Source organism: Empedobacter sp. GD03865, from assembly GCF_029840775.1.
Taxonomy (GTDB): Bacteria; Bacteroidota; Bacteroidia; order Flavobacteriales; family Weeksellaceae; genus Empedobacter; species Empedobacter falsenii_B.
This window is the reverse complement of sequence record NZ_JAOCDF010000030.1, coordinates 1-47,852: the sequence shown is the minus strand read 5'-3', so window position 1 is coordinate 47,852 and position 47,852 is coordinate 1. Positions and strand designations below refer to the sequence as shown.

General features: G+C 30.8%; 43 protein-coding genes, 7 tRNA genes and 1 pseudogene. 29 read left to right on the top strand and 22 right to left on the bottom strand.

Going from position 1 to position 47,852, the window contains the following annotated elements; translation table 11 throughout:
* Window positions 1–612: pseudogene (locus N5D46_RS11450) on the top strand (SusC/RagA family TonB-linked outer membrane protein); the annotation flags it as partial.
* A 10-nt stretch (window positions 613–622) separates the two neighbouring features.
* Window positions 623–2,269 carry a RagB/SusD family nutrient uptake outer membrane protein gene (locus N5D46_RS11445; RefSeq protein WP_280035578.1) on the top strand — a complete coding sequence of 549 codons (1,647 nt, stop codon included), beginning with the start codon at window positions 623–625 and terminating at the stop codon, window positions 2,267–2,269.
* Between the two features lie 67 nt (window positions 2,270–2,336).
* On the opposite strand, the gene N5D46_RS11440 is transcribed toward N5D46_RS11445, so the two are convergent.
* The 4 genes from N5D46_RS11440 to rlmH are packed head-to-tail and all read right to left on the bottom strand — an operon-like array spanning window position 2,337 to window position 5,138.
* On the bottom strand, window positions 2,337–3,260 hold the full coding sequence (locus tag N5D46_RS11440) for a ribonuclease Z (protein ID WP_280050020.1): 924 nt from the start codon (window positions 3,258–3,260) through the stop codon (window positions 2,337–2,339).
* Complete coding sequence (gene rdgB / locus N5D46_RS11435) at window positions 3,257–3,838, bottom strand: RdgB/HAM1 family non-canonical purine NTP pyrophosphatase (RefSeq protein WP_280050019.1); 582 nt, start codon at window positions 3,836–3,838, stop codon at window positions 3,257–3,259. Before rdgB ends, N5D46_RS11440 begins: the two co-directional genes overlap by 4 nt.
* On the bottom strand, window positions 3,839–4,672 hold the full coding sequence (locus tag N5D46_RS11430) for a type II CAAX endopeptidase family protein (protein WP_280050018.1): 834 nt from the start codon (window positions 4,670–4,672) through the stop codon (window positions 3,839–3,841). It lies immediately after the preceding gene.
* On the bottom strand, window positions 4,665–5,138 hold the full coding sequence (gene rlmH / locus N5D46_RS11425; protein ID WP_115001348.1) for a 23S rRNA (pseudouridine(1915)-N(3))-methyltransferase RlmH: 474 nt from the start codon (window positions 5,136–5,138) through the stop codon (window positions 4,665–4,667). Before rlmH ends, N5D46_RS11430 begins: the two co-directional genes overlap by 8 nt.
* 26 nt (window positions 5,139–5,164) lie before the next feature.
* Between rlmH and N5D46_RS11420 the strand changes: the two genes are divergently transcribed.
* Entirely contained in the window at window positions 5,165–6,136 is a 972-nt protein-coding gene (locus N5D46_RS11420; RefSeq protein ID WP_125348824.1) for a YihY/virulence factor BrkB family protein, read from the top strand.
* Here N5D46_RS11420 and N5D46_RS11415 read toward each other — a convergent pair.
* A complete protein-coding gene (locus N5D46_RS11415; RefSeq protein ID WP_280050017.1) occupies window positions 6,133–7,008 on the bottom strand; it encodes an ion transporter in 876 nt (291 codons plus the stop codon). The genes N5D46_RS11420 and N5D46_RS11415 overlap by 4 nt on opposite strands.
* 45 nt (window positions 7,009–7,053) lie before the next feature.
* On the opposite strand from N5D46_RS11415, the gene N5D46_RS11410 reads away from it, so the two are divergent.
* From N5D46_RS11410 to N5D46_RS11400, 3 genes are read left to right on the top strand one after another with little or no spacing between them, the layout of a single operon-like run.
* On the top strand, window positions 7,054–7,938 hold the full coding sequence (locus tag N5D46_RS11410; RefSeq protein WP_280050016.1) for a TIGR01777 family oxidoreductase: 885 nt from the start codon (window positions 7,054–7,056) through the stop codon (window positions 7,936–7,938).
* 42 nt (window positions 7,939–7,980) lie between these two features.
* On the top strand, window positions 7,981–9,882 hold the full coding sequence (locus tag N5D46_RS11405; RefSeq protein ID WP_038334547.1) for a DUF3857 domain-containing protein: 1,902 nt from the start codon (window positions 7,981–7,983) through the stop codon (window positions 9,880–9,882).
* Between the two features lie 60 nt (window positions 9,883–9,942).
* Window positions 9,943–11,811 carry a DUF3857 domain-containing protein gene (locus N5D46_RS11400; RefSeq protein ID WP_280050014.1) on the top strand — a complete coding sequence of 623 codons (1,869 nt, stop codon included), beginning with the start codon at window positions 9,943–9,945 and terminating at the stop codon, window positions 11,809–11,811.
* Between the two features lie 43 nt (window positions 11,812–11,854).
* On the opposite strand, the gene N5D46_RS11395 is transcribed toward N5D46_RS11400, so the two are convergent.
* Genes N5D46_RS11395 through N5D46_RS11385 form a run of 3 tightly spaced genes read right to left on the bottom strand, consistent with a single transcriptional unit; the run spans window position 11,855 to window position 15,083 of the window.
* The gene (locus N5D46_RS11395) at window positions 11,855–12,838 is read right to left on the bottom strand and encodes an acyl transferase (protein ID WP_280050013.1); all 984 of its coding nucleotides are present in this window, start codon (window positions 12,836–12,838) and stop codon (window positions 11,855–11,857) included.
* A 39-nt stretch (window positions 12,839–12,877) separates the two neighbouring features.
* Complete coding sequence (locus tag N5D46_RS11390) at window positions 12,878–13,405, bottom strand: hypothetical protein (RefSeq protein WP_280050012.1); 528 nt, start codon at window positions 13,403–13,405, stop codon at window positions 12,878–12,880.
* Between the two features lie 31 nt (window positions 13,406–13,436).
* Window positions 13,437–15,083 carry a Na/Pi symporter gene (locus N5D46_RS11385; protein WP_280050011.1) on the bottom strand — a complete coding sequence of 549 codons (1,647 nt, stop codon included), beginning with the start codon at window positions 15,081–15,083 and terminating at the stop codon, window positions 13,437–13,439.
* 277 nt (window positions 15,084–15,360) lie between these two features.
* Between N5D46_RS11385 and N5D46_RS11380 the strand changes: the two genes are divergently transcribed.
* The 5 genes from N5D46_RS11380 (at window position 15,361) to N5D46_RS11360 (ending at window position 15,844) form a co-directional block, all read left to right on the top strand.
* A tRNA-Thr gene (locus N5D46_RS11380) sits at window positions 15,361–15,434 on the top strand.
* Between the two features lie 17 nt (window positions 15,435–15,451).
* A tRNA-Tyr gene (locus N5D46_RS11375) sits at window positions 15,452–15,532 on the top strand.
* Between the two features lie 7 nt (window positions 15,533–15,539).
* A tRNA-Thr gene (locus N5D46_RS11370) sits at window positions 15,540–15,616 on the top strand.
* A 41-nt stretch (window positions 15,617–15,657) separates the two neighbouring features.
* Window positions 15,658–15,731 (top strand) — tRNA-Thr (locus N5D46_RS11365).
* Window positions 15,732–15,763: 32 nt separating this feature from the next.
* A tRNA-Tyr gene (locus tag N5D46_RS11360) sits at window positions 15,764–15,844 on the top strand.
* A 100-nt stretch (window positions 15,845–15,944) separates the two neighbouring features.
* Here N5D46_RS11360 and N5D46_RS11355 read toward each other — a convergent pair.
* The gene (locus N5D46_RS11355) at window positions 15,945–16,703 is read right to left on the bottom strand and encodes a 5'-methylthioadenosine/adenosylhomocysteine nucleosidase (RefSeq protein WP_280050010.1); all 759 of its coding nucleotides are present in this window, start codon (window positions 16,701–16,703) and stop codon (window positions 15,945–15,947) included.
* Window positions 16,704–16,921: 218 nt separating this feature from the next.
* Here N5D46_RS11355 and N5D46_RS11350 point away from each other — a divergent pair, with 218 nt between their 5' ends.
* The 3 genes from N5D46_RS11350 (at window position 16,922) to N5D46_RS11340 (ending at window position 18,820) form a co-directional block, all read left to right on the top strand.
* Window positions 16,922–17,575, top strand: a complete 654-nt coding sequence (locus tag N5D46_RS11350; RefSeq protein ID WP_115001325.1) for a YceI family protein — start codon at window positions 16,922–16,924, stop codon at window positions 17,573–17,575.
* A 74-nt stretch (window positions 17,576–17,649) separates the two neighbouring features.
* Window positions 17,650–17,976 (top strand): multidrug efflux SMR transporter, encoded by a 327-nt coding sequence (locus tag N5D46_RS11345; RefSeq protein ID WP_038334569.1) that lies wholly within the window; start codon window positions 17,650–17,652, stop codon window positions 17,974–17,976.
* A gap of 19 nt (window positions 17,977–17,995) precedes the next feature.
* Complete coding sequence (locus tag N5D46_RS11340; RefSeq protein ID WP_280050009.1) at window positions 17,996–18,820, top strand: helix-turn-helix domain-containing protein; 825 nt, start codon at window positions 17,996–17,998, stop codon at window positions 18,818–18,820.
* A 394-nt stretch (window positions 18,821–19,214) separates the two neighbouring features.
* Here the strand turns inward: N5D46_RS11340 and N5D46_RS11335 are convergent, their stop codons facing one another.
* The 3 genes from N5D46_RS11335 to N5D46_RS11325 are packed head-to-tail and all read right to left on the bottom strand — an operon-like array spanning window position 19,215 to window position 22,134.
* Window positions 19,215–20,567 carry a Mur ligase family protein gene (locus N5D46_RS11335; protein ID WP_280050008.1) on the bottom strand — a complete coding sequence of 451 codons (1,353 nt, stop codon included), beginning with the start codon at window positions 20,565–20,567 and terminating at the stop codon, window positions 19,215–19,217.
* A gap of 18 nt (window positions 20,568–20,585) precedes the next feature.
* On the bottom strand, window positions 20,586–21,470 hold the full coding sequence (locus N5D46_RS11330; RefSeq protein WP_038334575.1) for a lysophospholipid acyltransferase family protein: 885 nt from the start codon (window positions 21,468–21,470) through the stop codon (window positions 20,586–20,588).
* 19 nt (window positions 21,471–21,489) lie between these two features.
* Window positions 21,490–22,134 (bottom strand): CoA pyrophosphatase, encoded by a 645-nt coding sequence (locus tag N5D46_RS11325; protein ID WP_280050007.1) that lies wholly within the window; start codon window positions 22,132–22,134, stop codon window positions 21,490–21,492.
* A 224-nt stretch (window positions 22,135–22,358) separates the two neighbouring features.
* Here N5D46_RS11325 and N5D46_RS11320 point away from each other — a divergent pair, with 224 nt between their 5' ends.
* The 4 genes from N5D46_RS11320 to N5D46_RS11305 all read left to right on the top strand — a co-directional run bounded on the left by N5D46_RS11320 (window position 22,359) and on the right by N5D46_RS11305 (window position 26,016).
* On the top strand, window positions 22,359–24,467 hold the full coding sequence (locus N5D46_RS11320) for a M3 family metallopeptidase (protein ID WP_280050006.1): 2,109 nt from the start codon (window positions 22,359–22,361) through the stop codon (window positions 24,465–24,467).
* A gap of 95 nt (window positions 24,468–24,562) precedes the next feature.
* On the top strand, window positions 24,563–25,303 hold the full coding sequence (locus N5D46_RS11315) for a YebC/PmpR family DNA-binding transcriptional regulator (protein WP_115001315.1): 741 nt from the start codon (window positions 24,563–24,565) through the stop codon (window positions 25,301–25,303).
* An 85-nt stretch (window positions 25,304–25,388) separates the two neighbouring features.
* Entirely contained in the window at window positions 25,389–25,796 is a 408-nt protein-coding gene (locus N5D46_RS11310; RefSeq protein ID WP_115001314.1) for a hypothetical protein, read from the top strand.
* A 135-nt stretch (window positions 25,797–25,931) separates the two neighbouring features.
* Window positions 25,932–26,016: transfer RNA gene (locus N5D46_RS11305), tRNA-Ser, on the top strand.
* 94 nt (window positions 26,017–26,110) lie between these two features.
* Here N5D46_RS11305 and N5D46_RS11300 read toward each other — a convergent pair.
* From N5D46_RS11300 to N5D46_RS11280, 5 genes are all read right to left on the bottom strand, one after another.
* Window positions 26,111–26,998, bottom strand: a complete 888-nt coding sequence (locus N5D46_RS11300) for an exopolyphosphatase (RefSeq protein WP_280050004.1) — start codon at window positions 26,996–26,998, stop codon at window positions 26,111–26,113.
* Window positions 26,988–29,054 carry a polyphosphate kinase 1 gene (gene ppk1 / locus N5D46_RS11295; protein ID WP_114999774.1) on the bottom strand — a complete coding sequence of 689 codons (2,067 nt, stop codon included), beginning with the start codon at window positions 29,052–29,054 and terminating at the stop codon, window positions 26,988–26,990. The genes N5D46_RS11300 and ppk1 overlap by 11 nt, the downstream gene beginning before the upstream one ends.
* Window positions 29,051–29,536 (bottom strand): histidine phosphatase family protein, encoded by a 486-nt coding sequence (locus N5D46_RS11290; protein WP_280050003.1) that lies wholly within the window; start codon window positions 29,534–29,536, stop codon window positions 29,051–29,053. Before N5D46_RS11290 ends, ppk1 begins: the two co-directional genes overlap by 4 nt.
* A gap of 93 nt (window positions 29,537–29,629) precedes the next feature.
* On the bottom strand, window positions 29,630–30,061 hold the full coding sequence (locus N5D46_RS11285) for a thioesterase family protein (protein ID WP_052217929.1): 432 nt from the start codon (window positions 30,059–30,061) through the stop codon (window positions 29,630–29,632).
* Between the two features lie 23 nt (window positions 30,062–30,084).
* Window positions 30,085–31,119, bottom strand: coding sequence for an AI-2E family transporter (locus tag N5D46_RS11280; protein WP_280050001.1), 1,035 nt, complete (start codon window positions 31,117–31,119; stop codon window positions 30,085–30,087).
* Window positions 31,120–31,233: 114 nt separating this feature from the next.
* On the opposite strand from N5D46_RS11280, the gene N5D46_RS11275 reads away from it, so the two are divergent.
* The 3 genes from N5D46_RS11275 (at window position 31,234) to N5D46_RS11265 (ending at window position 33,732) form a co-directional block, all read left to right on the top strand.
* Window positions 31,234–32,253, top strand: a complete 1,020-nt coding sequence (locus tag N5D46_RS11275; protein ID WP_280050000.1) for an isoaspartyl peptidase/L-asparaginase — start codon at window positions 31,234–31,236, stop codon at window positions 32,251–32,253.
* Between the two features lie 36 nt (window positions 32,254–32,289).
* Window positions 32,290–33,072: a hypothetical protein gene (locus N5D46_RS11270; protein WP_280049999.1), complete on the top strand. Its 783-nt coding sequence runs from the start codon at window positions 32,290–32,292 to the stop codon at window positions 33,070–33,072.
* Between the two features lie 84 nt (window positions 33,073–33,156).
* Window positions 33,157–33,732, top strand: a complete 576-nt coding sequence (locus tag N5D46_RS11265; protein ID WP_125348839.1) for a hypothetical protein — start codon at window positions 33,157–33,159, stop codon at window positions 33,730–33,732.
* Window positions 33,733–33,802: 70 nt separating this feature from the next.
* Here N5D46_RS11265 and N5D46_RS11260 read toward each other — a convergent pair whose 3' ends face one another.
* The gene (locus tag N5D46_RS11260) at window positions 33,803–34,684 is read right to left on the bottom strand and encodes a NifU family protein (protein ID WP_125348840.1); all 882 of its coding nucleotides are present in this window, start codon (window positions 34,682–34,684) and stop codon (window positions 33,803–33,805) included.
* Window positions 34,685–34,743: 59 nt separating this feature from the next.
* On the opposite strand from N5D46_RS11260, the gene N5D46_RS11255 reads away from it, so the two are divergent.
* A complete protein-coding gene (locus N5D46_RS11255) occupies window positions 34,744–35,256 on the top strand; it encodes a gamma carbonic anhydrase family protein (protein WP_125348841.1) in 513 nt (170 codons plus the stop codon).
* Between the two features lie 442 nt (window positions 35,257–35,698).
* On the top strand, window positions 35,699–36,955 hold the full coding sequence (locus tag N5D46_RS11250; RefSeq protein WP_280049998.1) for a DUF3748 domain-containing protein: 1,257 nt from the start codon (window positions 35,699–35,701) through the stop codon (window positions 36,953–36,955).
* A 172-nt stretch (window positions 36,956–37,127) separates the two neighbouring features.
* On the opposite strand, the gene N5D46_RS11245 is transcribed toward N5D46_RS11250, so the two are convergent.
* Window positions 37,128–38,639 (bottom strand): bifunctional GNAT family N-acetyltransferase/carbon-nitrogen hydrolase family protein, encoded by a 1,512-nt coding sequence (locus N5D46_RS11245; RefSeq protein WP_280049997.1) that lies wholly within the window; start codon window positions 38,637–38,639, stop codon window positions 37,128–37,130.
* Window positions 38,640–38,743: 104 nt separating this feature from the next.
* Between N5D46_RS11245 and N5D46_RS11240 the strand changes: the two genes are divergently transcribed.
* Window positions 38,744–39,781, top strand: a complete 1,038-nt coding sequence (locus N5D46_RS11240; RefSeq protein ID WP_125348844.1) for a hypothetical protein — start codon at window positions 38,744–38,746, stop codon at window positions 39,779–39,781.
* Window positions 39,782–39,832: 51 nt separating this feature from the next.
* Here N5D46_RS11240 and N5D46_RS11235 read toward each other — a convergent pair whose 3' ends face one another.
* The 3 genes from N5D46_RS11235 to N5D46_RS11225 all read right to left on the bottom strand — a co-directional run bounded on the left by N5D46_RS11235 (window position 39,833) and on the right by N5D46_RS11225 (window position 44,724).
* Window positions 39,833–40,081, bottom strand: coding sequence for a hypothetical protein (locus N5D46_RS11235; RefSeq protein ID WP_280035601.1), 249 nt, complete (start codon window positions 40,079–40,081; stop codon window positions 39,833–39,835).
* A gap of 7 nt (window positions 40,082–40,088) precedes the next feature.
* Entirely contained in the window at window positions 40,089–43,103 is a 3,015-nt protein-coding gene (locus N5D46_RS11230; protein WP_280049996.1) for an Ig domain-containing protein, read from the bottom strand.
* A gap of 181 nt (window positions 43,104–43,284) precedes the next feature.
* Window positions 43,285–44,724, bottom strand: a complete 1,440-nt coding sequence (locus tag N5D46_RS11225; protein ID WP_280049995.1) for a glyceraldehyde-3-phosphate dehydrogenase — start codon at window positions 44,722–44,724, stop codon at window positions 43,285–43,287.
* Window positions 44,725–45,064: 340 nt separating this feature from the next.
* On the opposite strand from N5D46_RS11225, the gene N5D46_RS11220 reads away from it, so the two are divergent.
* From N5D46_RS11220 to N5D46_RS11200, 5 genes are all read left to right on the top strand, one after another.
* A tRNA-Ser gene (locus tag N5D46_RS11220) sits at window positions 45,065–45,149 on the top strand.
* A 453-nt stretch (window positions 45,150–45,602) separates the two neighbouring features.
* Window positions 45,603–46,661 (top strand): MBL fold metallo-hydrolase, encoded by a 1,059-nt coding sequence (locus N5D46_RS11215; RefSeq protein WP_125348848.1) that lies wholly within the window; start codon window positions 45,603–45,605, stop codon window positions 46,659–46,661.
* 9 nt (window positions 46,662–46,670) lie between these two features.
* Window positions 46,671–46,949 (top strand): hypothetical protein, encoded by a 279-nt coding sequence (locus N5D46_RS11210; RefSeq protein WP_280049994.1) that lies wholly within the window; start codon window positions 46,671–46,673, stop codon window positions 46,947–46,949.
* Between the two features lie 16 nt (window positions 46,950–46,965).
* Complete coding sequence (locus N5D46_RS11205; protein WP_125388334.1) at window positions 46,966–47,265, top strand: transposase; 300 nt, start codon at window positions 46,966–46,968, stop codon at window positions 47,263–47,265.
* On the top strand, window positions 47,262–47,852 hold a 591-nt coding region (locus N5D46_RS11200; protein ID WP_280049993.1), incomplete at its 3' end, for an IS3 family transposase. The genes N5D46_RS11205 and N5D46_RS11200, both read left to right, overlap by 4 nt.

Genomic DNA, 47,852 nt, shown 5'->3' with positions numbered 1-47,852 from the left:
GGTGTAGATGTTGCAACAGGTAAGCCAATGTGGGAAAAAATAGATGAAAAAACAGGAGAAATAACAACAGTTACCAATTATAATCAAGCAAGTCTACAAAGAATAGGAAATACTACTCCAGATTTTAATGGAGGATTTTCTTCAACAATGTCATACAAAGGATTTACATTAAGTGCAGATTTTGTGTATTCTAAAGGAGGATTAGCCTATAATGTTGGTAGAGAATTATTTGATTCTGACGGAGCATATCCATATTATAACCAAATGAAAATGCAAAGTGGTTGGAAACGTTGGACTGCTGCAGATCCAAACAATGCAACTCATCCAGAATTGGTCTACAATGGTAATGCTAACTCAAATAAAATCTCTAGTCGTTATTTAGAAGATGCTTCATTCTTAAGAATGAGAAGTTTAAGATTAGGATATAATTTTGATCAAAAAGATATTGAATCAATTGGTCTAAAAGGATTAGGATTATATATTTCAGGAGATAATTTGTGGACTGCTACAAAATATACAGGAGCTGATGTAGAAGCTGTTATTTCAGGAGATAGAACTTCAAATTATCCAAATCCGAAACGTTTCACATTTGGTTTAAATCTAACTTTCTAAAAAATTAAAAATGAAAAAAATAGTATATATATTGGCATCTGTAACTTTTTTGAGTTTAACATCATGTGACTTAGGTTATGAGCCTTATACAAGTATACCTGAAGGAGAAATTGATCATATTGATGGTTCTCCTAAAAACCTAACGTTAGGTAACTATAGCTTAATGAAGAATTGGGTAGAAAATTGGCATAGAATTACTGAATATCCAGGAGACAATGTTGCATTGAGTGGTTCTACAACAGATAATTTAATGAATAATTACAATTATCAACGAATTGTAAATAATAGTAGGGTAAATAACTATTGGGCATATTCTTACAAGATTATTGCTGGTGTTAATAGTACCTTGACGAAATTAGAAGAAGGTAAATCGCAAGAGGATGATCAATTAATTGCGGAAAATTTATATATCCGTAGTTTAATGTACTTTTATTTAACAAATGTATTTGGACGTCCTTATAATCAAGGTGCAAGTACAAATTTAGGAGTGCCAATTAAATTAAAAGATGATCCGTACGAAAATTTACCAAGAAGTACTGTAAAACAAGTATATGATCAGATTTTAACAGATTTAGATAAAGCAGAAGCTTTAATTAATGATGAAAGTCGTGATAAAGTGTACGCATCAAAAGAAGCAGTTTATGCATTATTGTCTCGTGTTTATCTTTACATGGAGAATAATCAAAAAGCAATTGAATATGCAAATAAAGTAATTGATTCAGGAAAATTTACATTAATTTCTAAAAATGAATATAAGAACTTTGCAGTTAATGCTCCTGAAAAAAATCCAGAAAATATCTTTTCAATCAAGTTTGTAAAAAATATTGATTACCCAGATGGAGGATGGTATACAATTGGTTCTATGTATGCAAATATTAATGGTTCTGGTTGGGGAGAAATGTATGCTTCACGTAAATATTTAGAGTTAGTTCGTAAATATCCACAAGATGTTAGATATTCTTTAATTAAACCAGTCTTAGATGCTGAAAAACCTAATGAATTACATGCATATTATGTAAAAGATAATTATCAATACGCTAGTGTAGTGGTAACTAAGTCAGGAACTGATTATAACTATACTGAATCTGGAGTAACGAAAACATTAATTAAAAAATCGAATGGAGCAGATGCTTTCCAATATTTTATTAATATTGAAGGAAAAGAAAGAACAGTTTTAGTCGATAATAAATTAGCAAATAGAAATGGATATTTAAAATATTATATTTTAAAATGTTCAGGCCAAGAAGATCAATCTCATTTATGGTCTCCAGTTATTTCTCGTTTAAGTGAAATGTATTTAATCCGTGCAGAAGCAAATGCAAAATTAGGAAATACAAATGCAGCTTTAACAGATGTTAATGTTATTCGTGAAAGAGCAGGCATTCCTACAGGAGGATTGTGGACTACAGCTAATTTAGGAGGTCTTTCCGCATTAGATGTTGTGATGCAAGAGCGTCAATTAGAATTGGCTTGGGAAGGTCATCGTAAATTTGATGTTTTCAGAAATGGATTAACAATGGAACGTCAATATCCAGGAACTCATTTATCAGGAAATAATCCATTTTATACAATTGCACCAACGGCAAATGAAATTGTAGAATATATTCCAGAACAGCAAATAAACTTATCTAAAGGAGTTTTAGTTCAAAATCCTTAATAGGTAAAACATTTATAAAACAAAAAAAATCCGTTCGATTATTCGAACGGATTTTTTTATATTTTAATTACAAACTTTTTATTTTTATTGTTTTCAACAATTCAGGTAAAGCGGTATTCGTAAATTCTTCTTGGGCTTCGATTAATAAAGGTTTATAATCGTGATAACGATTAGAAAAATGACCTAAAATTAATTTTTTTACATTGGCTTGTTTCGCAATCATTCCAGCTTCTTTTGCAGTTGTATGTCCTGTGTAAACTGCTAAATCTTTCAATTCATGCAAAAATGTTGATTCATGATACAACAAATCGACATCTTTTATAATAGGAACAATATCCGGTTTATATTTTGTGTCTGAACAAAATGCGTAACTCAATGATTTTTGAGCATCAAACGTTAAATAATCATTCGGAATTATTTTTCCAGATTCTAACGTAAAATCTTTTCCATTTTTCAAATTTTGATAATCGCAGATTTCAATTTCAGGAAATTCCTCGATTGTATCCATATTCAATTTTCGAGGTTTTGGCTTTTCTCGAAAAAGATAACCATTTGTATAAACTCGGTGATTTAGTGGAATAGAATAAACTTCAACTTTATCATCTTCAAAAACTAAAACAGATTCTTTTGTATGTAATTCATTGAAAATAATCTCGAATGAATTATTAGATTCTGTTAAGCGCAATTGTGTCGTAATAAATTCCTCAATTCCTTTCGGACCATGGATATGCAAAGGCATATCGCGACCAAGCAATTGAAGTGTAGAAATTAATCCAATCAATCCAAAAACATGATCACCATGCAAATGCGATATAAAAATGTGATTTATTCGGTTGAATTTAGCCTTCGCTTTTCGCAATTGTACTTGTGTTCCTTCGCCACAATCGATCAAAAAATAGCGTTCTGCTATATTTAATAATTGAGCGGTCGGATGCGTAAAAGCTGTTGGTAATGCCGAATTAAATCCTAATATTGTTAGTTGTAAACTCAATTTACGTTTAGATTAGTTAAAAAATCGTTTAATTTTTCGACAGCTTTTCCTCTATGACTAATGGCGTTTTTTTCTTCAGCAGTCATTTGAGCAAATGATTTTGAAAAACCATCAGGAATAAAAATAGGATCGTAACCAAAACCATTATCACCCATAATTTCGGTAGCAATTGTTCCATTTACGCGACCTTCGAAAAAATATTCTTTTCCATTCAAAATTAAACAGAAAATAGAAATAAAATAAGCTTTTCGATTCGTTTCTCCTTCCAATTCTTTCAACGCTTTTGCGATATTATCTTCGTCTTTTCCAGTACCTGCATATCGAGCAGAATATACACCAGGCGCACCATCTAACGCTTCTATCACTAATCCAGAATCATCTGCAAAGATATTTTTACCCGTTTTATCGAAAATAGTTTTCGCTTTTAATTGCGCATTTTCTTCGAAAGTTGTTCCAGTTTCTTCAATTTCATCAAAGAAATTAATATCAGTCAACGATTTCATCGATAGGTAAGAAGGTAACATTTTTGTAACTTCTTTTACTTTATTGTTGTTATGTGTGGCAAAAATTAATTCCATTTATATTGTTTTTTGTTCTGTTTTTTTGATTAATAAATAGACAGATAAAATTCCGATAAGTGTCATTCCTCCAATTAATAAATAATCTCTTTGCGCAAAAACTTCGCCTTCCATATCGCCCTGTATCAGCATTAACGAGTAAGAAAGTGTGTTGTTTAAGAAATGTAATAACATAGGCAAAAACAACGATTTTGTACGGTAATAAACTACTCCAAAAATGATTCCTAAAAGTCCAGCGCCTATAAATTGCCAAGGATTCATGTGTGCGCATCCAAAAATAAATCCATTGATTAAGATTGCAGTGGTTGGATTTATATTGAAATTTAGCATTCCTTTCAAGATTATTCCTCTAAAAATAATTTCTTCGAAAATTGGAGCCAAAATACAAATCATAATAAATCCAGCGATTTTGTAATCTAACATCATTTCAAAAGAAGCTTGAAAGATTTTATAGATTTCTTCTAAAGGTCCAGTTGTTGGAATTAAACTTGTTGCAACCTCGGCTAAAGGCAAAAGAAATAACCAACAAGCTATTGATAATATGAGCTGAATTGGAGTAAAAGAATGTTTGATATCTTTTAAAATTGATGCAAATTTAGTTTGTGTCAACATCAATAAAATAACAATTGCGCAAACCGTTCCTGTTAAAAATCCTAACGGTAAAAGTAAGTGATTAAGCGGTTTGTAAAAAAGTGCTGGAACTGAAATAATTCCGCCAGCAAACTGCATTATAATCACTGCAATTGCGCTATACAAAAGAGCTTTTCCAATACCAAAACTTAGTTTATTTTCTTGCTTAGGAACAAATTCTTCAAATGGAGAGGTGTTATTCATGATGATAAGGTTTACCCTGCAATATACTAAATCCTCGGTAAATTTGCTCAGTCAAAAATAGACGAACCATTTGATGCGTAAATGTCATATTGGATAAAGACATTTTTTTATTTCCACGATTGTAAACAGATTCGTCAAAACCATAAGGACCACCAATCACAAAGACAAGATTTTTGACAGATTGATTCATGTAATTCTGAATATCATCTGCAAATTGCTTCGAAGTAGGCTGTTTTCCTTTTTCATCCAAAATAATAACAAAATCTGTATTGATGATTTTATTCAAAATTTGCTCAGCTTCTTTTTGTTTTTGTTGAATTTCGGACAAATTTTTACGATTTTTGATGTCAGGAATTTCAATTCTTTGATAATTAATGTGCGAAGGCAATCGATTTTCATACTTTTGTAATAGCATTTCGATGGCTTTTTCGTCTGTTTTACCGATACAAATGGTCGTAATATTCATTCAAAATTATTTATTGAGACAAAAATATGCGCATTCTACAAGATTTTAAAACATATACAGGAATAAATTATTTTCGAGCTTGGTCGAAAACAAAATTGATGAACAAAAATACAGGTATCACGGTATATGATTTCTTGAAAGTTTTTTGGATTCGCGTCATGAAAGGTAATTTTCCGTTGCGTTCGGCAGCAGTTTCATGGATTTTATTTTTTAGTATGTTTCCATTTTTGCTTTTTTTGTTTAGTATTTTACCGCATTTGGTTTATTACCAAGAGATAAAAAACTTGTTATTTACACAACTTCTTCCGCAACTTTTGCCTAAACATGTGAGCAATGAAGTGATTTCGTATATTGATAAAACGACGGCTGTACAAGGAAAACGTAAAGTGAATTATTTCTTGATTTTGATTACAATTTTTATGTCATCTAACGGAATACAAGGAATTATAAATGGGTTTAATGTTTCGTATCAAGATGTTTATGTAAAGCGAAAAAACTCAAAATCGAGAATGATTTCGATAATTTTAACCTTGTTTTTTACAGTTTTTATTGTGTTACAAGTGTTTTTATCTTATTCGACATCAATTATTTGGAAATACTTAACCAACGTTTCATTTTTAAGTAAACTTGGACAGTTTTCGTATCTAATCAACTATTTTTCGGTATTTCTTTTCTACTTTGTTTCGATGTGTATGTTGTATTATTTCGGACCAAATCACAAAAAATCGCGTAGCACAGTTTTACCTGGTGCTATTTTGACATCAGTTTTGTTCTTGTTAACTGTGATAGGTTTTAATTCGTATTTAAGTTATTTTACAAACATTGATTTGTTGTATGGATCGCTTGGATTAGTAATGATTATGATGATTTTTGTATACATCAATGTGATTTTGATGTTAGTTGGTTATGAATTGAATATGTCAATTAATTACACCAAAAATTACGAATACGTTAACCATATCGACAATAATCGATTTATTAATTTGGATAAATTTTAAGGCTCATTTAAAAGATGCCCGCAGGTTTTGCAATAAATAGCACCATCTAAATGATAATCATCACCACAATTGCGACATCTTTGTGTATTTGTAGGGATATCTTCATTATGTTTAGCTGCTTTATTCATTTCCATTGTTACAATACTTGTCGGAACAGCAATTACACCATAACCTATAATCATAACAACAGATGCTAAAAATTGTCCCAAACCAGTGACAGGAGAAATATCACCATAACCTACTGTTGTTAAAGTAACAATTGCCCAATAAATACTGATTGGTATACTTGTGAAACCAGATTCAGGATGATCGTGTTCGACCATATACATGATAGATCCGATAACGACAACAATTAAGAGAACAAATGATAAAAAAACAATGATTTTATCTTTACTTTCTTTCAGTCCAAGTACCAATACATTTTTTCCTCGTGTGAATCGTGTAAGGTTAAAAATTCTGAAAATACGTAGCAATCTTAAAATACGAATACTTGCTAGGTATTTACTTGTAGGTAAAACTAAACCAAGATAAAACGGTAAAATAGACAATAAGTCAATAACTCCATAAAAACTAAAAATATAGCGCCAACGATTTTTAACACAATAGATTCTTAATAAATATTCTATAGTAAACAAAAAGGTTAAAATCCATTCTAAAGATACTAAAACTGTATGGTGTCTCGCATTAATTGCTGGAATAGACTCCAACATAACCAAACCTACACTTAATAAAATTAAAAGTAATAATGAGATGTCAAAAAGTTTTCCGTAAGGCGTATCAGCTTCAAAAATGATATCGAAGATTTTTTGTTTTAGCTTCTTTTCTTCATCAGCCCCCATTCTTTTTAGATAAGGAAATCGACCTTTAAACATTGGTTTATATTTTTGGAATGAGCTAAATTAGGAAAAAATTTTAGTATGAATATTCTATTGACTGGTGGAAGTGGATTAATTGGTTCAGAATTAACAAAGATTTTAATTGAAAATGGTCATCAAGTTCGCATTTTGACAAGAGAAAAACAGATTGAACATCCTTTTTATCATTGGGAGAAAGATACAATTGATGAAAAAGTTTTTGAAAATTTGGATGGAATTATTCATTTGGCTGGAAGCTTAATTGCGAAAAGATGGACAAATTCTTACAAAAAAGAAATTTTTTCGAGTAGAGTTGATACAGCGAATTTACTTTTTGAGTATGTCAAAAAATTGAATATTGATTTGAAATTTTTTATCTCCGCGTCTGGAACTGCTTATTATGGACAAATTACTTCGAACAAAATTTTCAAAGAATCTGATGAACCGAATATTGATTTTTTAGGTAAAGTTTGTGTCGCATGGGAAAATGCTGCTTATCAGTTCGAAAAAATAGGTGCAAGAGTGGTTTGTCTTAGAACTTCTTTGGTTTTGTCAAAAAACGGTGAAGGTTTCAAATTATTAAAAAAACCTATTCAACTTGGTGTAGGAGCAAATCTTGGCGACGGAAAACAATGGATGCCTTGGATACATATTACAGATTTGATACAAATGTATGCGGAAGCTGTGGATAATGATAAAATAAAAGGAAGTTATAATGCATCTTCACCACAATATATAAACCATTCGGAATTCAATCATACGTTAGCGAAAAGAATGAATAAACCTTTTTTTATGCCAAATATTCCTGCTTTTGTTATGAAATTAGCATTAGGTGAGATGAGTAGTTTAGTCCTAAATGGATCTAGAATTGACGCAACTAAAATTCAAGAAACAGGTTTCAAATTTCAATATCCTACTTTAGAAAAAGCGTTGAAGGAGTTGCTGTAAATTGATTTCTGTTTTATATATTTGATACAATTAATATTACTTATGAAAAAACGTTTATTCTTTATTGTTATTTTGTTTTTTTACACTTTGCATGCTCAAAAATCTTTGGGAGGTTTTGATAAAATAACAGCAGAACAAATAGCTTTAAAACAAGTTCCTTTTGAAAAAGATGCAGACGCTGTTATTCTTTCGGAAGTTGGCTATATTAATATTACAGGAGGTAATTATTATATTGATATAAAGAAACGTGTAAAAATTTTGACAGATAAAGGAATTGATCATGCAAATATTGAGATTGAGTATTATTCTAAGAATAATGCAGAAATTATTTCAGATATAAAAGGTCAAACAATTAATCAAGATAATGGGCAGTTTGTCAATTATCCGCTTGATAACAAGGAAATATTTGATGTAAAATTGAATGATTATTATAGTGTTAAAAGACTTGCTTTTCCCAACATAAAAGTAGGATCGATTATAGAAATTCAATATAGAATTACAGGAAATCACTTATATTTAATTGATGCTTGGGATTTTCAACATTCCTTGCCAACTATGAGTAGTAAGTTTAAAGCTGAAGTCACTGGTTATTTAGACTACACAAATTTATTGATTGGTAAGAGACTGGTTGAAAAGTATGCAAATAAAAATAGTAAAGCTGAATGGGAGTTAACTAATATTCCGAGTTATAAAGAATTAAAATTTGTCTACAATATCAAAGATTATAGTGAGAGAATTCGTTTGCAATTAAAAGGTTATTATGGTGAAAGTGGTAGTGTTTTAGGAAATGTACCAAAGTATAAAACGACTATACAAACATGGAAAGATTTAAAGAACGAATTATTAAATAGTAATAATAAGTATCTTAATGAAAGTTATGTAGGTAAAATAGCTAATGAAATTCCAAATGGAGCTACTCAGCTTGAAACATTGAAGAATGTTGTAGATTATTTTAATAAAAATTTTAAGTGGAATTATTTTCGTTCAATATTTCTAAGTGAAACTCAACGTACAATAGTAGATAAACATACCGGTAATTTGGCAGATTTAAATACTCTTTTTCAAACATTATTAAAAGCAAAAAATATAAAATCTGATTTATTGTTAGTAAGTACAAGACAACATGGTAAATTAATTACTAATTTCCCTTACTTAAATCAATTTGATGCAATAATTAATTTAGTTGAATTAAATGATAAATCGACTTATATTATAAATGCTGCAAATGTTTCGGTGGAACAATTAAGACATCCTTCGATAAATATCTTCAATGATTTAGCATTTAATATGAACACAAAAGAAGATGTTTTTCTTAATCTAAAACCTCAATTATCTTCTTATGAAGCAAATTTTTCGTATACAATTCAAGAGAATAAACAAATTACACAAACAAGAAAAGAAATGTTTGACGGTTATTTCTATAATGAGAATGTAAAAGATAAAAATGACCTAATATACACCTATTTAACTCCAGCTATCAATACAACGTATGATGATACAAATAACAAAGGAATTTTTTATGATAATAATGATGAGAAATATAAGAAAATGACACTGGGTGTGGCGCAAATCAACAATAATAATAGTTTTTATACTGTAGAAAATCCTTTAAAACAGTATCTATCAACTTTTATTTTTGATGAAAAAGATAGAAAAAATAAAATTGAATTTAATTTTCCTTTATATTTTGTGGTTAATTCAAAAGTTAAAATTCCTGAAGGTTTTGAGGTGATTTCTCCATCAGATTTTACCAAAACAGTGAAACCAAATGAAGATTTATTGTATCATCAAAATTTTCTTATAAAAGATAATTCAATACAAATTTTGACACAGCTTTTAGTAAATAAATCTGTTTTCGAAAGTAAAGATTATTCAACATTAAAGAGCTTTTTTGAGTATGCTCAAAAATTATCTCAGCAAGAATTTATTATTAAGAAAAAATAATTCTAATTTAACTTTAAACCCTATTTGTAAATCGTACTTTTGCAGGAATTACAAATTGAAATGAAATTAAAAATTACTTTACTCTTTTTATTTATTGCATTATATACAAATGCGCAATCGAAAGATTTAAAATTCGGAAAAATTTCGGAACAAGAAATTAACTTAACTCAAGTTCCTTTCGAGAAAAATGCAGATGCTGTTATTCTTTCGGAAGAAGGAAAAATGGATTTAACTTCGTCTAATTATTATTTGACTGTAAAACGAAGAATCAAAATACTGACTGATAAAGGACTTGATGAAGCAAATATACAACTGAATTATTACAGCAAGAATAGAAATGAATCTATAAGTGGAATCAAGGGAAGTACAATTAATATTGTAAATGGAGTAGAGCAAATGACTCCGATTGATGAGAAAGAAATTTTTGATGTTTCTCTAAATGAATTGTATGCTGCAAAACGTTTCACTTTTCCAAACGTAAAAGTTGGCTCTATTATCGAATATACTTATATCAAAAGTAGCGAACACAATTTTTCTATTGATGCGTGGAATTTTCAACACGATATACCAACGCTTTCGAGCAAGTTTCGATTAAATAATCAAGCTTATGGTACCTATTCGATTATTACAATTGGTGATGGTTTGAATACAAAGTATAAAGGCAAATCAAGTTCAACAGAATGGTTATTACATAATATCCAAAGTTATAATCAATTAAAATACGTTTATAATCCTGAAGATCAAAGTGAACGTATCAAAATTCAGGCTGCTACTTATCATACAGATGGAGCAAAGAAAACTACGATGAGCGCGTGGAGAGATTTGATTCAAGATATAAATGCACAATATGATTTGTATCGAAATCCTTCTGCAATCAGAGATGTAGCGCAAAATATTCCGAATGGAAAAGATGAGGTCGAAACCTTGAAAAATGTGATTGAATATATTGATTCAAATGTAAAATGGAACAGATTTTATGGAATTATTCCAACGCGTTCAAACAAAACTTTATTGAAAGAAAAGTCTGGTTCTACGGCAGATATGAATCTTTTATTGAATGAAATTTTAACAGCCAAAGGTTTCGAAACTTCGATGGTTATGTTTAGTAGTCGTCATCATGGACAAATTTTGTTTTCTTATCCAATTGTCAATCAATTCAATTCTGTTTTAACGGTTGTGAAATTGAATAATGGCGCTTCAAATATTATTTTAGATGCTTCAAAATTAAACAAAGAGCAAATCGAATTTGGACCTTTAGATGTGTTTAATTATCATGGAATTGTCATCAAAAAAGGTGAAGCTTTTTTTGTAAAGTTGAATCAAAAATTGTCCTATTACGAATCATCATTAAAGTATGATTTTATGAGTAATGGAAATTTAGTTCTCTATCGTAAAGACAAATTCAATGGTTACTTTTATGATGATGATGTAGATGAAAAAAATGTTTTGAATAGATATTTGACTGAATCTTTAGATATACGTTTGGACGAAGAAATTAATGATAAAACAGTTTTTGAAACGGATTCTTACGTTAAAAACTATAAAGCAAAAACTGTAATTCCGAATGCTCCATTTTATACATTTATTAATCCTTTACGCGAATTTTTAAAACAATATACTTTTGAAGATATCAATCGTCAACGTAAAATAGAATTTAACTATCCCTATTTGTTTAATATTCAGGTGAAATCTAAAATTCCAGATGGTTACGAAATGATAATTGATGAAAAATACAAAGCGCATCACAAAACTGAGCTTGGTTTAGAATATTATCAAGAAGCTAAAGTAAAAGATGGACAATTCACGTTAGCGATTCAATTTTTATTACCAGAAGGTGTTTATGAAGCGGATAAATACAATGAATTGAAACAGTTTTTTGAGAAAATAAAAACAGAATCTCTGAAAGAAGTTTTAATGAAAAAGAAATAAACCAAAATCCCGCACTGAATTTTTCAGTGCGGGATTTTGTTTATTATTCAATTACCATCAAATTACAACCTCGCACATCCGAATGATCGAAACGTCCTAAGATTTCAAATTGATTGTGAGATATTTTTTTACCTAAATCATCAGTTGCAATAAAACTAATCGAATTGTAATTTGCCAAATCAATCACATTTACGCCACCTGTTTTTCCTTCTTCAACATACTGGAAAGGATCTTCGGTTTCTCTGATCAAAATTCGCATCCAATTTGGCGATTTAAACGTTAAATCTCCTCGAGAATAACCTTGCGAAAGCAATTCCGTCATTCCATATTCCGAATGAATTTCATTTGTTCCGAAACCATTTTTCAAAATTGAATGCAATTCTTCGCGCGTAATTTCTTTCTTGCGACCTTTCATTCCTCCAGTTTCCATGACAATTGTATGTTGCAAATTCATTTTATAATTTTCGACAAAATCTAATAAAGCAAACGAAACACCAATCAAAATTGCTTTTTTACCCGTTTTTTCGTGGGCGATAAGATTTTCGTACAATTCATCGTGATTATACAAATAGAAACCACTTTTATCGCTACCAGATTTCTCAATCCAATACTCCACCATATCAATTAAAGACGAACCTGTACGTTCCAAATACGAAGGCAAAAGTGCGAAAATAGTGTAATCGGAAAGTGGACCATAAAATTGTTCGAAACATTTTTCTAAACTGTAATGATACAACGCCAAATCCGTAACCAAATGCTTACTTGTCGACATTCCAGTTGTTCCAGAACTTGTAAAAATCTTTTCCACTTCACGATTTCCCGAAATCAATTCAAATTTCTTAAAAAACTGGATCGGTAAAAAAGGAATTTCGTTGGTGTGTTTTACAGTAGAATAATCAACGTTCAAGAAATTTAAGAAGTTTTTGTAGACTTCATTTTCTTGCGCTTGATAACGGAAAACTTCCAATGCAACGTTTTGGAAATCTTCTTCGGATTGAATAGAAAAAATTTGCTTTGAATCAAACATTTTGCAAAATTACAAAATAGAGTAGAAGTGTGCGAAAAATTAATTATTCTTTTGATTTTTATAAATTAAATAGATTATTGAAATAGCCATTCCGAAATAAGAACCATAATAGGCACCTGAATGCATAAACATAGCATTAATATAATTTTTAATATTAATAATATCTATTTCAACTTTAAAAGGCACATTTTCTAGATCAAAAAATAGGATTGCAATAAAATACCCTAAAAGACTTCCAATTAAAGCAAAAGTGAAATTTATAACTATTGAATTAAAGATATATTTTAAATTATTAGATGTTTTTAAAAATAAAAATATTACAGAATATATTAAACCAAAATAAAAACCTAACCAATAAGTACCTAAAAATCCAACAATAGCTGCGTTTATTCTCGGATTAGTAATATTCCATTCTGAAGTTCCAAATTGAAAGAAAAAATATTTTTCAAATAATTCATTAGAGATTGAAAAAGATATTTGATTATGACAAATTCCAAAAAGAATAGCAATTAATGTAGAGAAAATAATAATTAGAATAATTGATAAAATTTTAGAAATTATATTCATATTTAGATAATTTCTTTAAACTTACAAAAATCTACTGATTTTTTAGCTTAACAATTGTTGCATTAGCTTTGTATAGATGATCACCAAGAATTTCGTAATTCTGAATTAAATCTTTGTAGAAAAGCGCACTTGTAGTCAAAAGCTTCTCTTTTTCGATTGTCTTCATCAAATTGGCTTCGGCATCTTTGTAAATTGTATTAATCGTTTTTTCGATAAACTCCGCTTGTTTAATAGAAACTTCTTCTTGTGTTTCGTTCAAATTTTGATTTAAAATACGTGTTGTTTGATCTAAATTGTTTTGAAATTCGACCAAATAGGTTCTCATTTTTGGTGTAAAATAACTATTTGTCATTCTACGACGACGATGAATAGAAGAAATCTTAATCGCAATATCGCCCACACTTTCCAGATGATGACAAAGTGTAATTAGTTGATGAATCGCAATTGTATTTTCGTTTGGTAAATCTAAATCAGCAATTTCATTCAAAAATTCATTGACTTCTCTCTCCAATTGATCACCTTCTTTTTCCAGTTCCAAAATTCGTTCACGAAAAACCAAAATCTTTTCTTCATCACTTTCAGTAATCATTCGCCCAAGCGTATAAATCGTTTGTTTCGTTGTAGAAGCGAGTTTCAGAAGTTTTTTGTTGGCTTCATTTTTATATAGGTCAGAATTTGTTCCGAATGGAATTGCATAAAATTCTAATTTATTGTCTGCTGATTTTACAGAGAAATATTTTTTCTGACAATAGAAAGCTATTTTATTGATAAAAGGCGTAAACAAAATGACCCCGACGAAATTACTAATAGTATCAAAAGTAATCAGTTGAACAGCGATATTTGATGAAATTGTTGTTCCAATAAATTTTAAAACAAAATTTGCAATTAACATAAAAATAAACGCAATTACAATATTGAAAAATGTATGAAATGCTGCGACAACTTTTGTGTATTTATCTCCAATTGCGGCAACTAAATGCGCTGTAAAAGTTGTTCCTATATTTGCTCCCAAAACGATCATTGCAGCTAATTCGATAGGTAAACCTTTGCTCGCTAATAATATTGCAATCGTAATAGATGCAGATGAAAAGTGGACTAAAACCGTTAATAATATTCCGAATAGAATAAATAACAAATTAGTCAAAAAGCCATAATGTGATAAGTGCTGAAAAAATTCTTGTAACTTCTGATGACTTTCGATAGATGGCAAAAAAGTTTTCAGGAAATAAAGCGAAAGGAAAAGTAAGGAAAGCGAAAACAAAATTCCACCTACTTTTCTTTGGTTACGTTTTTTCGATAAATAAAATGGAAAAGCGACCAATATAAGAGGCAATGCAATTTGTACCAAATCGAATTTCATTCCGAAATAGACCAACCACAATGTAAGTGTAGTTCCGATATTTGCGCCTAATATTAAGCCAAATGCTTTTCGCAAATTAATCAATCCAGCATTTACGAATCCCAATATAAACACACTTGCAGCCGACGAAGATTGTATGGCTGTTGTAAAAAGAGTACCTGTAACAATTGTCGAAAAATTGTTTTTGGTTAATTTGTTTAAAGTGCGTTTAAAATTCGATCCAGATAATGCTTGTAAATTTTCGCTTAATAGTTTTATCGCAAAAATGAACAAAGCAATTGCTCCGAAAAGTTGCAAAATTTGTATGATAAGATGCATTAATGATTAATTGACCACAAAAATAGGGACTCTAATGTAAATAGAATATTATCTTTTTTACTTTTATTGAAAAAAAGTTTAATTTTTTTTTGAATTCTAAAATTCTGATTTTCAAAATTGAAGTGATTTTTTCGAAAAAACTTCTACTTTTTTTTGAAAAAACATTTGCGAGATTCGAAAAACTGCCCTAATATTGCACCACGAAAAAGGAACAACACTTCTTTCGAGAAATGAATCTCCTGTTTTCAATTTGAAATATTCAAATAATAATATTTTTGCCGATGTAGCTCAGCTGGCTAGAGCAGCTGATTTGTAATCAGCAGGTCGTGGGTTCGAGTCCCTCTATCGGCTCAGCAAAAATATAGGTCGGGGAGATACTCAAGCGGCCAACGAGGACGGACTGTAAATCCGTTGGGTAACCTTCGCAGGTTCGAATCCTGCTCTCCCCACTAAAAAGCCGATGTAGCTCAGCTGGCTAGAGCAGCTGATTTGTAATCAGCAGGTCGTGGGTTCGAGTCCCTCTATCGGCTCCAAAAAAGTTTATATTTTACTTTTAAAACAAAAATAAAAAATCGCCGATGTAGCTCAGCTGGCTAGAGCAGCTGATTTGTAATCAGCAGGTCGTGGGTTCGAGTCCCTCTATCGGCTCTTCTTTTTTGAAGAATACTTTATTATTAGGCGGGGAGATACTCAAGCGGCCAACGAGGACGGACTGTAAATCCGTTGGGTAACCTTCGCAGGTTCGAATCCTGCTCTCCCCACAATCCATTTTAAATATTTGGAAAGCAAATCATCAAATCTTTTGATGATTTTTTTTATTAATGTGTTCATCATAAAAAAAAGCCCTTTTTAAAGGACTTTTTACTTGATGATGTTCTTAATAATCTCTATTGAATATACATTCGAAATTTTTTGTATAAAACTATTAAAATCTACTGTAGAATGATCGTCGGCATCGTCTGATATTGTTCTGATGATGATAAAAGGAATATCAAACTCGTAACAAACTTGTGCTACTGCAGCGCCTTCCATTTCGACACAAAGTATTTCGGGTAAATTTTGTTGTAATTTTTCTTTCTGAGAATTAGTTGAGAAAAATAAATCTCCAGAACCTATTAAGCCAACATGTAGTTGAGGTTGATGAATATTAAATTTATCCAAATCTTTTTCAGAAATCACATTATGTAAATGTTGCTCTTCTAAAATTTCTAAAATAGCTGTTGTCGCAACTTCTAATTGAGAAGAATCAGCCTCAAAATAAGCTTTTCCTAACATTGGGATTTCGTAAGTAGGAAAAAGAGGTTGAGCATTCATATCATGTTGAATCAAACTTTGTCCTAACACAATATCTCCAATTTTTACATCAGCATGAATTCCACCTGCAACACCTGTAAAAATCAATTCAGAAACGTTAAATTCAAGGATTAAGGTTGTAACCGTAGCAGAGGCAGCAACTTTACCAACACGAGAATAAACGACCACAACTTTTTGATTGTTTAATTTTCCAGTAAAATAACTTCTTCGACCAATTTTATGTTCTTGCTTGTTTGTTAATAAATTGACTACACCGTTTATTTCTTGCGGTATAGCGCCTATTATTCCTATTATTCTTTCGCTCATCTTTCCAATTTGAAAGCGAAGTTACCAATTTATTTTCTGTATTTGTAAACCGAACAATAAATCTCATAAATTAAGATAAATGGCAAACAAATGATAATCAAACATGTATTTAGAAGATTTTTTATCATCTTACAAAAGTAGAGTTTTTTCAGAATATGTTAAAAATCAATTGTGAATTAGTCTTGGCTTGTTGTATTTTTGTAGCATAAAAGTTTGAAATGAAAAAATTATCTATAGCGATTATATGCTGTGCATCAGTAATGCTGATGAATTGTACGAATAAAACAGAAGAAAAACCAGTTGAACAACCTGCTAAATCTGCTGTTACAGTGGAAGAACCAACGGAAATTGTAGAGGGTGTAATTAGAAAATCTGGAGTTGAGTGGACGGCTTATAAAACAACAGAAAAAGTGGCTGTTTCAGGACGTTTTGATGTTGTTTTGGTGAAAGACGCAAAAGAAGATGGAAAAACGCCTCAAGAAGTTTTAGAAGGTGCAAATATTATAGCGACAGTTGCTACATTAAATTCAGATCAAATTGATCGTGATCAAAAATTGAAAGATATTTTGTTCGGAAATATGATCAATACAAGCGAAATCAAAGGTCAATTACATTTCAGAGATGGTAAAACTTTCTTGAATTTAACGTTGAACAACGCTTCTAAAGAATACGAAGTAAAATCGACATTTGAGAACAATGTTTTTACAATTGAAACAGATGTTGATTTGATGGATTTTAACACAGGAAAAGCGATGGAAGCTCTTAATCAGGCTTGTTTCGAATTACACAAAGGTGCAGATGGCGTTTCTAAAACATGGAGCGAAGTACACATCAAAGGTCAAGTAGAATTTAGTGATAGTTTCGGTAAATAATTCAAAAAATAAATAATTAATTTTAAGGCTACAATTTTTTGTAGTCTTAATTTTTATAAATAAATCAGTAAAAAATGAATTGGGTAATTTTACTAATCGCAGGATTGTGCGAAGTCGGTTTCGCATCATGTCTTGGAAAAGCAAAAGAAGCAACCGGAAATGATACGTATTTATGGTATGGTGGTTTTTTATTTTTCTTAACGGTGAGCATGGTTTTGTTGGTAAAAGCAACGCAAACATTACCAATCGGAACGGCTTATGCAGTTTGGACGGGAATTGGAGCGGTCGGAACAGTTTTGGTCGGAATTTTTATTTTTAAAGAACCAGCAAGTTTTTGGCGTGTTTTCTTTTTAACTACTTTAATCTGCTCTATTATTGGATTAAAATTTGTGTCAAATTAACTGAAAATTGTGTTGATTTATGGAGAATTTTAATGTTTTTGATCAAGAGGAATTTATTCAGCAAACTGTCGAGAATAAACGTTTGAAAAAAGATTTGATTCAAACGATTTTTATTCAACATGGTTATTTAATTATTTCTCAAAATGACCAAGAAATTAAACTTAAACAACACGATGTTTTTTTTCCTGAACCTAATAAATCTTACCAAATAATTTCAAAATCATCTGATTTAGAATTGTTGAGTTTAGTCTTAACCAAAAAGATTTTAGATACGTCGATTATCGATTTGAGTGGTTATGAATACAACCAATTTTTTGGCGAAAGTAGAATCAATAATTATCATTTCAATGAAATAGAATTTTCTGCTTTAATCGAACTTTTATTGCAGTTAAAGTTGCGTTTGCAAGAGAAATCGACCAAATTCGTACGCTATTTACAATTCAACTTATTTTATGCGATTGTTTACACAACGTTTAGCGAACTTTCGAAACAACAAACAATTATTGTAAGAAAAGGAACGCGAAAAGATGATATTGTAAAGCGTTTTTTGAATGATTTAAATAAGAGTTATACAGAAAACAGAGATGCAAAATATTATGCAGATAAATTGAATATTACAGTACGATATTTAACTGAATGTTGCAAATCAATAACAGTTAGAACGACAAAAGAATTGATTAGTTCTGTTGTGATTCGCGAATCAAAAGTATTGTTGAGTGAAACAACTAAAACAATCTCTGAAATTTCGAATGAGTTAAACTTTTCTGACCAATATTCATTCGGAAATTTTTTCAAAAAACATCTAAAAATTAGTCCAACTCAATTTAGAAAAAGTTTACAATAACTTCCGTTTTGGACATCTTTAGGCTACTTTTCAAACTTTTTTTAATCTCGATTTTTATCATCTTTGTTACTATCAAAAGGGTCACTATAATTTTATAGTAAAAACAGAGGTGTTTTTTGATGGCGAAAGCTAACAAAAGTGAGTAGAGTATTACTAAAAGTTTATATCACCTCTGTTTTTTCTAAAATAATGTTTTTAAAATTAATAGTTCCGAAAAAGTTTAAAATAGTTCTAAGTTTACTGATATTTGAAAAGAAGTAATCCAAAAACCCCAAATAATTATTTTGACCATTTGACAAAAAATAAAAAGAGAACCTAAAAAAAATTAAGTTCTCTTTTTCTATATTTTATAGATATTTAAGTGGAAATCACCTTTTTTTGAAAGGTGATTTTTTTATGCTTTAAATAATTCATTCAAGTTTATTCCACCGAAGTTTCCTGAACTCATCATCAAAAATACTTTATCTTTTTTATCTAAACTTTCAATATAATCTTGCAATTGTTCACCATTCGTAAACACCAAAATCGAATCGTCTCCAAACGCTTTTTTGATATCTTCTGGCGAAATCATTTCCATACGTTTTATTTCTAACGCTTCTGGGCTATACATCACAATTTTGATATCAGCTTTGTCTAAAGCGCCTTTGTATTGAACCAAAAATTCAGGATTCAAAGACGAATAGGTATGAATTTCTAAACATCCCACAACTGTTTTATCTGTATATTGTTCTTTTACCGCATTGGTCACCGAAGTTACTTTACTTGGCGCATGAGCAAAATCTTTATACGCAACAAAATCAGAAGTACGATTAATTAATTCCAAACGTTTAGACGCACCTTTGAATGATTGAATTGCTTCGTTGAAATCATCATCCATTACACCTAATTGTTTACAAATTGCACGAGCACCTTCTAAATTCATCAAATTATGATTACCAAAGACTTCTAACGGAATTGGACCATCTTCTGTTTCGATAAAAGTGATTCCATTTTCGATAAAATGTTCTGGTAAATGATAAGGAAATTTCTTGATTGCTTTCTCCGTTTCTTCAACAACTTTTACAACCTCTTCGTCCGTTTCGTTGTAAATTAAAGCACCTCCATTCACGATAGATTCTACGAATTTTGAGAATTGCGAAGTGTAATCTGCAAACGTTGGAAAAACATTGATATGATCCCAAGCAATACCTGAAATCAACGCAATATTTGGTTGATACAACAAGAATTTTGAACGACGATCTAAAGCAGATGATAAATATTCGTCACCTTCCATAATCATAAATTCGTTGTCTTCTGTCAATTTTACCATCACATCAAAACCATCCAATTGCGCACCAACCATATAATCAACATCGATATTATGATAATGTAAAACGTGAAGAATCATTGATGTAATCGTCGTTTTTCCATGCGAACCACCAATTACAACACGCGTTTTATCTTTCGATTGTTCGTACAAATATTCTGGATATGAATAGATTTTTAAACCTAATTCTTGCGCACGTAACATTTCAGGATTATCAGCGTGAGCGTGCATTCCCAAAATCACAGCATCTAAATCTGACGTAATTTTTTCTGGAAACCAACCCATTTCTTCTGGTAAAATACCACGTTGATCCAAACGTGTTTTCGAAGGTTCGAAAATTGCGTCATCAGAACCTGTTACTTGATATCCTTTTTCGTGCAAAGCAATCGCCAAATTGTGCATAGCACTACCGCCAATTGCAATAAAATGAACTTTTTTCATTTTGTATGTTGTATTCTTTTAGTCTTTTTTATTTTCTTCGTCGTAGCCCATTTCTTCGAAATCATCAAACTCTTCGTCATCTTCATTCAAATAATCATCCAATGATTTTTCACTATTTTCAGCAAGAATTTCGTCCATTGGTCGAACCTTATTAAACTCTGGCGCTTGCTCAATTGCATTCATAATTTTTTTCATGATAGCATCACTCGAATCATTTTCATAATCGATTTCCAAGGGCTCTTTGAATGTCATTGTCGCATTAATTCCACGTTTTTTGATGCGCAAACCTTTTTTATCAAAAGCTCTACGAAAACCATCAATCACAACTGGAATTACAATTGGTTTATTTTTCTTGATTAGATGCGCAGTTCCACGACGACCAGGCGCAAACGCAGTTGTAGTCCCTTGCGGAAATGTTACGACCCAACCACTTTGCAACGCAATGTCGATATTGTTAATTTCGCTTAAATCAACTTTTCTATTTACATTTTCTCCTTTTGCACGCCACGTTCTTTTTACGGTTACCGCTCCTGTGTAGGCAAATAATTTTGTCAAAAGATTATCTTTCATCGTTTCCTCAGCGGCAACGTAATAAAAGTCAATCTTAGGATTAAGTAAATAAATTGGATTTTTGATGGTATCAATAAAACCATTTTTTACACTACAAAATACATGATACATCGCGAAAACATCAGCAAAATAAGTTTGATGATTCGAAACGAATAATACATTTTGAGCTGGTAAATGAACCAAGTTTTTTGTACCGCTAACTTTTAGTTTATTAAAACCATTATAACGGTTATAGGTAAATGATCCTAATAAGAAAATTAACGTCCTTTTTAGGAAATATAGATGTCCAAATGAATCGCGAAATGCGTTCTTTTTCTTTGCTTTTTGAGACACGAGTTCTTAATTGTTTAAGTTACAAATTTAATACGATTTTTAGATAATCTTTAAATTCTTCTAAAATCATTGCCGTTGCACCCCAAAGAAATTCATCATCACCAATGTTATAACCAGGAATTTCGACAACTTGACCAGAAAATTCTCTCTCAAAAACTTCGTAATCAGCATTCAAAAAAGCTTCCAAATTTAACGGAACAACGTATTGTACCTCACGCTCATCTGGATTGAAATGTGGCTCTCCATGATAAATTCCGATGTAAGGATAAACCAAGAAATTGCTTGGCGGAATATACATTTCGCTCAATTGTCTTACAATCTCAATGTTTTCGTAATCTACACCAAGTTCTTCCACAGTTTCGCGAATAGCAGTTTCGTCAAAACTAATATCTTGTTCTTCAAATTGTCCACCTGGCAAAGAAAACTGATGCGAATGCGCGCCTTCATAAGAAACACGCATGGTTACTGGAAATTCAATTTCTCCTTCTTTGTTTTGATACAATAAAATCATGACAGACGCACTTCTTGGATTGGTACGTTTTACATATTCTAAATCAAATTTTTGACGATATGGAGGTGAAAGCTTTTGGTGCGATTCCCAACTCGGCAATTCTTCAACACTTTCGGCTAATAAATATTTTAATTCTTCTAAATCTAAATACAAAATGGATTGATTTTTAGGGTAATAAAAAAGAGTGAAATTTTTCCTCACTCTTTTTCAAAGATAATTATTTTCGTCGAAGAAAATTCAACCTTTTCGGTAAGGTTTATTAATTATTTAACTTTTAAGATTTAACCTAAATATTTTCCATCGTTTGAATGAAAAACAGAATGTTTTTGAAATTTCACATTATAAGTTTAACTTCGTTAGGTCTAAAAATAATAAAAATGTTTAATAAAAAACTTTTTTACGGAATGATGGTTGGATCGTCAATCCTAGCCACTTCTTGTAGCGAAAAGTCAACAAATAGTATGTGGAACGATAAAAATCCTTTTTTTGAAGTAAGTACATTACCTTATCAAACGGCTGATTTTTCGAAAATTAAAAACGAAGATTTCAAACCTGCTTTGTTGCAAGGAATGGCTGAACAATTAGTCGAAATCAATAAAATTGCTAATAATTCTGAAGCACCAACTTTCGAAAATACATTAGTCGAAATGGAAAAATCTGGTCAATTATTAACACGAGTTAATCATGTTTTTGGATTATTGACTGGAGCAAATACAAACGAAACATTGCAAGCAGTAGAGGAGGAGATGTCGCCTAAATTTGCGGCTCATAGCGATGCAATTTATTTGAATGATAAATTATTTCAACGTGTAAAAACTTTACATGACAATAAAAAATCATTGAATTTAGATAAAGAATCATCTCGTTTGTTAGATGTATATTATCAACGATTTGAATTGGCTGGCGCAAATTTATCTGCTGCACAAAAAGACGAATTGAAAAAATTGAATGGAGAAATAGCTTCTTTGGAAACTAAATTCTCAAATCAATTATTAAAAGGAACAAAATCTGGTGGCGTTACTTTTACGAAAGAAGAATTAGTAGGTTTGAGTGATGCTGATTTAGAGGCTTTCAAACAAGCTGATGGAACATATTTAATCAGTTTATTGAATACAACGCAACAACCTGAGTTGCAAAATATGACTAATGCAGCTTCAAGAAAAAAATTATTTGATGCAGCTTGGATTAGAACAGAGAAAAAAGACGAAAATGATACGCGTGCTACAATTTTAACTTTGGTTAAAAAACGTGCGGAGAAAGCTAAATTATTAGGTTTTGCGAATTATGCAGAATGGAATTTGCAAGATCAAATGGCGCAAAATCCAACAGCAGCAAAAGGGATTTTGAATCAAATGATTCCAGCCGCTACTGCAATGGCACAAAAAGATGCAAAAGAATTTGAAACGTTAGCAAAGAAAGAAAATCCAGCAAATACATTAACAGCTGCGGATTGGAACTATTATGCTGAGAAAGTTCGTAAAGAGAAATTTGATATCGACGAAAATGAAATGAAGCCTTATTTCGTTTTAGATTCAGTTGTAGAGAATGGAATTTTCTTTATGGCGAAAGAATTGTACGGAATCTCATTCAAAAAACGTACAGATATTCCAACTTGGCACGAAGATGTAAAAGTTTACGAATTGTTTAATGAAGATGGTTCTCAATTGGGATTATTTTATACCGATTATTTCAAAAGAGATTCTAAACAAGGAGGAGCTTGGATGAGTAATCTTGTAGAGCAATCGCACTTATTTGGAACAAAACCTGTTATTTATAATGTCGGAAACTACACAAAACCTGCAAATGGTCAACCTGCGTTGATTTCGTATGATGATGTGGTGACAACTTTCCACGAATTTGGACATGCGTTGCACGGTTTCTTTGCGAATCAAAAATATCCAACTTTATCTGGAACAAATGTTTCAAGAGATTTTGTAGAGTTTCCATCGCAATTTCACGAACATTATGTAACGGAACCATCTATCCTAAAAAATTATGCGAAGCATTATCAGACAGGAGCTGCGATTCCTGATGCGTTGGTAGAAAAAATGAAAAAAGCATCTAACTTTAATAAAGGTTATACCTTAACAGAATTACTTTCTGCTGCGGCTTTAGATTTGTCTTGGCACACTGTTTCTGTTGATAAAACAATAACAAGTGTAGATGATTTTGAGAAACAAGCCTTAATTGATAACAAAACAAATTTACCACAAGTTCCGCCTCGTTACCGTTCTTCTTATTTTAGCCATATTTTTGGTGGAGGATATGCAGCGGGATATTTTGCATATATCTGGGCAGAAATGTTAGACCATGATGCCTACGAATGGACAATAGAAAATGGAGGAATGTCACGTAAAAATGGTCAAATTTTGAGAGATAAAGTATTTTCTCAAGGGAATTCGGATGATTTGAATGTGATTTACAAAAATTTTAGAGGTAAAAATCCTTCAATTGAACCAATGTTGAAATACCACGGATTGAAATAATCATTCTAAAATATTAACAACTTAAAAATCCAAGACATAGTTCTTGGATTTTTTTCGTTTTATGAATAAATTTGCAACTATTAAAACAAGTATAAATGGGAAGAGCATTTGAATTTAGAAAAGGACGTAAAATGAAACGTTGGGCGGCAATGTCTAAAGCGTTTACTAAAATTGGGAAGGATATCGTAATGGCAGTAAAAGCAGGAGGACCTGATCCGCATTCAAATTCTCATCTTCGCGCGGTAATTCAGAATGCGAAGGCTGTAAATATGCCTAAAGATAATATCGAACGCGCAATCAAAAAAGCATCTGATAAAAATACAGAAAACTATAAGGAAGTTATTTTTGAAGGTTATGGACCTCACGGAATTGCCGTTTTAGTTGAAACTTCTACAAATAACAACAATCGTACAGTAGCTAACGTTCGTTCTTATTTCAGTAAATGTAATGGACAATTAGGAACGCAAGGTTCTGTTGAATTTATGTTTGATCATATCTGTAATTTCAAGATTCAAAAACCTGAAAATCTAGATTTAGAGGAATTAGAATTTGAAATGATTGACTTTGGAGTAGAGGAGATTTTTGAGGATGAAGATGGAATTGTATTAATTGCACCTTTTGAAAATTATGGAACAATCTATAAATCGTTGGAAGAAGGTGGATACGAAATTATTTCGTCAGAATTTGAAAGAATTCCACAAACGACAAAAGAATTAACAGAAGAACAAAAAGCTGACATCGAAAAATTGTTAGAGAAATTTGACGAAGATGAGGACGTAAATAACGTTTATCATACGATGAAAGAAGAGGAAGAAGAGGAAGAAGAGGAAGAATAATCTTTTTTGAAAAGAATAATATGAAAACCGTTTAATTTATTTTAAACGGTTTTTTTTATCTTTAACTATAATTGAATTTTTGAGAATGATAAAAATTTTTACTTTACTTGGTTTGATATTACAATTTGTAGCATTTTGGATGGCTGCGCCAGAAATTCTTGGAGTTGATTGGTTAAGTAAAACCGAAGAAATGATTCGGAAAGCAATTAACCAGTTGCCACAATTAATATTAGCTGTATTAGGAATGGCGATGGGAGTGATGTTTTATCATTCGATGAGTTCTTTTTTTGTATTTATCGTTGTTATAATGATTATAATTTTATTATTGATTTTCTATAAAAAAGTAGAAAAGCTTTTGGACGAAAAAATCTCGAAACCATTGGTTAATAAATTAATCTTGAATGAAACTTTTCGCTTTACTTTATTGAAGTTTGCCGCTTTGTTTTTTACACTTGGTTTTCTTATTCAGATAGCTTTGGTAGTTATTGTATAATTTTTTTTTTAAAAAATATTTATTTGATACTGAATAAACTATGTTTTTGTATTAAAAAAACTTTAAATTAAGGTTTGCAAATTCGAAAAAGCGTTCTATATTTGCACTCGCAATACCGCAATAGACTGCGTTATTGGAGAGTTGGCAGAGTGGTCGAATGCGGCAGTCTTGAAAACTGTTGAGGGTCACACCTCCGGGGGTTCGAATCCCTCACTCTCCGCGAAAAGCTTGAACATTTGTTCAAGCTTTTTTTGTTTTATAAAATTTTAATCAAAATAAAAGGCCAGATTAATCTGACCTTATAATAGAAGTATTTATTTTTCTAAATCTTTATATACTTTTCGAATAATTCCGTCCGAAAGTCCAATTTTCGGAACATGAATTTTCTTTGCATGCGACCATTTTAGCACATTATTATAAATTTCTAATGCATAAACCACAACATCAGCACGATCGGGCTTCATATTGAAATTCTGCATACGTTCTTCCGCAGTCATTGTTTGTAAAATTTGATAATGTTTTTTTACATACATGCTACTCAAAGGCATTCCCAGTTTTACGCCTGAATATTTGTATACATGGTTAATATTTCCACCAGAACCAATTAATTCGACTTCATCATCACCAATGTTTTCGTGAATCCATTGTTTCATTTCGTTAAAAGTATTTGGTGAAACTTTATTTTCCAACAAACGTACAGTTCCTACTTCAAAGGATTTTGACGTAAAAACCTTATTATCTTTTAATAACGTTAATTCGGTACTACCACCACCAACATCTACATACAAATAGATTTTTTCGTCTTGTATAAAATCACCTAATTCCGTATTAAAAAGTAATTCAGCTTCGGTTTTTCCATCTATAATCTCGATGTTAATTCTAGATTTTTTCATCACTTTTTTTACAACATCTTTTCCATTTTTTGCTTCGCGCATGGCAGAAGTTGCATAAGCTTTATAAATTTCAACATCATAAACCTTCATCATTAATGCATAAGACAACATAGCATCACAGATACGATTTATATTTGTTTCGGAAATTTGTCCATCAATAAAAACGTCGTGTCCCAAACGAATTGGCATTCTCACAATACTGGTTTTATTAAAAATTGGCGCACGACCTTCTTCTTCGTAAACATAATTAATCAACAATCGCATGGCGTTAGATCCAATATCTATTGCTCCTAATTTTCTAATCTTCATTTTCTTGTTCGTTTAATTTTTTAAAATATTCGTATGTCGTAAACTGAGAGCGGTTTGGTTTTTTATTGTTTCGTTTGTATTCTAAAGAAGATTCAGCCGTTATTTGGCGACCTTTTACATTATCTTCAAAACTCAAATTAAATGTATCCATAACGATTTTTTTGAATTTATGATCGTAAATCGGGCACGCAACTTCCACACGATTATCCAAATTACGTTCCATCATATCTGCCGAGGAAATATAAACTTTGTCATCGCCCGCATTCTTAAACCAATACACACGTGGATGTTCCAAAAATTTATCAATAACGCTGACACATTCAATATTTTCGGAAAGATTTTTAACTCCAGGAATCAAACAATTAATTCCACGCACAACCAAACGAACTTTTACTCCTTTTTGAGAAGCTTTATACAATAAATCAATGATTTGTTTGTCGCTTAAACTGTTCAGTTTCATGTTAATTTCTGCAGGTAAACCAGCTTGATGATTTTTGATTTCTCGTTTAATCATCTTGACAATTTTTTTACGCGTTCCATAAGGTGAAACCAGTAAATGATTGTACGTTAAGTTCAAGTAATTAGCTCCAAAAAATTTAAAAATCTGTTCAACATCCTTTGTTATTCCCGGATTAGTTGTGAAATATGTATAATCTGTATAAATTTTTGCTGTTCCTGCATGAAAATTTCCTGTACTGATAAACACATATTTCTGTGCCAACATTCCTTCTGGTTTACGTTCGATATAACCAATTTTTGAATGTACTTTCAGTCCCGGAACTCCAAAAATAACATTCACACCAGCTTCTTGCAATTTTTTCGACCACATCGCATTATTGGATTCATCAAATCGCGCACGAAGTTCCAAAACAGCTGTTACTTCTTTTCCGTTCATCGCCGCGTTTATCAACGAGTGCATTACTTGCGAATCTTTTGCAACACGATAAATAGTAATTTTTATTTTGGTTACTTTCGGATCAATTGCGGCTTCACGAAGAAATTTTAACAACAAAGAATAATCATGATAAGGCGCCATCATCATTTCCTCATTTTCCGTAAAAGCTTGAAAATAACTGTTATATTCAAAAGGTTTTTTCTGAATAATTGGCTTTATTTTTTCATACGTTAAATTAGGAATATCAAAACTTGGAAAGCTCATCAAATCTCGTTTGTTGTGATATTTTCCACCAGGGTTGATACTATCATATTCGTCTAATCGTAATTTTTTTAAGAAAAATTTCAACGTATCTGGTGCAATTTCAGCATCATAAACTAATCGGACAGGAACTCCTTTTTTACGATTTTCTAAACTATTAATGACTTTTTCTAATAAACTATGTTCCAAATCATTATCAAAATCAAGTTCGCTATCTCGCGTAATTTTGATGGAATGAGCTTCAATTGTTTCAAAATCAAACATTTTGAAAATATCTTTCAAATGAAAACGAATAATATCTTCCAAATACATGACATAGGTATTTTGATCATACTTTGGAAGCACAATAAAACGCGAAAATAAATGCGTTGGAACAATCAAAAGTGCATATTGAATTTTATCTTTTAATTGCATTTTTACCGCTAAATAGAACGACCCATCGCGTAAAGGTGGCGCTTTTTTGATGTCATCTAAAATAAAAACTCCAACTGTATGAATAAATTCGCTGTAAAAATATTCGGAAATAAATTCTAAATAATTCTCAGGAATTGATTTATCATCAATCACAAAAATATTGTAATTCTCTAATTCTTTGAATAATTGATTATGCAAATCATCGTACTGAACGCGCTGTTGACGCACAATTTCATTGATTTCATCGATCAATTCTTCGTCCGTTTGATCTGGCACAATATTTTGATAAACGATTTCTACATCTTTGAACTGTATCGAGCGTAAAATTGTAGAATATCGAACCGAATAAAATTCATCTAAATTGTTCGAATAAATTCCTAAAAAACGAATTCGTTCTAACAACGGAACTGTTTCGTCAGAAGCTTCTTGCAACACGCGCGCATTGAACGAAAGCCAACTGATTTCGCGGTTTATATATTTTTTCATTTAATTTCTTTAGGTAAAATTATTTTTATGGTTTTTCCTTTTTCTATTGATTTCCAATTATCCGAATCAAACTGTATCCAGACAAATCCAGAAGTCGAAAGATTGTAAATCATTTCATTTCCCAACTGATTGGTAATATCTGTAAACGCAGGATTATGTCCAAAAATAAGAACATTTTGCAATTCATTATCCAAATTTCTAATCCATTTGTCTAATAAATAATGCGAAAAAGTATACAAATCATCTTCGATATGAATGGTTTGATTAGGAAATAAAATAGGTTTGACAAGTAGAGAAGTTTCTTTTGCTCGAACTGCTTTGCTCGAAAATATTTGATCAAATTTCAATTCAAAATTTTGATGAATATAATTTGCTACTTTCTTCGTTTTGAATTCACCAATCTCTGTGATAGAACGAAATTGATCTGAAACATTTTCGTTCCATTTACTTTTTGCATGACGCATTAAAAACAAATTTTTCATAACGCAACGAGTTTAAAAAGAAAAAGTAGTTAAATCTAATCATTATCTAATGAAAAGACTTAACTACTGTTGTATTTTTTTTAGGATTATTTTCTAAAGATTACCTTCGTAATTCTTAAAATCATTTTTTACCCAATCTGGCAATTCCATCGATTTTTTCTCTTCCATATCGTACATTACTTGTGTACTTTTTCCGATACAATGAATAACATCTTCACCATTTTCGCTTTTACTTGTGACAATATATTCAAAATCGAAACTCTTATTTCCTAATTTTGTAACTCGTACACCAATACGAGGTTCTATCGCATTTGGACGTAATTCTTTTTGGTAACTCGCTTCCATATGTGCAATGACAAACATGTGTCGCGTCCATTGCCATTTTTTGCTCGAAGCCATCATATAATAGGCTCTACCGATCTGGAAATACTCGAAATAAAATACATTATTTACATGACCAATTGGATCAAAATCGCTCCAACGTGGTTCTAAAGGTTTAAAGAATTTAAAGTTTTCTATACTCATTTTTAATTGGTTTTTAATAATAATTAATCTTCAGGATTTGGATCAATAAATTCGTATTTGTACAATTTGACTAACCAAAAGAATACTGAAAATAAGATAGGTCCAAATATAATTCCGATAAATCCGAATAGATTTAAACCAACGATTACTCCAAAAATAGTAATTAATGGATGAACATCTGCCATTTTTTTTTGTAAAACTAAACGGATTAAATTATCTGAAAGCCCAACAATTACAAAGCAATAAATTAATAATCCAACCGCTGATCCAGTTTCACCTTTTGCAAGTAAAAATAGTCCAAGAGGTACATAAATAAGTGCGGCACCAACGACAGGCAACATTGCAGCAAAAATGGTTAAAATAAACCAAGTAAACGCATCATCTACACCAAATATAAGATATCCAATGTAGGCAATTATTGCTTGTAGAAAGGCTGTTAATGGCATTCCGACAGCATTTGAAATAACTAAATCTTTCAAATCTTTGTTCATTTTGACTAAATTACTTGTTTTAAGCGGAATTGTTCTGTAAAACCAATTTTCAAGTTTTTGATGGTTCATCAACATAAAATACAAAATAAGGAAAGCAACACCCAACTGAACTGTCATATCCATTGAAGCATTCAGTGTTTTTTCTAATAATTTACCTCCAACTTGTGTTATTTTTTCAATGTTTGTTGGACTAAACACATCGATATGAAATTTGGTTTGCAACATTTGAATAATTTTATTGACATCTGTTTTAATTTGAGCTGTGTCATTTAATAGCACCATTACTTTATTCGTTAACATTTGAATTAATAAATAAAGAGGTCCAATAATCAAAATCGCGCTACTAATCATTAAGATAATTACACTTGCTAATTTGTTCCATTTTTTTACTTTCACTAGCCATTGCAAAGGATTTAAAAGCAAAACATACAAACACAAAGCACCGAGAAGTCCAGGGAAAAATGCTAAAAGATTTTTGGTAATTAATCCAAAAACTAAAAGTATTATTGCAATAAATGCTAACTGTAACAAGACATTGTTAGAAAGATAGTGTTTATTAGAGTTCATAGGTAATTTATTTGTTTAATAACAGTTGTTGATATTTCGTTATCAAATTCAATGCTAAAAATAGTTAATTTCTATAAACTTTTCTATTTTTAGACGTTGAATAAAATTTTACACATGAAAAAAATAGTTGGTTTAATCTTATCCGTTTTGACGATGACGACATATGCACAAACGAAACAAGACAAAGTTGTTTTGGTAATTCATGGTGGTGCTGGTACAATTTTGAAAAAAAATATGACACCCGAAAAGGAAAAAGCGTATCGAGATGCTTTAGCTGAATCTTTGACAAAAGGTTATGAAGTCATCAAACAAGGTGGCGAAAGTGAAAATGCGGTGATAGAGGCCATAAAAGTAATGGAAAATTCGCCTTTGTTTAATGCAGGAAAAGGAGCAGTTTTTACACATGAAGGGAAGAATGAATTAGACGCTTCGTTGATGATCGGAAATACAATGCAAGCTGGAGCTGTGGCTGGAGTTACAACGATTAAAAACCCTATTTTAGCAGCAAAAGCTGTTTTACAAAATTCTGCTCATGTAATGATGGTTGGAAAAGGAGCAGAAGAATTTGCTCAAAATCAAGGTTTAGAAATTGTTGATCCAAGTTATTTCAAAACGGAAGAACGCTGGAATTCTCTTCAAAAAGTTTTGGAAAAAGACAAAGAAAAAATGGAATTAGACCACGATGCTAAAACACATGCGTATGTTCCTTTCAATTTTGTTGACGAAAAATTTGGTACTGTTGGAGCAGTTGCTTTGGACAATAAAGGTCATATCTCGGCAGGAACTTCGACTGGTGGAATGACAAATAAACGTTTTGGTCGAGTAGGCGATTCGCCAATTATTGGTGCTGGAACGTATGCAAATAGCGAAGTTGGTGTTTCAAGTACAGGTTGGGGCGAATATTTTATAAAAGCTGTTGCGGCATATGATGTTGCGGCTTTGATGAATTACAAGAAACTTTCTTCGAAAAAAGCTGGTGAAGAAGTTATTAAGAAAATTGGTGATTTAGGAGGCGATGGCGGAATGATTATTTTAGATAAAAATGGTCAAGCAAGTTTTCCTTTTAACACTGCCGGAATGTATCGCGGAAGTATTACACAATCAGGTAAGATAACTATCGAAATTTATCAATAAATTTGGAACACATTTTAAAATAAAGATATACAATACATGATAAAACAAATTTTACTTACAGCCACTGTTGTTCTTGCAAATTTTGCAACAGCGCAAGTAACCTCTATGATTAATGATAAAAATGTAGATGCTTCGACAAAAGTATATGGAATGGCTCCTTTAAGCGATGAAACAAAGGCTTATGAGAAGTTTAATTTTATGTTAGAAAATGCTGCGGCTATACAATTAGGAAAACCAATTTTGGAGTATGGATATCAATCATCTACTTTTCAAGCACAAGATAATGGAGTAATGATTTATATGGTAAAAGATAAGAAAATTGTCGATCAATGGTTGGTAAATCCTGCCTTCTACAATGTTTTTCATGACGGAATTCCGTATTCTTATGATACCGATAAATTAGCTGTTCTTGCTGATAAATATCCGTTGATTTATAAAGAAGAAAAACGTCAATATAAAACTGAAAAAGAATACCAAAAACAGCGTCCAGCCTTGTTTGCTGATCCTTATAATTTGATTATTACAGAACCAGATTTTACATACGAAGGATATTTTGATGTGCAATTTCCACAAAACGAACAATTCAAAAATTCTGAAGCTGCTATAGCTTATTTAAAACCAATTGTAGAGAAATTGACAAAAAAGAAATTTGATATTAATTATACAATTACTGAAAAAAATATTTTAGATCGTACACAATTTACAATAACAGTTGCAGGAGAAGAAAATATCTACAAAAAAATAAAATTAGATAATCTGCAAAAAGGAGATTGGCAATCATTAAGTTATGAAGCTTCGATTTTCCGAAAAGCGAATTAATAGAAAGAAAAGGTTTTTGAAATAATCAAGAACCTTTTTTTTATCCACAAAGATTCGTAATTTGACTTTTTAACCCAAAGAAATATGAATTCTAACTTCTATAAAATATTACAACACTCAAAAGAAAATCAATCAATTATTGCCGTTTACAATGATCCAGAAGGAGACAATTTTTGGGCTGGATATATTTTAGATTTTAATGACGAATTTTTTACGATGCAACACATTTCGAAATATGGTAAAAAAGATGGAATTTTAATCGAACCTTATTTTAAAATTAGTCGAATAGATGTTGATGATTACTGCAAATGTCTCAATTATTTGAAAGAACATCACACCGATTTGGATCAAGAAAATCCAATCACATTTAATGCAACAGCAGAAGAAAATTGGGTTCGTCAAATTTTAGGCGAAATAAATGATCAAACCGAATATGTATCACGTATTCAATTAAATAACAATAGTCGTTTTGCAGGTTTTATTCGGAATTTAACTGAAGATGATTTCGAGTTAAAATGTATTGGTTCGGAAGGAACGGACGAAGGCTCTTTGTATTTTCAGATTGATGATGTTTCGTCGATTCGTGTCAATGATTTAGAAGCTCGCAGAAGGTTATTTTTTTATAATTATCGTCGTTCTATCGACTTTTTTGATGAATAATCGAGAGATATTAAATAAAAAAAATCCAACTCAAAACGAGTTGGATTTTTTTGATACTATGTGTTTAATCTTATCCATTTACAGCTTCAACGTTGTCTACAACATCAGGCATCATTTGTTTTAAAATACCTTCGATACCATTTTTAAGCGTTGCTGTAGAAGATGGACAACCAGAACAAGCACCTTGTAATAACATTTTTGCTGTTCGCGTTTCTTCATCAAATTCAATTAATTCGATATTTCCACCATCATTTGCAACTGCTGGTTGAACATATTCGTCTAAAATAGCTTTGATTTGTTGCTCAACAGAAGAAAACTCTTCAGCAGGTTTTACCACAACATGCTCAGGAGCTTCTGTTGTGAATTCATAAAATTCATCAAAAACAGGACCTCCAGCTTGTAAATAATTCGTAATAAACGAACGAACATCCATCGCCCAAAGTGACCAATCTTCTGTTTCGTTTTTCGTTAAAGAAACATAATTATCAACAATAAAAACTTCTTCAACAAAAGGATATTCTTTGTAAATCGCAACAGCTAATGGAACTCCAGCAGCTTTTTCTCTCGATTTTATCTCGATGATTTCTGGCGCTAACATAGAATTTGAAACGAATTTCATCGCAGCAGGATTAGGCGTCATTTCTGCATAAATAGAAATAGGAGCCTTTTTCATTGGTGCTAAAATTGCATTTTCTTCTAAATGTTCATTGATAATTTCTTTCAAATCTTCTGTAACATCAGCCCAATCAACAGCATCTATTTTTTCTATCGCAACAAAATTCGCTGTGATAAATATTTTTTGAATAAATGGTATAGTCAATAAAACTTGCGCTAAAGGAGATTCGGTAGCTGTAGATTCTTTATCGAATTCCACGCCACCTTGTGTTAAAGTCTCGTCACAAACGAACTTCATCACATTATTATTTGGTGTAATTTCTTCGTATACTCTCATAGTTCTACAAAAATACGCTATAAAAATGTATCTTTATCATTAGAATTATAGATTTTGTTATGGCAATAATTAAAGAATTAAATGGGCATACACCAAAGTTCGGTGAAAACTGCTTTTTAGCGGATAATGCTGTGGTTGTAGGAGAGGTAGAAATGGGAGATGATTGCTCAATTTGGTTTTCAGCAGTTGTGCGTGGAGATGTACATTATATCAAAATGGGGAATAAAGTAAATATTCAGGATAACGCAACAATACATGCGACGTATCAAAAATCGCCAACAACAATTGGAAATAACGTTTCGATAGGGCATAATGCTATTGTACATGGTTGTACAATATACGATAATGTTTTGGTTGGAATGGGCGCAATTGTGATGGATGATTGCATTGTTGAATCTAATTCTTTGATTGCTGCTGGTGCAATTTTAACCAAAGGAACGCATGTAAAAGAAGGAGAATTATGGGCTGGAATTCCAGCGAAAAAAATTAAAGATGTTCCAAAAGAATTGAAAGAAGGCGAAATAGAAAGAATCGCCAATAATTATTTGATGTATAGTAGTTGGTATAAATAAAAGAAAGCTCAGTCTGTAACTGAGCTTTTATTTTCTACTTCCAGAAATTCCAAACTTTACCATCAAAAAAGGCAATTGTTTTGGATAAGGAGAAATAATATCATTGACAACATGTCTATACGAGGTAAAACTATTCAATTGTTGTTATCATTTCCAGATTGTGGAACATATTGCGAATCAATTCTGGTTGTAGATTTTCCAAAATCTTCATTAAATATTACCTTTGTTGTTTAAGGTTTAACAAAACTTATACTAAGGAAAATAAAAACATTGAAAAAAGTATATTATTAATCATAATTAATCCAGACAAAAAAAATAAAATGCAGTTTTGTAACAAATTTTTATAAAGAATGTTGAAATGTTTCTAGTAATCAAATAATTACGTTTTTAGTTGCTTGTTAAATGTTTATTAAGTAAATAAAATATTATTAAACAATACGATATGGTAAAGCAGTTAACTTATGATGATTTTGGACATACGCTTCATCATAATCAAATTCAATCGGTTGATGGTAATTATCTTGTTTTTGATAGACGAAATGATGATACAAAAATTGGAGAAACTTCTTCCATTTGTTTACTTCATACGAGAACTTACGAATCCGAAATTATTTATACAACAAATAATCAAACAGAGTTTGGTCCTGGAGTAGGTGCAGCCTCTTTTTCACAAATTGAGAATAAAGTTATTTTTATTCATGGTATTCGAAATGCGAATCAAGCAAATCCGTATTCGGCAACAAGAAGGACAGGTGTCGCAATTGATTTAGAATTTCCAAATCAGCCTATTTTTATGGATGCTCGAAATATAAATTTTCCCTTTACAAATGGTGCTTTGCGTGGAGGAACACATTCGCATTCGTGGCAAAAAGAGAAGAATTGGATTAGTTTTACTTACAACGATTATGTCTTGGAACAAGAATCCAAACACAATTCTAGTATAAAAGATCAGCGAGTGGTTGGAATGATGTTTCCCAAAAAAGTTGAGGTTGATTTTGATGAAACATTAGAAAATAATTTTGGAGAAATGTTTTCAATTATCGTTTCGAAAGTAGTGACAAATCCGACAAATGGAAGTGATGAAATCGAAAAAGCTTTTGATGAATGTTGGATTAACTCAACAAATAATATTGCTTTTCAAGGTCATGTTCGTGATGAAAAAGGGAATTTGAAAACAGAAATTTTTGTTGCTGAAATTCCAGATGAAATAAGTTTTGATGAAAAAGATAATTTAAAAGGTAGTTTAACAACTTTGCCAGATATACCAAGTTGTATTTCGCAGAAACGAATCACTTTTACTCAAAATGGAATTAGTAATTTTAGACATTGGTTACGTTCTTCCCCAGACGGAAAAATCATCTATTTTTTGATGGAAGATGAATTTGATAAAACGCAATTATTTGGTGTAAATTTAGTTTCGAATGAAATTATTCAATATTCTTTTTTAGAAAATTCGATTACCTCTCCATTCAATCTTTCACCAAACGGAAAATATGCTATTTATTTTGTTAACGATAAAATATATCTAAATGATTTAACCGAAAAAAAATCTAAACAAATCTATCAAGTTCAAAAAATCAATAATGAATTAACGGGAATTCCGCATTTTTCTAACGATGGAAAAAAAATCTATTTTAATCAATTTGTTTCAAATAATTTCAATGAAAAGTTTATTCAAATCTTCGAATTAGAGTTATAAAACAAAATTGAAATATGTTAAAGTTCAAAGTTTTCTAAAAAATATTTGTCCCTTATAAAAAATATTTCTAATTTTAGTACAGATACTTAACCGAACCTAAGGTCTATGCTCTTATTCGAGTCTAACCAATGGGAATAAGAACTAAAAAAAACCTCCAATTTGGAGGTTTTTTTTATGATTTTATTAGTTTTACTTCATACAAATCCTTGCGTCTATCTTTCATCGTTTTTACAGTTCCATACTCATGCAATTCTTTTAGAAGATAAAGATCAACATCAGAAATCAGTACCATTTCAGTATTCGGAGTTGCTTCTGCTTTGACTCCATTGTTTGGAAAAGAAAAGTCTGAAGGAGTGAAAACTGCCGATTGCGAATATTGAATATCCATATTATTTACGCGTGGTAAATTCCCTACAGAACCCGCAATAGCCACATAACACTCATTTTCAATCGCTCGCGCTTGTGCACAACTACGTACTCGTGTATAACCATTTTGCGTATCAGTCATAAACGGAACAAATAAAATTTCCATTCCTTGATCAGCTAAAATACGGCTCAATTCAGGGAATTCAACATCATAACAAATCAGCAAACCTACTTTTCCACAGTCGGTATCAAAAACTTTTATTTCGTCACCACCATTCAATGCGTAATATTTGAACTCATTTGGTGTAATGTGTATTTTACTATACGAATCTAATTTCCCCGAACGATGACATAAAAATGACGTATTATATAGTTTTCCTTCCTTTAGATGAGGCATAGATCCTGAAATAATATTGACATTATATGTAATTGCAAATTCTTGAATTTTCTTCACAATATCGTCCGTCATCGTTGCTAATTGATGCATCGCTTCAATCTCTTTCAAATGATTATATGGACTCATCAACGGCGAATTGAAAAATTCTGGAAACATAATAAAATCAGAGCCATAATCGCTTACCGCACTTACGAAAAACTCAATTTGATCATAAAAATCTTGTAAACCATTAAATAAACGCATTTGCCATTGCACCAAACCAAGACGAATAGTACGTTTTGTCGGTGAATTAGATTTCAATTCAGGTTCGTAATAGATATTATTCCATTCTAATAAAGTGGCGTATTCTAAGGATTCTTTATCATCTTTCAGATAATTTTTCAAGATTTTTTTAACATTAAAATCATTCGAAATCTGAAAAGCTAAAGTTGAATCATAAATTTCTTTACTTTTTACTTTTTCTATATATTGTCTAGGAGATAATTCTTGCGAATATTTATGATAATTTGGAATACGACCTCCTGCAACAATTGATTTTAGATTCATTTCTTCACAAAGCGCTTTACGTTCGTCATATAAACGTCTTCCCAAGCGCAATTGACGATAATTTGGATGAACAAAAACTTCAATTCCATACATTACATCACCTTCTGGATCATGTTTTAAAAATTTACCATTAGATGTTATCGTATCATAATTCGATTCGATATTCGTTTTTTTCGAATTAACCACAATACTCAATGCCGAAGCAACAACTTTTCCATCCACTTCAACACAAAGTTGACCTTGCGGAAAAATAGCTAATAATTCTTTAATTTCGTCGACAGTCCAAGTTCCAAGCTGATTGTGATAGGCTTCTTTTGTAGATTCAGTCAAATCACTATAATCTTCAAGAGTCAAATTTCTGACCTGAATATTCATTTTATTTAGATTTAGATTATGTTTGAATTTAGCAAATATTAATCCAATAAACAATTTTAAAAAATAAATTTAGACCTATCTTCGTATAGACTAATAAGCATGAAATGAAAGATGTAAAAATAGAGTTTAGAAAGCCTATTTATCCTGTGAGTGACGAATTGAATCATTATTTAGAGAAATATCATCGCACAACAAAAGCGAGTATAGAATATGATGATTTGATGCGTTTTTCGGGTTGTGTAGCGTTGGAAGATAAGGAAGGAAATGATACGCATTGGTTAGGTGTTTATTATACAGACTCGGAACATCAGGAAATACAAGATAGCCTAAACAGAATTTATACTTACTTACATTCAGACGGAGATGAGGAGTCTTTGCCTTATCTTGTTGTTGATTCTATTGATTATTGTACATTCGGAAATTCGAAACCTTTTCGTATTCGGGTTCGTAATATTTTGAATGATAATTATACCAATTTTTACATTAAAAAAGCAGATGCTTCGCGTATTTATGGTTTAGAATTAGAAGATATTTTGTCTCCACATCGAATCAATTTTTTGGTCTACAAAAATACATTGATTGAAGAGCATATTTTAGGAATTCCAGGTGATGTTTTTATCAAAAATTATTTGGATAAATGTAATGATTTAGAGAAAAATCAGATTGCAAAAGAGTTTGTAAAGTTCAATGAACGCTGTTTTATAGGTCTTTTGGGTGATATGCGTTCGTATAATTATGTGGTGATTCCAATTCACGATTTTGATCAAGTTATCTATAGAATTCGACCAATTGATTTCGATCAACAATGCTATGAAGGAAATTTAAAAATTTATCGACCACAGTATTTTAAAGAAAATAAAATTATGGTTGATTTGGTGAATAATCGCTTGAAACCAAATTCTGTCGATCAATATAGAAAAGAAGTAAAATCCTTGATTTCGAAAAGAATTTCGAATAGTTCGAAACGTTTTCGTGATTTAATGAAAATCATGAAAAATGATCATATTTCTAAACCAGAAAATGTTGCACAATTACGAACTGGTTTTGCAAAGTTTTATAAAGATCAATCTTACGAAAATTGTGAAAGAATGGGTGAAGTTCTATATAAAGCAATTGCGAATAGTTTGGAACAGATAAAATAAGAAAAGCTTCTCAAAAATAGAGAAGCTTTCTTTTTTTATATAATTTAGAAATTAGTTTTTTAATAACTGCTTTCTGAAACGTAAAGCAACTAAACCTGCTCCAATTACCAATAAAGGAAAATAATCATTTATTGGAGTTGGATCTGGATCTGTACTAGGACCATTTGGATCATCTGTATTATCAGCTTTTTGAGTAGTGTTATTACTTTCAAAAAAACGAATTCCACCTTCTTCAGTATTTGCAAAAGTCACAGTAGACATCAAACAAAATAATAAAGTTATTTTTTTTATATTTTTCATACGTTAATTATTTTAAAATTACTTTTCTAGATTCAATTGTACCATTTGTATTCTCTACAACAACTACAACAACTTGAGGATTTACATTCAAATTGATTACATAATTTTTTGTATTTATGTTTTGAATATTTTGTAACTGTCTTCCTGAAATATCAACTAATTTTATTGATTTAATTGATTCTTTAGATGAAATTGTAATCTGTTTATTTTGAGCATAAACTACCAATCCTTTTTTAGACAAATCATTCGTAGATAATGTTTTATTTTGATAGTTTATAGAGAAACGATCATTAATTTCTCCTGCTTCTGTATCAAAAGAATAAGATTTTAATTCGTTTAAATTAAATACTTTATCTAATTTTTTGTCTACCAAATAGATATTTTGATTTTCGAAAACACCTTCAAATTGTTCTAAATTAATTTGATAAGTTCCTGCTTTTTTAACATTGAAAGTTAAATCAAAAGAATCTTCGTTATTGAAATCTCCACGTCCTTGAATTACAAATAAATCATTGTTCAAAACAGAATATAATCCTTCAGCTTTATTGTCAAATGGTTGAGCATCAAAATTTTGATCAAATTTATTTGTCGATCCCATTCCATAACCAATTAAAGAAGTATTCAATTTAGTTTGATCTGCTGATAAACTTAACCAATATCTATCTTTTTGACCTTTGTAATAAACTGGACCATTAGCTGAGGTACGCATCGCATTATTAAGCACTAAATTACCAGCGTTTGCTACTTTTACTATAAATCCTTGTGCAATGTCAATATTAGGTGAAGTCATAGCTGGATCATTCCATCCTATTCCATTGTAAATAGCCCAGTTAGAACCTTGATATGCTCCATTTACAATTGGTTTAGAATGCGTCCAAACATAAACAGAGTTTACTCCTACTGATGTATTAGCAGCAATTAAAGCATCTAAACTAAGTGGTGACGCGTAAGGATTTCCTACTGCATTATTTCCTTTAGATGTTTTAGTTACAGGAATCGTTACTTCTCCATTAAATAATTGACCTCTGAATGAACTTTCAAATACCTGAGCATCGCCTTCTCCGTAGTTGTTATAATTATTAGGAGCTCTAAAAGAAATTAATTCTCCTGCTTTAAAATTATCTGCAGCTGTTACATTCTCTGTCCAATCATTTGTTGACTCTAAAAATCTTGCAAAACGATTTGTTAAAGTATTTGGAGAAATTTCGAAAATATTTTGATTAATAACTGGTGAAGACCACATTAAATTTTCTAAACGGTAAATAGGTGTTGATGATCTATCAAACATTGCAGGACCAACATTTACTGCGCTATTATTCTTTTGAATCAAATAAGCACCGTGACTAAATCTAAATGTTACATCATTTTGATTAACAACTTCATTTTCTACAGTAATTGTAATTCCTGCAGGAATAATCATATCTCTCTCAACTGTTAATTTCTTAGCAGAAAAACTTTCTGTTGGAGTTGCATGTAAAATAACTTCTTTTGTAAGGTCCGGCGTTCCATTAGACCAAGCTGTACCATCCCAAGTTGTAGAGTTTGAAGGTAATAATTTGTATAGTTGTAACGTTTTGTATTCATTACCACCAAGATTAGTTATTGCATATGCTCCGAATACATCTGTTGTTCTATAAATAATACCTCTGTCTGTTGAATTTACATTTCTTAATAAAAATCCTTCATTTGAGAATGAAGCACTCCATTTTGAATTGTCTGTAGAAGGTTCTTTGATTAATGAAAAATTAGTACTTGTAGTATAATTAATATAACTTCCAATTTCTTCATTAGAGATTGCTAATCCGTTATTTACATTATCTATTTTCCATACAATAGATAATGATGGATTTATTATTCTATTATTTTCTGTTGTAATATTTTGAACACCAAATTTACCAGAGTTTAATGTATTATTCATTGCTTTATTTTCGTATGAAAACACATAATATCCATTTGTAACTTCTTCTAAATTATTAATTTTAACAAATGTACCTTCTCCATTATATGTAATTACATTAGGATCATTTGATTTTACATTAAAAGTCGTCGTATAATCATTAAAATTATTATCTCCTACTGCTGTAGCGGTAATTGTTGTAGAACCTATACCATCAAAAGATAATGTATTTCCATTTGCAGAAACAATAGAATTATCTGCAGATGTATATACTATATTTTGCCCTTGATCTGTTTGATTTGGTAATTCTGTAAAAGTAGTTCCTTGGTTTTGAGTTAAATCCTCAAATGTATAATTTACGGTTTGATTTGCTTTTGCTATTTCAAAAGTTACATTAGCCAGGTCAGAAGTTCCATATTGATTTGTGGCTGTTAACTGTGCTATAAATGTTCCTGGTTGTTCAGGTGTACCTGAGAAAACACCATTATCAAATGTAATTCCTAAAGGTAATGTCCCCGTTTGCGCCCAAGAGGTAGGGTTATTAGTCGCTGTCACAGCTCCATCAGACAACAATACACCATAAGTTCCTGTAATTGTTCGTGGAGACACAACTGGTTTTTCCGTTGCTACTCCAGCAGCAGTCCAAGAAATATTATCTAAAGTAAGTTGTGGTCCTGCATTTCTAAAAGTTACAGTTACTACTCCTGTTTTGTTTATTTCTACTTCATAATTGTGAATAGTTGTATCGGTACTAGTTGTACCAAAAGTAGGAGAAGTAAAAACAACTACGTTATCTACTAAGATTTCAATCTTTCTATTATTTGAACCTCCAGTAAAAGCTTTTCTGACATCAAAAGTTAATTTTCCGATTCCATTAGAAATTGTTGTTTCTAATGTATTTCCTGAAGCTTGAAATAGGATTCCTTTATTTGTGATAGGATATGTACCTTCATTTCTTGCTTTTGTATAATTCCATACAATTCCACTTGTTTCACCGTTAAATGATCCTGTTTCATAAGAATTACTTAATGCAGTTTGGGACTCAAAAGTTTCTGTTCCCTGCCCAAAAGCAAATCCTGATAACAATAAAGTTAGCAAGGATGATCTAAAGTAAAATTTTTTCATAAATAAAATGTTTTTTTTAGTTGTTCAAAAATAGTGTTAATTTTTATAATCAACATTAATATAATATTAACAAAAATAAAACAATTAATTTATTTAGCTGTTTTTAAACGAATAGGTTACAAAAAAATCCACTAACTAAAAAAGCTAGTGGATTAATTTTAAATAAAGGGAAAAAATACTATTAATAGTATGTATATCTTCTAACACCCGCAATGTGTTTCGCCAAACGCATTACTTGGTGGCTATATCCATATTCGTTATCGTACCAAACGTACATTACAACATTTTTACCATCTGCAGAAACAATTGTTGCATTACTATCAAAGATAGATGGAGCAGTAGTTCCAACGATATCCGAAGAAACTAATTCGTTGTTCAACGAATATTTAATCTGTTCTACCAATTCTCCATTTAAAGCTGCACTTTTCATAATGTTATTTACATCCTCTACAGAAGTATTTTTATCAACTTCCAAATTTAACACAACTAATGATCCATTTGGAACAGGTACGCGAATTGCATTAGATGTTAATTTACCTCCTAAACTAGGTAAAGCTTTCGCTACAGCACTACCGGCACCAGTTTCTGTAATAACCATATTTAACGCAGCAGCACGTCCACGACGGTATTTTTTGTGCATATTATCAACCAAGTTCTGATCATTTGTATAAGCATGAATCGTTTCTAAATGACCTTTCACAACACCTAGGTTATCTTCTACAACTTTTAGTATTGGAGTGATTGCATTTGTAGTACAAGATGCCGCTGAGAAAATATCTACATTTTCCGGGCTGTATTCTTCATGATTAACACCATATACAATATTCGGAACACCTTTTCCTGGCGCTGTTAATAAAACTTTATCAGCACCAACAGATTTTAAATGACGAGATAACGCTTCTTCATCTTTAAAAACACCTGTGTTATCAATAATTAAAGCATTATTAATACCATAAGCAGTATAATCAATATCTTCTGGCTGAGCTGCAGAAATCATATAAACAGAAACTCCGTTGATGATTAACGCATTATTGTCGTGATCAGCTACAACGTTTCCATCAAAATCACCATGAACAGAATCATGACGTAACAAAGAAGCTCTTTTTTCTAACAAAACAGGATCGTTTTTATCACGTGTTACAACAGCGCGTAATCTTAATTGTTGACCTTTTCCCATTTGAGAAGCCAACTCACGAGCTAATAAACGTCCGATACGACCAAAACCGTATAAAACAACGTCTTTTGGTTCAACACTTTTTACATTTTTGCTTGCACCTAATTTCTCCTCAACGAAAGCTTCTGCCGAAGCGTAATCTCCAGAAATATATTCTTTAGCTAATTTTCCAACATCAAGTCTAGAAGCTGGTAATTTAGCTTCAGAAATAGCTTTAGCAATTGCTAATGTATCGTCGATAGCAATCTTTTTTTCTACAAATTCCTCAGCATACTGATGTAGATTTACGATGTCACTAACGTTTTTATCAACTAATTGATTACGGAAAATTACCAATTCAACAGATTGATCATACCATAAATCTGAAACAATTTTAATGAATTCTACAACCTTTTTGCTCATTTCATTGAAAGATGCAAGTTGTTGATCATAAGAAGAGTGGTTCATTTAATAAATGTTTATTTGTGTTTATTTACTTAATTCTTGGCAAAAGTAATCAATTATAACGATTTCGTACATTTTTATTACAAAAACTAATTATTGTCATAAAAACACAACTATTCCTACGAAAATACTAAAATATAGAAAATAAATAAATTTTTAATGAGAAATTTTAAATTTTACGAATACTAATAAACAGCTATAATCCATTGTTTTATTATTGAATTTAAAATTAGTTTTATTTTACGAAAACGTTTTCGTAAAATAATTGTTAAAAAGTTTTATTTGCAAATTCGAAAAAGCGTTCTATATTTGCACTCGCAATACCGCAATAAACTGCGTTATTGGAGAGTTGGCAGAGTGGTCGAATGCGGCAGTCTTGAAAACTGTTGAGGGTCACACCTCCGGGGGTTCGAATCCCTCACTCTCCGCAAAGACAAATGGTACCTTTGGAAGACAAAGAGTACCATTTTTTATTTATTCTTAAATCATATCATTTTCTTCATTATGTTTTATAGAGTTATTTTTTGAAAATCTGAAAATCAAAGTTTATTTAAAAACGTCAAAAATAACATCAAAGGTTCGACTGAAGTACCTGTCAGCCCGCGAAAAGACAAATGGTACCTTTGGAAGACAAAGAGTACCATTTTTTATTTATTTTTAAATCATATCATTTTATTTTCTATATTTTATAGAATGATTTTTTCTGAAACTCTTGAAATCTTATTTCAATCATATTCTTCTCAATATTTCCCTTTAAAAAATTTTACAAAGGTAATCTCATATTTATTTATTTTTCAATTACGGTTTTCCGTAATTGAGAGAACTTCCATTTGATTATATTTGTTAAATTTAGCATATTCGTTAATAAACCTTTATCTATTATGAAAATAAAATTTTTACAGGCTTTTAATGGAGATTCCATATGGATTTCTTTTACGGAGAATCGAATTAATAGAAATATTTTGATTGATGGAGGGACTTCAACTACATATACTTTTAAAGACAAAAAAGACGGGAAAATAAAGCAAGGTGATTTAAAAACTCTTATAGAATGTCTTAAAGCAAAAAATGAAAAATTGGATTTAGTAATTCTAACTCACATAGATGATGATCATATAGACGGATTTCTAAAATGGTTTAGCAAAGATGAAACAGCGATTCAGAATATAAAAGAAATATGGTTTAATTCTGGTAGAACGATTAAACAGTATTTAAATGATACTGAGGTTGAAGTTAATTCTGTCAAATTCAAAGATCAAACAACTTTGACAAGTGTAAAACAAGGTGTTGACTTTGAAAATTATATTCGTGATAAGGGAGTTTGGAATGAAGAAGTAATCAAACAAGAAGAGATAATACATTGGAATGGAGTTTCTTTTCAAGTCTTGTCACCAAGTAAAGAAAAATTAATAGGATTACTCAAAGAATGGGAAAAGAAAGCGCCTACATCTCTATTAGATACTGCGCGAAAAGATGATTATAAAAAAACTTTAAGGAAGGTTATGGAAGAGGATGTCTTTGAAGAAGATGATGATCCTTACAATGGAAGTTCTATATCATTTATTATAACTCGTGAAGACAAAAAGTTCTTATTTTTAGCTGATTCTCATCCTTCAAATATTATTTCAGAGTTGAAGAGGTTAGGTTATAACCCAACCAACAACAAACTCCAAATAGAATTATTAAAAATTTCTCACCATGGTAGTCAAAAGAATACTTCAGTAGAGCTGTTAGAATTAATCGAAACTAATAAATATGTTATTAGTACAAATGGAGATATGCACGGTCATCCTGATAAAGCGACTATTGCTCGGATTGTTAATGCAAATTCTAAAGCAAAAATATATTTTAATTACCCCACTTTAATAGACAAGCTAATTTTAAAGGAAGATCAAACAGACTATCCAAATGTTGAATTTTTAGGAACTGAATCATTATAAAGTGTATTTATGAGAGACGATTTACAATTTTTTACAGTAAAAGTAGCAGGTGGAAGTGGATGTTTATTTCAACCGTTAGATAGTGAGTATAGTTACGTTTTGACAGCTAAGCACGTTATTGAAGGTGTTGAGAATATAGAAATAGTCAGACAATACATTGGAAATGATGGAAACAAAGTAGATGAGATACTTAAAATACTAGAAATTCCATATATGCATAGTAATCCCAATAAGGATGCCGCCATTGGATGTCCTAACAAAAATTCCATAGTAAGAAAAGGTATATAATACTTATCTTACAATTATGAAAGGAATAAAAAATCATTACGATGCTTCATTTAAATTACGAGCAGTAGAATTGAGTTATGAAAGAAGTAATATTTCGGAATTAGCAAGGGAACTTGGAATAAAAGCCTCCTTATTATACAAATGGCGCAAAGATTATCAAGAATACGGATCCAATAGTTTTCCAGGAAAAGGTAATTTAAAACTAACGCCTGAACAGGAGCGAATAGTTGAATTAGAAAGAAAGCTTAAAGATGCAGAATTAGAACGTGATATCTTAAAAAAAGCAATCAGCATTTTCTCCAAGAACGGTCGATGAAATATAGATTTATAAAGAATCATGAGTGCCAATTTCCGATTGAGAAAATGTGTATTATCTTAAAAATCCACTCCAGCAGCTATTATAAATGGAAAAATAAAGGTTGCTCCAATCGACTTTTGAGAAAAAATTTGATGCTAGATAAAATAAAGTATCTATATTTTAAATTCAAGCAGAGATATGGAAGTCCTCGAATTCATTCAGAATTAAATGCTTTAGGTTACAGAATATCAGTTAAAACAGTTGCTAAATATATGCAAGAGCTTGGTTTAAGAAGTAAATTAAGTAAAAAGTTTAGAGTTACAACAAATTCTAAACATAATTATTTAACTGTAAATAATCTTCTTAATCGAGATTTTTACGCTTCAAAACCTTCTATGAAATGGGTATCAGATATTACTTATATTCAAACTCAAGAAGGATTTTTATATTTAACAACAATTATCGATTTATACGATAGAAAGGTCATTGGTTGGAGTTTGAGCAATACGATGAGTACTGAAGATACAACTTTATCAGCATGGCGTATGGCTATAAAGAATAGATCGATTAAAAAAGGAATGCTATTTCATTCTGATCGAGGTGTT

Coding starts and splice junctions, on each gene's coding strand:
- rlmH (WP_115001348.1), bottom strand. CDS start 5,138: ATGAATATTACGACCATTTGTATCGGTAAAACAGACGAAAAAGCCATC.
- N5D46_RS11280 (WP_280050001.1), bottom strand. CDS start 31,119: ATGAACTCTAATAAACACTATCTTTCTAACAATGTCTTGTTACAGTTA.
- N5D46_RS11340 (WP_280050009.1), top strand. CDS start 17,996: ATGGAGAATTTTAATGTTTTTGATCAAGAGGAATTTATTCAGCAAACT.
- N5D46_RS11445 (WP_280035578.1), top strand. CDS start 623: ATGAAAAAAATAGTATATATATTGGCATCTGTAACTTTTTTGAGTTTA.
- N5D46_RS11410 (WP_280050016.1), top strand. CDS start 7,054: ATGAATATTCTATTGACTGGTGGAAGTGGATTAATTGGTTCAGAATTA.
- N5D46_RS11415 (WP_280050017.1), bottom strand. CDS start 7,008: ATGTTTAAAGGTCGATTTCCTTATCTAAAAAGAATGGGGGCTGATGAA.
- N5D46_RS11390 (WP_280050012.1), bottom strand. CDS start 13,405: ATGAATATAATTTCTAAAATTTTATCAATTATTCTAATTATTATTTTC.
- N5D46_RS11275 (WP_280050000.1), top strand. CDS start 31,234: ATGAAAAAAATAGTTGGTTTAATCTTATCCGTTTTGACGATGACGACA.
- N5D46_RS11205 (WP_125388334.1), top strand. CDS start 46,966: ATGAAAGGAATAAAAAATCATTACGATGCTTCATTTAAATTACGAGCA.
- N5D46_RS11225 (WP_280049995.1), bottom strand. CDS start 44,724: ATGAACCACTCTTCTTATGATCAACAACTTGCATCTTTCAATGAAATG.
- N5D46_RS11290 (WP_280050003.1), bottom strand. CDS start 29,536: ATGAAAAATTTGTTTTTAATGCGTCATGCAAAAAGTAAATGGAACGAA.
- N5D46_RS11345 (WP_038334569.1), top strand. CDS start 17,650: ATGAATTGGGTAATTTTACTAATCGCAGGATTGTGCGAAGTCGGTTTC.
- N5D46_RS11230 (WP_280049996.1), bottom strand. CDS start 43,103: ATGAAAAAATTTTACTTTAGATCATCCTTGCTAACTTTATTGTTATCA.
- N5D46_RS11240 (WP_125348844.1), top strand. CDS start 38,744: ATGAAAGATGTAAAAATAGAGTTTAGAAAGCCTATTTATCCTGTGAGT.
- N5D46_RS11315 (WP_115001315.1), top strand. CDS start 24,563: ATGGGAAGAGCATTTGAATTTAGAAAAGGACGTAAAATGAAACGTTGG.
- N5D46_RS11235 (WP_280035601.1), bottom strand. CDS start 40,081: ATGAAAAATATAAAAAAAATAACTTTATTATTTTGTTTGATGTCTACT.
- N5D46_RS11335 (WP_280050008.1), bottom strand. CDS start 20,567: ATGAAAAAAGTTCATTTTATTGCAATTGGCGGTAGTGCTATGCACAAT.
- N5D46_RS11210 (WP_280049994.1), top strand. CDS start 46,671: ATGAGAGACGATTTACAATTTTTTACAGTAAAAGTAGCAGGTGGAAGT.
- N5D46_RS11350 (WP_115001325.1), top strand. CDS start 16,922: ATGAAAAAATTATCTATAGCGATTATATGCTGTGCATCAGTAATGCTG.
- ppk1 (WP_114999774.1), bottom strand. CDS start 29,054: ATGAAAAAATATATAAACCGCGAAATCAGTTGGCTTTCGTTCAATGCG.
- N5D46_RS11260 (WP_125348840.1), bottom strand. CDS start 34,684: ATGAGAGTATACGAAGAAATTACACCAAATAATAATGTGATGAAGTTC.
- N5D46_RS11245 (WP_280049997.1), bottom strand. CDS start 38,639: ATGAATATTCAGGTCAGAAATTTGACTCTTGAAGATTATAGTGATTTG.
- N5D46_RS11255 (WP_125348841.1), top strand. CDS start 34,744: ATGGCAATAATTAAAGAATTAAATGGGCATACACCAAAGTTCGGTGAA.
- N5D46_RS11265 (WP_125348839.1), top strand. CDS start 33,157: ATGAATTCTAACTTCTATAAAATATTACAACACTCAAAAGAAAATCAA.
- N5D46_RS11405 (WP_038334547.1), top strand. CDS start 7,981: ATGAAAAAACGTTTATTCTTTATTGTTATTTTGTTTTTTTACACTTTG.
- N5D46_RS11430 (WP_280050018.1), bottom strand. CDS start 4,672: ATGAATAACACCTCTCCATTTGAAGAATTTGTTCCTAAGCAAGAAAAT.
- N5D46_RS11320 (WP_280050006.1), top strand. CDS start 22,359: ATGTTTAATAAAAAACTTTTTTACGGAATGATGGTTGGATCGTCAATC.
- N5D46_RS11310 (WP_115001314.1), top strand. CDS start 25,389: ATGATAAAAATTTTTACTTTACTTGGTTTGATATTACAATTTGTAGCA.
- N5D46_RS11215 (WP_125348848.1), top strand. CDS start 45,603: ATGAAAATAAAATTTTTACAGGCTTTTAATGGAGATTCCATATGGATT.
- N5D46_RS11270 (WP_280049999.1), top strand. CDS start 32,290: ATGATAAAACAAATTTTACTTACAGCCACTGTTGTTCTTGCAAATTTT.
- N5D46_RS11400 (WP_280050014.1), top strand. CDS start 9,943: ATGAAATTAAAAATTACTTTACTCTTTTTATTTATTGCATTATATACA.
- N5D46_RS11250 (WP_280049998.1), top strand. CDS start 35,699: ATGGTAAAGCAGTTAACTTATGATGATTTTGGACATACGCTTCATCAT.
- N5D46_RS11420 (WP_125348824.1), top strand. CDS start 5,165: ATGCGCATTCTACAAGATTTTAAAACATATACAGGAATAAATTATTTT.
- N5D46_RS11285 (WP_052217929.1), bottom strand. CDS start 30,061: ATGAGTATAGAAAACTTTAAATTCTTTAAACCTTTAGAACCACGTTGG.
- N5D46_RS11395 (WP_280050013.1), bottom strand. CDS start 12,838: ATGTTTGATTCAAAGCAAATTTTTTCTATTCAATCCGAAGAAGATTTC.
- N5D46_RS11355 (WP_280050010.1), bottom strand. CDS start 16,703: ATGAGCGAAAGAATAATAGGAATAATAGGCGCTATACCGCAAGAAATA.
- rdgB (WP_280050019.1), bottom strand. CDS start 3,838: ATGGAATTAATTTTTGCCACACATAACAACAATAAAGTAAAAGAAGTT.
- N5D46_RS11385 (WP_280050011.1), bottom strand. CDS start 15,083: ATGCATCTTATCATACAAATTTTGCAACTTTTCGGAGCAATTGCTTTG.
- N5D46_RS11300 (WP_280050004.1), bottom strand. CDS start 26,998: ATGAAGATTAGAAAATTAGGAGCAATAGATATTGGATCTAACGCCATG.